This window comes from Thalassospira sp. CH_XMU1420-2 (assembly GCF_037029325.1).
Lineage (GTDB): Bacteria > Pseudomonadota > Alphaproteobacteria > Rhodospirillales > Thalassospiraceae > Thalassospira > Thalassospira povalilytica.
Map to the genome: position 1 here is coordinate 173014 of NZ_JAYMEG010000005.1, position 57671 is coordinate 230684.

The 57671-nt window shown below is 55.6% G+C and carries 55 protein-coding genes and 4 tRNA genes (2 of these 59 only partly in view); 33 read left to right on the top strand and 26 right to left on the bottom strand.

What is annotated here, in order from left to right; genetic code table 11:
• The 3 genes from WA429_RS16105 to WA429_RS16115 all read left to right on the top strand — a co-directional run.
• A protein-coding gene (locus tag WA429_RS16105) for a methyl-accepting chemotaxis protein (RefSeq protein ID WP_170310295.1) crosses the window boundary here: on the top strand, positions 1-401 show its final stretch. The gene continues 928 nt to the left of window position 1, outside the view; 401 of the gene's 1329 nt are visible here — the last part of the coding sequence; its start codon lies off the left edge, out of view; its stop codon occupies positions 399-401.
• Positions 402-661: 260 nt separating this feature from the next.
• Positions 662-2128 (top strand): IMP dehydrogenase, encoded by a 1467-nt coding sequence (gene guaB / locus WA429_RS16110; protein WP_101247887.1) that lies wholly within the window; start codon positions 662-664, stop codon positions 2126-2128.
• A 222-nt stretch (positions 2129-2350) separates the two neighbouring features.
• On the top strand, positions 2351-3688 hold the full coding sequence (locus WA429_RS16115) for an RsmB/NOP family class I SAM-dependent RNA methyltransferase (protein ID WP_114114319.1): 1338 nt from the start codon (positions 2351-2353) through the stop codon (positions 3686-3688).
• A gap of 197 nt (positions 3689-3885) precedes the next feature.
• Here the strand turns inward: WA429_RS16115 and WA429_RS16120 are convergent, their stop codons facing one another.
• Complete coding sequence (locus tag WA429_RS16120) at positions 3886-4203, bottom strand: hypothetical protein (RefSeq protein WP_287466426.1); 318 nt, start codon at positions 4201-4203, stop codon at positions 3886-3888.
• Between the two features lie 290 nt (positions 4204-4493).
• Between WA429_RS16120 and guaA the strand changes: the two genes are divergently transcribed.
• On the top strand, positions 4494-6047 hold the full coding sequence (guaA, locus tag WA429_RS16125; protein WP_068517119.1) for a glutamine-hydrolyzing GMP synthase: 1554 nt from the start codon (positions 4494-4496) through the stop codon (positions 6045-6047).
• A gap of 62 nt (positions 6048-6109) precedes the next feature.
• Here guaA and WA429_RS16130 read toward each other — a convergent pair whose 3' ends face one another.
• From WA429_RS16130 to WA429_RS16150, 5 genes are all read right to left on the bottom strand, one after another.
• On the bottom strand, positions 6110-6265 hold the full coding sequence (locus tag WA429_RS16130; RefSeq protein WP_287466425.1) for a hypothetical protein: 156 nt from the start codon (positions 6263-6265) through the stop codon (positions 6110-6112).
• Between the two features lie 13 nt (positions 6266-6278).
• The gene (locus WA429_RS16135; protein WP_287466424.1) at positions 6279-7034 is read right to left on the bottom strand and encodes an SDR family NAD(P)-dependent oxidoreductase; all 756 of its coding nucleotides are present in this window, start codon (positions 7032-7034) and stop codon (positions 6279-6281) included.
• 126 nt (positions 7035-7160) lie between these two features.
• On the bottom strand, positions 7161-7580 hold the full coding sequence (locus WA429_RS16140; RefSeq protein WP_287466423.1) for an MAPEG family protein: 420 nt from the start codon (positions 7578-7580) through the stop codon (positions 7161-7163).
• A 79-nt stretch (positions 7581-7659) separates the two neighbouring features.
• Positions 7660-7869 (bottom strand): helix-turn-helix domain-containing protein, encoded by a 210-nt coding sequence (locus WA429_RS16145; protein ID WP_068517123.1) that lies wholly within the window; start codon positions 7867-7869, stop codon positions 7660-7662.
• Positions 7869-8438, bottom strand: a complete 570-nt coding sequence (locus WA429_RS16150) for a DUF2975 domain-containing protein (RefSeq protein ID WP_287466422.1) — start codon at positions 8436-8438, stop codon at positions 7869-7871. Before WA429_RS16150 ends, WA429_RS16145 begins: the two co-directional genes overlap by 1 nt.
• Before the next feature lie 277 nt (positions 8439-8715).
• Between WA429_RS16150 and WA429_RS16155 the strand changes: the two genes are divergently transcribed.
• A complete protein-coding gene (locus WA429_RS16155; RefSeq protein ID WP_114114318.1) occupies positions 8716-9186 on the top strand; it encodes an ArsR/SmtB family transcription factor in 471 nt (156 codons plus the stop codon).
• A gap of 176 nt (positions 9187-9362) precedes the next feature.
• Entirely contained in the window at positions 9363-11816 is a 2454-nt protein-coding gene (locus tag WA429_RS16160) for a heavy metal translocating P-type ATPase (protein WP_287466421.1), read from the top strand.
• Between the two features lie 363 nt (positions 11817-12179).
• Here the strand turns inward: WA429_RS16160 and WA429_RS16165 are convergent, their stop codons facing one another.
• From WA429_RS16165 to WA429_RS16180, 4 genes are all read right to left on the bottom strand, one after another.
• Positions 12180-13319 carry a DUF1513 domain-containing protein gene (locus tag WA429_RS16165; protein ID WP_287466420.1) on the bottom strand — a complete coding sequence of 380 codons (1140 nt, stop codon included), beginning with the start codon at positions 13317-13319 and terminating at the stop codon, positions 12180-12182.
• 34 nt (positions 13320-13353) lie between these two features.
• Positions 13354-14481 (bottom strand): imelysin family protein, encoded by a 1128-nt coding sequence (locus WA429_RS16170; protein ID WP_287466419.1) that lies wholly within the window; start codon positions 14479-14481, stop codon positions 13354-13356.
• Positions 14482-14543: 62 nt separating this feature from the next.
• Positions 14544-16007, bottom strand: coding sequence for a di-heme oxidoreductase family protein (locus tag WA429_RS16175; protein WP_287466418.1), 1464 nt, complete (start codon positions 16005-16007; stop codon positions 14544-14546).
• Positions 16008-16103: 96 nt separating this feature from the next.
• Positions 16104-17372, bottom strand: a complete 1269-nt coding sequence (locus WA429_RS16180) for an imelysin family protein (protein WP_287466417.1) — start codon at positions 17370-17372, stop codon at positions 16104-16106.
• Between the two features lie 291 nt (positions 17373-17663).
• On the opposite strand from WA429_RS16180, the gene WA429_RS16185 reads away from it, so the two are divergent.
• A complete protein-coding gene (locus WA429_RS16185) occupies positions 17664-18377 on the top strand; it encodes a cytochrome b/b6 domain-containing protein (protein WP_287466416.1) in 714 nt (237 codons plus the stop codon).
• A 176-nt stretch (positions 18378-18553) separates the two neighbouring features.
• On the opposite strand, the gene WA429_RS16190 is transcribed toward WA429_RS16185, so the two are convergent.
• Positions 18554-19018, bottom strand: coding sequence for a c-type cytochrome (locus WA429_RS16190; RefSeq protein ID WP_287466415.1), 465 nt, complete (start codon positions 19016-19018; stop codon positions 18554-18556).
• 208 nt (positions 19019-19226) lie between these two features.
• Here WA429_RS16190 and WA429_RS16195 point away from each other — a divergent pair, with 208 nt between their 5' ends.
• The 4 genes from WA429_RS16195 (at position 19227) to WA429_RS16210 (ending at position 23056) form a co-directional block, all read left to right on the top strand.
• The gene (locus WA429_RS16195) at positions 19227-20750 is read left to right on the top strand and encodes an NAD-dependent succinate-semialdehyde dehydrogenase (RefSeq protein WP_287466414.1); all 1524 of its coding nucleotides are present in this window, start codon (positions 19227-19229) and stop codon (positions 20748-20750) included.
• A 557-nt stretch (positions 20751-21307) separates the two neighbouring features.
• Positions 21308-21469, top strand: a complete 162-nt coding sequence (locus tag WA429_RS16200) for an RSP_7527 family protein (RefSeq protein ID WP_156480797.1) — start codon at positions 21308-21310, stop codon at positions 21467-21469.
• Between the two features lie 166 nt (positions 21470-21635).
• Positions 21636-22424, top strand: a complete 789-nt coding sequence (locus WA429_RS16205; protein ID WP_101247902.1) for an alpha/beta fold hydrolase — start codon at positions 21636-21638, stop codon at positions 22422-22424.
• A 17-nt stretch (positions 22425-22441) separates the two neighbouring features.
• Positions 22442-23056 carry an NUDIX domain-containing protein gene (locus WA429_RS16210; protein WP_082817659.1) on the top strand — a complete coding sequence of 205 codons (615 nt, stop codon included), beginning with the start codon at positions 22442-22444 and terminating at the stop codon, positions 23054-23056.
• A gap of 52 nt (positions 23057-23108) precedes the next feature.
• Here the strand turns inward: WA429_RS16210 and WA429_RS16215 are convergent, their stop codons facing one another.
• The 3 genes from WA429_RS16215 to WA429_RS16225 all read right to left on the bottom strand — a co-directional run bounded on the left by WA429_RS16215 (position 23109) and on the right by WA429_RS16225 (position 26149).
• Entirely contained in the window at positions 23109-23849 is a 741-nt protein-coding gene (locus WA429_RS16215; protein WP_287466413.1) for an SDR family NAD(P)-dependent oxidoreductase, read from the bottom strand.
• A 157-nt stretch (positions 23850-24006) separates the two neighbouring features.
• The gene (locus WA429_RS16220; RefSeq protein WP_068517133.1) at positions 24007-25296 is read right to left on the bottom strand and encodes a polyhydroxyalkanoate depolymerase; all 1290 of its coding nucleotides are present in this window, start codon (positions 25294-25296) and stop codon (positions 24007-24009) included.
• 721 nt (positions 25297-26017) lie between these two features.
• A complete protein-coding gene (locus tag WA429_RS16225) occupies positions 26018-26149 on the bottom strand; it encodes a hypothetical protein (RefSeq protein ID WP_255355705.1) in 132 nt (43 codons plus the stop codon).
• Positions 26150-27080: 931 nt separating this feature from the next.
• Between WA429_RS16225 and zwf the strand changes: the two genes are divergently transcribed.
• The 5 genes from zwf to WA429_RS16250 all read left to right on the top strand — a co-directional run bounded on the left by zwf (position 27081) and on the right by WA429_RS16250 (position 32797).
• A complete protein-coding gene (gene zwf, locus WA429_RS16230; protein WP_068517136.1) occupies positions 27081-28568 on the top strand; it encodes a glucose-6-phosphate dehydrogenase in 1488 nt (495 codons plus the stop codon).
• Between the two features lie 69 nt (positions 28569-28637).
• On the top strand, positions 28638-29357 hold the full coding sequence (pgl, locus tag WA429_RS16235; RefSeq protein ID WP_101247944.1) for a 6-phosphogluconolactonase: 720 nt from the start codon (positions 28638-28640) through the stop codon (positions 29355-29357).
• A gap of 5 nt (positions 29358-29362) precedes the next feature.
• Positions 29363-31195, top strand: a complete 1833-nt coding sequence (edd, locus tag WA429_RS16240; protein ID WP_068517137.1) for a phosphogluconate dehydratase — start codon at positions 29363-29365, stop codon at positions 31193-31195.
• A complete protein-coding gene (glk, locus tag WA429_RS16245) occupies positions 31195-32133 on the top strand; it encodes a glucokinase (RefSeq protein ID WP_206927242.1) in 939 nt (312 codons plus the stop codon). The genes edd and glk overlap by 1 nt, the downstream gene beginning before the upstream one ends.
• 22 nt (positions 32134-32155) lie before the next feature.
• On the top strand, positions 32156-32797 hold the full coding sequence (locus tag WA429_RS16250; protein ID WP_287466412.1) for a bifunctional 4-hydroxy-2-oxoglutarate aldolase/2-dehydro-3-deoxy-phosphogluconate aldolase: 642 nt from the start codon (positions 32156-32158) through the stop codon (positions 32795-32797).
• Positions 32798-32892: 95 nt separating this feature from the next.
• Here the strand turns inward: WA429_RS16250 and WA429_RS16255 are convergent, their stop codons facing one another.
• Positions 32893-33162, bottom strand: coding sequence for a DUF1127 domain-containing protein (locus tag WA429_RS16255; protein WP_068517140.1), 270 nt, complete (start codon positions 33160-33162; stop codon positions 32893-32895).
• Between the two features lie 147 nt (positions 33163-33309).
• On the opposite strand from WA429_RS16255, the gene WA429_RS16260 reads away from it, so the two are divergent.
• Complete coding sequence (locus WA429_RS16260; RefSeq protein ID WP_068517182.1) at positions 33310-34179, top strand: LysR family transcriptional regulator; 870 nt, start codon at positions 33310-33312, stop codon at positions 34177-34179.
• A gap of 313 nt (positions 34180-34492) precedes the next feature.
• On the opposite strand, the gene WA429_RS16265 is transcribed toward WA429_RS16260, so the two are convergent.
• Entirely contained in the window at positions 34493-34771 is a 279-nt protein-coding gene (locus WA429_RS16265) for a DUF1127 domain-containing protein (protein ID WP_206927244.1), read from the bottom strand.
• 414 nt (positions 34772-35185) lie between these two features.
• On the opposite strand from WA429_RS16265, the gene WA429_RS16270 reads away from it, so the two are divergent.
• Entirely contained in the window at positions 35186-36127 is a 942-nt protein-coding gene (locus WA429_RS16270) for a LysR family transcriptional regulator (RefSeq protein ID WP_287466411.1), read from the top strand.
• Positions 36128-36199: 72 nt separating this feature from the next.
• Here WA429_RS16270 and WA429_RS16275 read toward each other — a convergent pair whose 3' ends face one another.
• Genes WA429_RS16275 through WA429_RS16285 form a run of 3 tightly spaced genes read right to left on the bottom strand, consistent with a single transcriptional unit; the run spans position 36200 to position 39135 of the window.
• Positions 36200-37321 carry a nickel/cobalt transporter gene (locus tag WA429_RS16275; protein WP_287466410.1) on the bottom strand — a complete coding sequence of 374 codons (1122 nt, stop codon included), beginning with the start codon at positions 37319-37321 and terminating at the stop codon, positions 36200-36202.
• Positions 37299-37946 carry a DUF1007 family protein gene (locus tag WA429_RS16280; RefSeq protein ID WP_287466409.1) on the bottom strand — a complete coding sequence of 216 codons (648 nt, stop codon included), beginning with the start codon at positions 37944-37946 and terminating at the stop codon, positions 37299-37301. Before WA429_RS16280 ends, WA429_RS16275 begins: the two co-directional genes overlap by 23 nt.
• A 7-nt stretch (positions 37947-37953) precedes the next feature.
• On the bottom strand, positions 37954-39135 hold the full coding sequence (locus WA429_RS16285; protein WP_287466408.1) for a zinc ABC transporter substrate-binding protein: 1182 nt from the start codon (positions 39133-39135) through the stop codon (positions 37954-37956).
• A 517-nt stretch (positions 39136-39652) separates the two neighbouring features.
• On the opposite strand from WA429_RS16285, the gene WA429_RS16290 reads away from it, so the two are divergent.
• Positions 39653-40528: a hypothetical protein gene (locus tag WA429_RS16290; RefSeq protein ID WP_206927247.1), complete on the top strand. Its 876-nt coding sequence runs from the start codon at positions 39653-39655 to the stop codon at positions 40526-40528.
• 63 nt (positions 40529-40591) lie between these two features.
• Here the strand turns inward: WA429_RS16290 and WA429_RS16295 are convergent, their stop codons facing one another.
• The 3 genes from WA429_RS16295 to WA429_RS16305 form a co-directional block, all read right to left on the bottom strand.
• The gene (locus WA429_RS16295) at positions 40592-42175 is read right to left on the bottom strand and encodes a SpoVR family protein (protein ID WP_287466407.1); all 1584 of its coding nucleotides are present in this window, start codon (positions 42173-42175) and stop codon (positions 40592-40594) included.
• Positions 42172-43509, bottom strand: a complete 1338-nt coding sequence (locus WA429_RS16300; protein WP_287466406.1) for a YeaH/YhbH family protein — start codon at positions 43507-43509, stop codon at positions 42172-42174. Before WA429_RS16300 ends, WA429_RS16295 begins: the two co-directional genes overlap by 4 nt.
• Before the next feature lie 178 nt (positions 43510-43687).
• Positions 43688-45634 (bottom strand): PrkA family serine protein kinase, encoded by a 1947-nt coding sequence (locus WA429_RS16305; RefSeq protein ID WP_068517148.1) that lies wholly within the window; start codon positions 45632-45634, stop codon positions 43688-43690.
• Between the two features lie 602 nt (positions 45635-46236).
• Between WA429_RS16305 and WA429_RS16310 the strand changes: the two genes are divergently transcribed.
• Positions 46237-46575: a rhodanese-like domain-containing protein gene (locus WA429_RS16310; RefSeq protein ID WP_206927250.1), complete on the top strand. Its 339-nt coding sequence runs from the start codon at positions 46237-46239 to the stop codon at positions 46573-46575.
• 123 nt (positions 46576-46698) lie between these two features.
• On the opposite strand, the gene WA429_RS16315 is transcribed toward WA429_RS16310, so the two are convergent.
• Positions 46699-47301, bottom strand: a complete 603-nt coding sequence (locus WA429_RS16315) for a TetR/AcrR family transcriptional regulator (RefSeq protein ID WP_287466405.1) — start codon at positions 47299-47301, stop codon at positions 46699-46701.
• Positions 47302-47445: 144 nt separating this feature from the next.
• Here WA429_RS16315 and WA429_RS16320 point away from each other — a divergent pair, with 144 nt between their 5' ends.
• The 8 genes from WA429_RS16320 (at position 47446) to WA429_RS16355 (ending at position 53852) form a co-directional block, all read left to right on the top strand.
• Positions 47446-47850 carry a RidA family protein gene (locus WA429_RS16320; protein WP_206927252.1) on the top strand — a complete coding sequence of 135 codons (405 nt, stop codon included), beginning with the start codon at positions 47446-47448 and terminating at the stop codon, positions 47848-47850.
• A 146-nt stretch (positions 47851-47996) separates the two neighbouring features.
• The gene (locus WA429_RS16325; protein WP_206927253.1) at positions 47997-48551 is read left to right on the top strand and encodes a helix-turn-helix domain-containing protein; all 555 of its coding nucleotides are present in this window, start codon (positions 47997-47999) and stop codon (positions 48549-48551) included.
• Positions 48552-48573: 22 nt separating this feature from the next.
• Complete coding sequence (locus tag WA429_RS16330) at positions 48574-49143, top strand: GNAT family N-acetyltransferase (protein WP_206927254.1); 570 nt, start codon at positions 48574-48576, stop codon at positions 49141-49143.
• Positions 49144-49466: 323 nt separating this feature from the next.
• Complete coding sequence (locus WA429_RS16335; RefSeq protein WP_287466404.1) at positions 49467-50456, top strand: TRAP transporter substrate-binding protein; 990 nt, start codon at positions 49467-49469, stop codon at positions 50454-50456.
• Positions 50457-50623: 167 nt separating this feature from the next.
• Positions 50624-51169, top strand: a complete 546-nt coding sequence (locus tag WA429_RS16340; protein WP_336107655.1) for a TRAP transporter small permease — start codon at positions 50624-50626, stop codon at positions 51167-51169.
• Positions 51166-52437, top strand: coding sequence for a TRAP transporter large permease (locus tag WA429_RS16345; RefSeq protein WP_068517153.1), 1272 nt, complete (start codon positions 51166-51168; stop codon positions 52435-52437). The genes WA429_RS16340 and WA429_RS16345 overlap by 4 nt, the downstream gene beginning before the upstream one ends.
• A 6-nt stretch (positions 52438-52443) precedes the next feature.
• Positions 52444-53328 carry an isocitrate lyase/PEP mutase family protein gene (locus WA429_RS16350; protein WP_287466403.1) on the top strand — a complete coding sequence of 295 codons (885 nt, stop codon included), beginning with the start codon at positions 52444-52446 and terminating at the stop codon, positions 53326-53328.
• A gap of 116 nt (positions 53329-53444) precedes the next feature.
• Positions 53445-53852: a GFA family protein gene (locus tag WA429_RS16355; protein ID WP_287466402.1), complete on the top strand. Its 408-nt coding sequence runs from the start codon at positions 53445-53447 to the stop codon at positions 53850-53852.
• A gap of 58 nt (positions 53853-53910) precedes the next feature.
• Here WA429_RS16355 and WA429_RS16360 read toward each other — a convergent pair.
• The 3 genes from WA429_RS16360 to rlmB all read right to left on the bottom strand — a co-directional run bounded on the left by WA429_RS16360 (position 53911) and on the right by rlmB (position 55643).
• Positions 53911-53987 (bottom strand) — tRNA-Thr (locus WA429_RS16360).
• A gap of 96 nt (positions 53988-54083) precedes the next feature.
• Positions 54084-54722: a VOC family protein gene (locus tag WA429_RS16365; RefSeq protein ID WP_287466401.1), complete on the bottom strand. Its 639-nt coding sequence runs from the start codon at positions 54720-54722 to the stop codon at positions 54084-54086.
• A 42-nt stretch (positions 54723-54764) separates the two neighbouring features.
• Positions 54765-55643, bottom strand: coding sequence for a 23S rRNA (guanosine(2251)-2'-O)-methyltransferase RlmB (gene rlmB / locus WA429_RS16370; protein ID WP_101247921.1), 879 nt, complete (start codon positions 55641-55643; stop codon positions 54765-54767).
• A 196-nt stretch (positions 55644-55839) separates the two neighbouring features.
• Between rlmB and WA429_RS16375 the strand changes: the two genes are divergently transcribed.
• The 5 genes from WA429_RS16375 to secE form a co-directional block, all read left to right on the top strand.
• Positions 55840-55924: transfer RNA gene (locus WA429_RS16375), tRNA-Tyr, on the top strand.
• Positions 55925-55961: 37 nt separating this feature from the next.
• Positions 55962-56035, top strand: a tRNA-Gly gene (locus WA429_RS16380).
• A 77-nt stretch (positions 56036-56112) separates the two neighbouring features.
• A complete protein-coding gene (gene tuf, locus WA429_RS16385) occupies positions 56113-57303 on the top strand; it encodes an elongation factor Tu (protein ID WP_206927257.1) in 1191 nt (396 codons plus the stop codon).
• Positions 57304-57435: 132 nt separating this feature from the next.
• Positions 57436-57511: transfer RNA gene (locus WA429_RS16390), tRNA-Trp, on the top strand.
• A gap of 50 nt (positions 57512-57561) precedes the next feature.
• Positions 57562-57671: the 5' portion of a preprotein translocase subunit SecE gene (gene secE / locus WA429_RS16395; RefSeq protein WP_040824880.1), read on the top strand. Its footprint extends 88 nt past the window's final position; the window shows 110 of its 198 coding nt (coding positions 1-110); it begins with the start codon at positions 57562-57564; the stop codon falls past the right edge of the window.

A 57671-nucleotide genomic window follows, 5' to 3' on the forward strand; every position in this document is an offset into this window, starting at 1 on the left:
TCAAAAATCTTGCCAGCCAGACCGCCCATGCTGCCGAACAGGTCATTCGTGAAATCGGTCAGATGCAGGAAATGACCCGCGAAGCCGTGATTTCAGTGCGCGATATCAGTGAAACCATTGCCGAAATAGACAATGGTGCGCGTCTGGTAGCGGGGGCAACCCGCGAACAAACCGCCGCGGTGACGGAAATCGGCAACCGTATCGAACAGGCCGTCAAACTGATGCGCGACATTGTCGATAGCGTAACCGAAGTCGCATCGGGCACCCATGCGTCGCGCGATGTCCTGCTTGCCCTGCATGACGAGGCAACCAGTCTTTTGGGGCGTGCTGAAACACTTGATGGTGATGTTCGCCATTTTGTCGGGACGGTTCTTGATACCCGTACCCAAGACGTTGCCTGATCGCAAAATCGCCATCTGGCGCACGGCATCATACGCAGATCACATAACATTGATGTCAGGGATTTGGCGGCTTTGACGGTTGGCGGGATGACAACGTCTACGCGGTGTTGCCTGCCAGAAGCCCCATCGACCAGTTTCTAACGGAATGCGCAAAATAAAGCATCAATAAAATCACAGGGCTGTTATGGGCGCAGAAAACTTGGCATTTGGGGCGTAACGTGTATAAATTCCGCGCCAACTCAGATTAACGAGGTGGCCAGATGACCCGCATTGTAGAAGCCCTGACGTTTGACGACGTATTGATCAAACCCGCCGCATCCGAAGTGCTGCCGGCTCAGGTGCAGACCAACACCCGCATTACCAAGAAAATTGACCTGAAAATCCCGCTGCTTTCCTCGGCTATGGATACGGTGACCGAAAGTGCAATGGCGATTGTCATGGCACAGCATGGCGGCATGGGGGTCATTCACAAGAACCTCGATATCGCACAGCAGGCCGAAGAAGTTCGCCGCGTGAAAAAGTTCGAATCGGGTATGGTTGTCAACCCGATCACCATTCATCCTGACCAGACGCTGGCCGATGCGCTTGATCTGATGGATGTAAACCATATTTCGGGTATTCCGGTTGTCGAGCGCGGCTCGAACAAGCTGGTCGGTATTCTGACCAACCGCGATGTCCGCTTTGCATCCAACCGCGCACAGCCGGTTTCCGAACTGATGACCCACGAAGGTCTGGTTACGGTGACCGAAAATGTCGACACCACCGAAGCCAAAAAGCTTCTGCACCAACACCGTATTGAAAAGCTTCTGGTTGTTGACGAAGCGTATCGTTGCACCGGCCTGATCACGGTCAAGGACATCGAAAAAGCCAAGCTGCACCCGAATGCCTGTAAGGATGAAAGCGGTCGTCTGCGTGTTGCTGCGGCAACCGGTGTCGGCGAGGCGGGCTTTGAACGCGCCGCAGCATTGATCGAAGCCGGTGTTGACGTTCTGGTCATTGATACCGCGCATGGCCATTCGGCTGGCGTGATCAAGGCGGTCGAACAGATCAAGGCAAAAGTCGGCGATACCCAGATCATTGCCGGTAACGTCGCAACCGCAGCCGCCGTCAAGGCCTTGGCAGAAGCCGGTGCCGATGCGGTCAAGGTCGGTATCGGACCGGGGTCGATCTGTACGACCCGTATTGTTGCCGGTGTCGGCGTGCCGCAGTTGACCGCGGTTCTTGATTGTGCCGAAATGGCGCACAAGCTTGATGTGCCGATCATTGCCGATGGTGGTATCAAATTCTCGGGCGACATTGCCAAGGCAATGGCCGCGGGTGCCAGCACCTGCATGGTTGGTTCACTTCTTGCCGGTACGGACGAAGCACCGGGCGAAGTCATCCTTTATCAGGGCCGTTCCTATAAATCCTATCGCGGGATGGGCTCGGTCGGTGCCATGGCACGTGGTTCGGCCGACCGTTATTTCCAGCAGGACGTCCAGGACAACCTGAAACTGGTTCCCGAAGGCATCGAAGGCCGCGTACCGTACAAAGGTCCGGCAGGCCAGATCATCCATCAGCTGGTTGGCGGTCTTAAGGCATCGATGGGCTATACCGGTTCGGCGACCCTTGCCGATTTCCGTGAACGCGCCGAATTCGTACGCATCACCAATGCCGGCCTGCGCGAAAGCCACGCCCATGACGTGACCATCACCCGCGAAGCTCCGAACTATCGTCCGGGCGGCTAAGCAATCAGGTTGCTGATCTGGCTGTCGCGATTTCGCTGAGCAGCCCTGCATTCGAAGCGGTTGGCGAACCGCGCGCGACATGCTATCAGCAGCCCCGTATTTCAGATGACGGCAGGTCTTCCTGCCGTCATCGTCTTTTTTATCGTATTTATCGCAAGCGGTGTTTGCGCTTCCCATATCCGAAGCAGCAGTAACACCCGCAAAACAGGTTGGAAATTCGCTTTGAAACCCGGTGCACGTATCGCAGCCGTCATTGAACTTTATGATGGCTGGACCCATACCCGAGACGACGCAGACCGCGTTGTATCTGGCTATTTCGGATCACGCCGTTACATCGGCGGTGGCGATCGCCGTGAAATCAGCGAACGTTTCTATAACCTGATCCGGCATCAGGCCCGTCTGGGCTGGTGGCTGGCGGAAATGGGCTATGAGTTCCAGGACGGTCGTGCACGCATGATCGCCGAACTGGTTCTGCATGATGGTCTGTCAAAGGCCGATATCGAAGACCGTTTCTGCGGCGAACAATTCTGCCCGGAAACGCTTCATCCCAATGAAAAGCACCTGATCAACAAACTGGCCGACAAGACCCTTGATCATGATGCCCAGCCCGGCGCGGTCAAAACCGAGTTGCCGAAATGGCTGTATGCGGAGCTGATGAAGCTTCACCATGAAAACCTGTCGGCGGAAATGGCGGCCTATAATCAGCCGGCCAAGCTTGATCTGCGCGTCAACCGTCTGCGCGGAACTGTCGAAGACGCGATCAAGTCGCTGAAAGCCGATGGCATCAAGGATATTGAACGCACCCCGTTTGCACCGAACGGCCTGCGTTTGCCGCTGGGCCTCAATATGCTGGTGACTGCGGCCTATAAGGATGGCCTGATCGAAATCCAGGACGAAGCATCGCAGATTTGCGTCAAGCTGGTCGATGCCAAGCCGGGCATGACCATCCTTGATATGTGTGCTGGCGGTGGCGGCAAGACCCTTGGTATTGCGGCTGACATGCGCGGCAAGGGACGTATCCTTGCCTGTGATACCCATGGGGGTCGTCTGGACAATTCGCGCAAACGTGCACGTCGTGCCGGTGCAGGTGATTGCATCCAGCAGCGCATCATTGCTGATGAACGCGACAGCTGGCTGCGCAACAAATCGGGCTTCTTTGACCGTGTGTTGCTTGATGTGCCCTGTTCGGGGCTTGGGACCTTGCGCCGCAATCCGGCTTTGCGCTGGCGTATCGGTCAGCGTGACCTGCGTACCCTGATGGCGCAGCAAAGCAAGATCCTTAAAGCTGGTGCGGCAAAGGTCACCAAGGGCGGGCGCCTGATTTATGCGACCTGTTCGATCATGCCCGAAGAAAACGAACGCCTGATTGAAACCTTCATGCGTGATCGCAAGGATTTCAAACCGGTGCCGATCAATGAAATCTGGCCCGACGCGCCAAAATCCGTTCCGGTTCCGGGCGGCAAGGATAAACCGTGGTTGCGTCTGTCGCCGAATGTCCATGGCACGGACGGGTTCTTTGTTGCGGTGTTCGAACGGACCGCCAAAGGCAAGGTAAAATAATGGACCGACCGGTGATGACATATGGCACCCGGCCCGTCATCAGCCTTAGTCCGTCTGCACAAAAAAAGGCCCTGCGAGGAATACTCGCAGGGCCAGTTTTGTTTTACCGTGAACGAAATATTGCGTTAAGTGGCTCTTCTGCAGATTGCCGGTCCCACGGTGTCGCGGGCGTCAGCCCGTTTGTTGCTCAGAGCAGGTTATTCGGTTTTCTCGGCCGGAATGTCATAGACCGGACCATTGCTGTCCGAACCTTCCGAATTTTCGAGATTGTTCATACCGGGAATAACATCATCCTCTGCATCCGGGCCGGTCTTCAGGCTTTCGCCGATTTCGGCACTCGGCGCAGCCGGTGCAATGGTTTCGGATTTTTCAGCCGGGGCGGTTTCTTCCCTACCGAAGATCGGCAGGGCGGAACCGCCATCTTTCTGGGTCATCGCGATTGCGGTTGCAGTACCGGCAACCAGAATAAGACCAGCGACGGCGAGTGCGATTTTGCTACCTTTGGAAGTGCTCATGATTACGTGTCCCTTGCTTCGATCAAAAATGCGTTGCTCATGCTCGGACGCGTTGTTTCCCGCGTTCCGTTGATTGGAATACTGCGCGACCATTGCGAAGGAAAAAGGGACCAATTGTGTAATTTTCGGGGGATGATGTGCGCAAAAACGCCGCAATTCTCCGTGCCGGCCCGGCAACAGGGCACAAGTTTTTTGAATGCATCGTTGGGGGACCGCCTGCGCCGGGTTGCCCATCACGATGGTTTGGCGTATGTACGGCGCAACCCCATCTTCGACGGAGATACGGCCCGATGACTGATCGCGTGCTGATTATTGATTTCGGATCCCAGGTTACCCAGCTGATTGCACGTCGCGTGCGTGAAAGCGGTGTCTATAGCGAGATCCACCCTTTTAATAACATCTCGGATGCGTTCCTTGATGAATATGCCCCCAAGGCCGTGATCCTTTCGGGTGGCCCGGCGTCTGTCCATTGGGACAAGGCCCCGTCGGCACCGGCAAAGGTGTTTGAACTCGGCGTTCCGGTTCTGGGCATCTGCTATGGTCAGCAGACCATGGTCAACCAGCTTGGCGGCAAGGTCGCGACATCCGATCATCGTGAATTCGGTCGTGCCTTTGTCGACGTGATCGAAGATTGCGCGCTGTTTACCGGCGTTTGGGCCGCGGGCGCACGCGAACAGGTCTGGATGAGCCACGGCGACCGTGTTGATGCACTTCCCGACGGTTTCCGCGTTGTTGGCAAATCCGAAGGCGCACCGTTTGCCGCCATCGCCAATGACGAAAAGAAATTCTATGCGGTTCAGTTCCACCCGGAAGTGGTCCATACCCCGCATGGCGCACAGCTCCTTAAGAACTTTACGCATGGCGTTGCCGGTTGCTCTGGCGACTGGACGATGAATGCCTATAAGGACGATGCGATTGACAAGATCCGCAAACAGGTCGGCGATGGCAAGGTCATCTGTGGTCTGTCGGGCGGTGTTGACAGCTCCGTCACTGCGGTTCTGATCCACGAGGCAATCGGCGATCAGCTGACCTGCGTGTTTGTTGATCATGGTTTCATGCGCGCGGGCGAGGCCGATCAGGTCGTCTCCCTGTTCCGTGACCATTACAACATCCCGCTGGTCCATGTTGATGCGTCCGAAACCTTTATCGGTGCGATCGAAGGCGAAACCGATCCGGAGGTAAAACGCAAAACCATTGGTCGTCTCTTCATCGAAACCTTCGAAGAAGAAGCCAAGAAAATCGGCGGTGCGGATTTCCTCGCACAGGGAACGCTGTATCCGGACGTGATCGAAAGCGTGTCCTTCACCGGCGGTCCGTCAGTCACCATCAAGTCGCACCACAATGTTGGCGGTCTTCCGGAACGCATGAACATGAAGCTGGTTGAACCACTTCGTGAACTGTTCAAGGACGAAGTCCGTGACCTTGGGCGTGAATTGGGCCTGCCCGACAGCTTTGTCGGGCGTCATCCGTTCCCTGGGCCGGGTCTTGCGATCCGTATTCCGGGCCAGCCGATCACGCGCGAAAAGCTTGATATCCTGCGCAAGGCCGATGCGATCTATCTCGAAGAAATCCGCAATGCCGGTCTTTATGACGCGATCTGGCAGGCATTCGCCGTTCTGCTTCCGGTCCGTACCGTTGGCGTGATGGGCGACGGTCGTACCTATGACTATGCCTGTGCACTGCGCGCGGTCACCTCGACCGATGGCATGACCGCGGATTTCTATGCGTTCCCGCCGGAACTGCTTGGCCGCATCGCCAACCGCATCATCAATGAAGTCAACGGCATCAACCGTGTCACCTATGACTTCACATCCAAACCACCGGGAACCATCGAGTGGGAATAAGTTTTCCGATATCGGAAACAACAAACGGCGCGTCCATTGGGCGCGCCGTTTTGTTTTTGAAGTTAGTTCGAGCCTGATGGCCCATCCGACCCGCAATCGCCTGTGGAATTGCACGCATTTGACAAGACCTGCTGGACGCTGCGTTGCCAGTTGAAGGTCAGGCAGGACGACAGGGCCAACAGTGCGGCCAATGCGATGATCAGGCGAAGCGGGCGCATGGGGTCATTGCCTTTACTTTCGGCGCAGCGCTGGTAGGCCAACGCCGGTTGTTTCAAACCCGCCGTCTGCCGCGACGATTTGGCCGGTCACGAAGCTTGCCTTGTCCGAACACAGGAAATGGATGACTTCGGCGATTTCATTTTCCGTGCCGTATCTGCCAAGCGGCATCGCATCAAGGTAGGCTGATATGATGTCGGTTGAATGGACTGCCATCGCCAGTTTGGTTTTGACCGGGCCGGGGCAGACGCAATTGGCGCGAATGCCGTATTCGCCAAGTTCTGCGGCCTGTTGTTTGGTCATGTGAATGACGGCTGCCTTTGACGTGCCATAGGCCACCCGAAGGGTCGATGCACGCAGGCCCGAGATCGAGCCGATATTGACAATAGCACCCTTGGTTTCCTTTAGCGCCGGAATGGCCGCCTGCGAGACAAGGAAGACACCATCAAGGTTGGTTTCCATGATCCGGCGCCAGGTGGCAAAGCTGGTTTCTTCGACCGGAAGGAAATCGGCGACCCCGGCATTGTTGATGACCGCATCAATCCGGCCGAATTCCGAAAGAACATCGTCAATCATCTGATCGACCTGTTGGGGGACGGAGACATCAAAGATGAATGCTTTGCCGTTCGTCATCGTGCTTGCGGCTCGTGTCAGTTCATCTCCGTCACGATCAATCATTGCCACTTTCCAGCCCTGTTCGATGAACAGTTTACTGGTGGCAAGTCCGATCCCGCGCGCAGCCCCTGTGACCAGGGCGATCTTTTGTGTCATCTGTTCCGTCCTCTCCTGAAGCATTTGGTTTTTTACGATGGTGCCATCGCTTTATTGGCTTCATTTAGGCAAAACAATCACGCTGCGGCAAGTACCGCATCGTTTCTGGCGGAACCCGGTATTGTGTCAGGCATGGAGAAACAACTGTACGGCATAGATCAGCATGGCAAGCAGGCTGACGAAATAGGCAATGGACCGCACACCTTTTACCGGGCCGAGATGTTCGATCCCGGCAAGATACAATCCGCCATGCGCAAGACGGGCAAGAAGAAATACAGTCGCACAGGCGATGGTGATCGTATTCGAAATGCCAGTTGCCTGTGCGACAAGAGTGATGATTGCAAACGGTACGAGGTTTTCCAGATGGTTCTGATGTGCGCGCAATCCGCGTGCGGCCATGCCCGCACGTTCCGGAAGGCGGTCACGATTGCCCATCAGCCGTTTGCCGCCAACACCGGGTTGCTTGGCATAGGCGTAATTATAGGCCCACGGAAAGGCCAAGCATAACAGCGCATTTAACAGCAGAATGAAAAGCTCGTATGTCACAGGGCACCCGTAAAGTTATGAGAATGTTGGCTTTACGTTAATTGCATGCATTCCGGATCAGGTGGTCTGGCGTCGGAAGTCAATCATCTGCAACAAATTCCAGCAGATCACCGGGCTGGCAGTCCAGTTCCTTGCAGATCGCAGCCAGGGTTTCAAAGCGTACGCCGCGCACCTTGCCCGATTTCAAAAGCGACAGGTTCTGTTCGCTGATTCCGATCCGGGCGGCGAGATCCTTGGATTTCATTTTGCGGGTGGCGAGCATCACGTCAAGTCGGACAACAATCCCCATCAGACGAAGCTCCGGTTTTCATCATCAATCCGGGCCGCTTCGCCAAGCACCCAGGCAATCACGATAATCAGCGCACCAAGGAACAGGGTGCTGGCCTCGGCATTGCCAAGGCCAATCGACAGCATCCGTTCACCGGCCGGGCGGTGGAAGGTCGCCAATACCGATGTCACAGCCCCGGTCAGCGGTTTGGCCAGTGTTTGTACCAGAAGCGCGACGCCAAACAGTTTAAGATGACGGATCGTTTCAGGCTGAAAAATCGCGTTATGGGAAAAGGCCCCGAACATCTTGCGCAGGTGAAGCAGCCCATAGGCCATGATCAATGACGGGATCATCATCACCAGCATGGTGGCATATTTCTGCCACCCCGAAAGCGCGTGCAATTCCGCAAGGCTGACCGTCATCTGGCTGGTGCTGGCTTCGACCCATCCCGGCAAGTACCAGACCATTGGAATGGCAAGAAACTGAAGAACGATCGCAACCGCACATCCCCAATAAAGCAGGGTGCTGAGCCTGCGGACATTTCTAAGGGTATCGGGCTTCATGGCATGTGATGTGGATGGGGTGGACATGGTGGGGCTCCTGTCAGGTGATGTTCACGAATCGATTTATATAATTAATGTAAAACATGAATAAATTATCGAAATGAGTCAATGTGAAATTGACCGATTGCGGTGTGGTATCGGTGCAGGTCGCGGGTATCGGGCTTGCGGTGTCGAGCGTTCCCTTGTGATTTTTTCAATCGGGCAGGGGCCGGGGCAATTGGAAATCGGCGGTGTCGTGGATCGTATCACGGTGTTTTGGTTCAGTTCCCCTTGCCTTGGATCGGCTGTCATGGAAAATAGGGGCATGTCAGAAAGCAAAACCAAATCCCCGATCGCCAAATCCCCGGTTGGCAAAGCCCCGGTCAGTAAGGCCATGACGTCGCCAACCGAAACAGATTGCCAGGAATGCGATACGGCAGCCCGTCTTGGTCTGAGTACCGAACAAGGTGAAGCCGTCACGCGCGATGCGTCACGTGCTGTGGGGGCGAACCTGTCGCTGCCCCATATCGAGGCCGCGGCAAAGATCTTTTCGCTTTTGGGGGATGCCGGGCGGTTGCAGCTGGTTTTGCGGTGTATGGAACGCCCGCAGACCGTCAGTGAACTGGCCGATGCGACCAACATGTCGCAGTCGCTTTGCAGCCATCATTTGCGCCATTTGCGCGATCAGCGGATTCTGGCATCCGAGCGCCGCGGGCGGCATATTTTCTATCAGATCGATGACGAACATATTTCGCGCGTGGTGCGCGATGTCTTTGCGCATGTGACGCACGACTGATCTGGTTTTGTTTTAATTCAGCTGCTTGAAGGATGATTGCCGGGCGGGTGACTGGCTAGCCAGGCATGGCATTTCCAAACATTCAAATACGCATTTGAATGTTCTTGACAGATAGATATATGAAGCATAGTTTGAATATAACATATGAATGAAAATTTGATTTTATGAGGTGATGAATGTCCTTCGTCGCAAAATGGGAAGACCTTCCGGCAATTGGTGACTGTGCGCAGTGCCGCGCATTATTGATTGATGTTCTTTCGCGGGCCATTCCGGGGCGTGGTATTTCCGGGGACGGGCAGGGGATATCAACATCATCACCGATCAGTGCCGATGAAGACGCCACCTTGCGGGACATTCTTGCCCGTCAGGCCGATGCCAAACGCCATTACCACTGGCAGGTGTCGGGCATGGATTGCGGATCCTGTGTCGCCAAGATCGAAACCGCCCTTGGCAAAATGGATGGCGTGTCCTGTGTCGATGTCTCGATGATGCGCGAAACCGTTACTCTTGGCCTTGATGATCGCCAATCTGATCGTGCTGCGGTTACTTCGTTACTGAACAAGCTGGGCTATCCGGCCCGCGAGAAAACGGCACCCGGTATGGCGGGCGCCCCGCGCAATACATCCTGTTGCGCCGGCGATGCATGCGCGCAGGATGGTGCCCCCAATTCGACCAGTCACAGTCACAGTCACAGTCACGACGCGACCGCAAAAGTTGCGGATGTTGATACTGATGCCGATATCGGTATCAAACAGCGGTTTGTACCCTGGTCGTCTGAAAATGATGAAATTGCCTTTGCTGCCATTTGTCTGGCGCTGGGCGGTCTGGCGGGGGTGATTGTCCCGTCATTCGGGTCTTATGCCATGTCGGTAGCATCTGTTCTGGCTGCTGTGCCGGTAATGAAAAAAGCGATGCGACTGGCACAAAGCGGCGCGATTTTCTCGATCGAGCTTCTGATGTCGGTTGCCGTCATCGGGGCGGTGGCGATTGGCGAAAGTCTTGAGGCCGGTATGGTCGTGCTGCTGTTTGCGATTGGCGAACGGCTTGAAGGTGTCGCCGCCGGACGCGCACGAAGCGGGGTCAAGGCCCTGATGAAGCTGGCCCCCGAACAGGCGCGGCGCATAACCGGCAATGACGTTCAGACCGTTTCACCGGCAGAACTTGCATTGAATGATCTTGTTGAAGTCCGCCCCGGGGAGCGGGTCCCGGCCGATGGTGTGGTTGCATCGGGGGCGGCTGATATTGATAACAGCCATCTGACAGGGGAATCTGTTCCGGTCTATTGCAAGGCGGGCGATGACGTCTTTGCCGGTGCGATTGTGACAGACAGTCCGGTGCGGATCACGGTTACCCGTGCGGCCGGGCAGACCATGCTTGATCGCGTAATCGAGCTGGTCGAACAAAGCGAAAAGCACAAGGCACCGGTCGAACGGTTTGTGGCAAAATTTGCCCGTATCTATACACCGATCATCATGGCGCTTGCCGCCGCGACCGTTATCATCCCGCCGGTTCTGTTCGGGCAGGGCTGGGAAGAATGGATCTATCGCGGCTTGGCATTGCTTCTGATCGGCTGCCCCTGTGCGCTGGTGATTTCAACACCGGCTGCGGTGACATCGGCCTTGGCACGTGCCACCAGGATCGGGCTTCTGGTCAAGGGCGGTGCCGGGTTGGAGCTGATCGGGGCGGTACGCACCATGGCGTTTGACAAGACTGGCACCCTCACCGAAGGAAGGCCGAAAGTTGCTGCGATCAAAACCACGGATGGCTATGGCGAAAACGGCCTTCTGACCATTGCCGCGGCCCTTGAAACCGTGACGTCCCATCCGTTGGCCCGTGCCGTGGTGGCGGCGGCGGAAAACCGGAACCTTGAATTGCCGGTGATCGAAGATGCCAAAACCATCGCCGGTGCCGGTGTCGAAGGCAAAATTGATGGTGCGACCTATCAGGTGGGTGCGGCCAACCGGCTTGGCATCACGCCGAATGGCGAAATGGCGGGCTGGCTGACCGCACAGGAAGAAGACGGCAGCACAGCGGTTGTTATCCTGAAAAACGGCCAAATCATTGGTGCATTGGCACTGCGTGATGTGGCGCGCGCCGATGCGAAGGCCGCCCTTGCCGAACTTAACAGGCTTAACATTACCCCGGTGATGCTGACAGGCGACGCCACCCGTGTGGCCAAACGCATGGCAGCCGATCTTGGCATGGATTATCGCGCCGAACTGATGCCCGAAGACAAGCTTGATGCCCTGACGGCCCTTCGGGATGATCCGAAACGTTCCGGCCCGGTTGCGATGGTTGGCGATGGCATTAATGACGCACCCGCTCTTAAGGCCGCAGATGTCGGTATTGCCATTGGTGGCGGCACCGATATCGCGCTTGAGGCCGCAGATGCGGTCGCGGTCAAGGATCGTCTGGGCGATGTCGTCAATCTGGTCAAACTGTCGCGTGCGGCGCGCCGGGTGATTCGTGAAAACATCACGATTGCACTTGGCCTCAAGGCCGTCTTTCTGGTGACGTCGATCACCGGATTGACCGGCTTGTGGCTGGCTGTTCTTGCCGATACAGGGGCGACTGTCCTTGTGACCATCAACAGCCTGCGTCTTCTGATCGCCCTGCGCACCGCGCGATAGGAAAAAGGTCCCGAAAAGAGAAAGCGGCGGTTATCGTTTCCCGCATCGATAACCACCGCTATTCCACCTTGAGAGGCCTACGGGGAGAGAGGACCCGTAGGTGAGAGACAAGCCGTTTTGGGGACAAATGCGAATGGGTTGCATTCGCGGGCTGTGTCGAGACCTGTTATAGGTGAGGGAAAAACATTGCGCAAGTGAAAATCGTTCTCATTTGCGTAAAATTTTTAGTTGATAATTGTCTTATTTAAATAGCCCGACCAAAACAGTCGGTTAATCTGCCGGTTTTCTGCGGTTTCCATGGGGCTAAAACGATAAAACCCGCAGCATTTGTGCGGGTTTTATCAACATTCATTCGGGATGCGTTTACGCCGTAATGCGTCGCAAATGGTTATCCCAATGCAGCGATTTATGAGAATCGTCGGGAAGTTCCACGCGTTTTCGGCGAATCGCATCAAGACGCCAGCCATTGCCAAGGCCACTGGTGCCGACGAATTCACCCGGGCGATCGGTTGCGGCAAGTCCGCATCCGTCCGGGGCCGCGATATGGGTCAGGAATCCATTGGTCTTTGCATCCCAGAATGTCACAAGCCCGCCGCGCGGGCACGAAATGCCAAATACCTGGCCCGATGCATCAAAGCGCACCGATCCGCAATATTGGCGCATGCGGTACTGGACATTGTCGGGGGCCTCGATCGGGCGGATTTCCTTGCCCGGTTGCCAGATGCCGACAAGCGGCACCTGATCATTGATCTCGCCCTGATACTGGAAACCGGCGGCAATGGTGCCATTGGCTGCGACATCGAGATGACGGATGGAAAGCTGATGCCAGTCATGTTTCAGCGACGCCTGATGGATCAGTTTGCCGGTCCGTCGATCAATGATCGACAGATTGGGTTCCATCGAATCGATATTAAGGGCGGTGCGCCCGTCAAAGTCGGGATGGGTGTGCAACCCGCCATTGGCAATCACCAGCTGTTCGCCGCCGGGCATCAGATGCAATTCATGCGGCCCGGTGCCAAAGCTGTCAAATTCGGCGACCCGGCGATAACCATCCTCGGCATCCCAGACCGACACAACACCGCGCGCATGATCGAAGTCATTCTCGGTGATATAAAGAAACCGCCCGTCATTGGAATAAATGGCATGTCCATAAAACCGGCGGTCTTCCGGACAATGCAGTTTGGCACGGACATCGCCGCTATGACGGTCAAGGATCAGCCCGTAAAGGCCGGGTCGGCGTTCAACGGCAGCGACATCAACATGATTGGGGCGAAGACCGATATCATGTCCGCGTCCCGGCAGGGCCTGTTCAAACAGGATCTTGCCCGATGCGTTGAACGCGCTGACATAATAATCATCGGCATCCCCGGCACTGGCCGAGATATAGACCGCGCGATCTTCGGGTGCTGGCGTGCCGGCCGCACGGGCGATATCAATCGGTAACAGGGTAAATGCCCCGCCAACCCCCATGAGTTTCAGAAACTCGCGACGTTGATGTTTCACTTTATCCTCCGTATTCAGGCCAGGTCAGGGGTGCTCAATCGCCGTCAAGCGCATTGAACCCGCCGCCAAGCTGGGTATTGCCGCCAATATCGTTTTCAACAAGCGTGGTCAGAAAATCGATCTGGGATTTGAATTCCGCGAGCTTGTCATACCCGTCAGGCTGGGCCAGAAGGTCCTCGACCGAGGCAGGAAGACCATCAAGGGTATCGACCACAGTTTGCCAGTTCAGTCGGAACGAACGATCCAGAAGGCTGCTGTCAATCAGGGCAGCCAGACCGGTTCCTTCGCTGCCGACATCGCCCCATTTGCCATCATAGATCGCAAACAGACCGGTCAGGTTATGGGCGATATTGCGAAGTGACCGTTTCGATACTTCACTTTCTGCGCGGCTGGCCTTGGCGTCCTGCTTGTTATCGCCAAGCGGTTTGCCAAGTTTCTGGGCCGATATGATCAGGATACCTTCATGCAAGGCGCGATAAAGATCGGTCGCGGCAAACTTGGCGGTGGGGTAATCCATGCTGTCGGGGCCGGCTGTCGCCATGGCATCGGCAAATTCAGGCCATTCGTCGCGCAATTCCCCGGCAATCGTTTCAAGATTGGTGGCAATGGCAGCCCCGTACTGGCAAAGGTACACGCCGTCTTCGTCGCCGCTTGTCAGATGGGCGGTGTTTTTGGGATCAAACAGAACTTCTTCAAGTGCCGGGAACCCCTGAAGGGCGGCACTGGCTTCGGACAGCTGTTCGGGATCGGTATAGCCTGCCGGTTTGCTAAACAGCAATTTCCGGAACTGGCGGGCGGCGGTGCCGTGCTTGTCTGGCCAATATTCGATATGCTGATCGCGGCCATTGGCAACCATCGGTCCCATGCGCCATGGCTGGATTTCCTGCCAGATATCCATTGCCAGATGGAAATCTTCCTGAACATCTTTCAGGTCATCGGTATCCGGATCGGCGCAGAAATCCGTGATCGACGTGCTGAGTTGCGCATTGGCTTTGTGAAAGTCATCAAGTTTCGGCGGCATGACTTCATTAAGAAGATGGTTCAGAACCGGCCGGTAATTTTCATCCGGGATATCGGCATGTGCGTTCGGGGCTGCAAAACCAATCGCAATTGCGGCGGTGGTTGAAAGAAGCATAAGACGCGAACATGATTTCAGGAGCATATGTCTTTTCCGAATATTCACTTGATCTGAAGGGCTTGGCGCCGGGGCAACCCATGCCAGACTCAAAGTGACTTGAGAAATGCAAGCAGTTTCCTGCGCTCAGATGGTGGCAGCAATGTGACAGAATTGCGCGCAGCTTCGGCTTCGCCACCATGCCAAAGTACGGCTTCAAGAATGGTACGTGCCCGTCCGTCATGCAAGAATTGCGCGCGCGGATCAATCTGTTTTGCCCGTCCAATTCCCCAAAGCGGCGGAGTGCGCCATTCGCGTCCCGATGCCTGTGCTTCGGGTCGATGATCGGCAAGTCCTTCGCCCATGTCATGCAGCAACAGATCGCTATAGGGCCAGATCACCTGTCCGGATTGCTCGGCCATGTCGGGGCGTTCGGGCAATTGATAGCGCGGCGTATGGCAGGATGCGCAACCGATTGAAGCAAAAATCTGCTGCCCGGCAACGACATCGGCATTATGGGCATCCGGGCGCGCAGGCGGGGCGATGTTGCGCGTATAATACAAAACAAGATCGGTGACCTGCGAATGGGCTTCGAGATTTTCGAATTCCGGGTCATTGCCATCCGGCGCGGTCAGGCAATTTTTCTGTGCTTCGGTGCAATCGCCCGATCCGTTGGGATAAAGCGGGGTCGACAGGCCGATATCAAACTGAAAGGCATTCTGGTTTTGCTGATCAAGTGTCGGCATCCCGGCCTTCCAGCCAAATCGACCAATTGCCAGCTTTCCGTTGGCAATATCCCAGACATGATTGACCCGGCCCGAAATGCCATCGCCGTCACGATCCTGGGGATCGGCCGCCGCCAGCAACACATCGTCGGGGATCGCCTCAAGCAGGCCAAGACCGATCATCGGCGGTGCCAGGCGCGGAGAAACCATCACATCGGGATGAAGCGGCCCATAGGCCAGTTCGGTCATCTGGTAATCGGGTTTCTGCAGGGTAATGACTTCACCCCCGGCAAGGCTGACATCTTTGGTCTGATAGGTAACCTTTACACGGCCTTCGGCCTTGATGCCCGGGATTGAAAAGTCCTGAAACTGCCCGCCATAAACCGGATCGGGAATGGTTGCGATCTTGCCATCCAGATGGTCGCGCAACTGATCGGCGGTTTGCGGCGGGATCGACAGGCGCAGCAACATCGAAGTTGCGCCGTCACCCGGGGTATTTTGATCAACCGGATGGCCGCGACCATTGCGGATATGGCATCCGCTGCACGCACGCGAATTAAACAGCGGTCCAAGCCCGTCGGCGGTTTTTGTCTGGGTCGGGGCAGTCACCCAAAGCCTTTGAAAAAGGGCCTCGCCAAGCTTGAAATCAAGCCGCTTTTCAAAGGTCATATTGGCCGAATAATGGGTAAAAACATTCCGGCCGTCTGCGTCGGGCCATGTGGTGTCCCCGCCGGGCCGGGCCGATGCAAACAGATCGTCGGCACGGGCAGGGATCAACGGTGCCATCAAACTGGTCAGTACAAGACCGGATGACAGAATATAGCGCAGGGCAAAAGCGGGACGTTTCATGGCGGGTTCGGTTCTTGTCATTATTATAAAAAGCAAAACGGCGGGAGACACATCCCCCGCCGTTCAATGCCTTCAAGGCAGGTGCCGTAAAAAGGCTTAGTTGACTGCAGACGGATTGTCGAGGCTGTCGGAGCCTTCGAACTCGATGCCGTCAATGCCGACAGCGGCAATGATCTGCTCGATCGATTTGGTCTGGTCAACCAGGGCATCGACAAAGGTCTGGACAACAGCGTTGCCTTCGTCATTGCCCATGGCAATCAGCTGGTCGAAATGTTCGCCGCCCTGTGCGCGGGTAACCATTGCCTTGCCAGCCAGAACCGACGTTGCAAGCTTGCCACGCAGTTCGGTATCAAGGGCTGCGTCTTTTGCCGCAACCAGATCGGAAAGCGACGGGCCTTCAACGACCGAACCGTCAACACGGGTGTAACGGCCAAGATAAACGTTCTGGATGCCCAGCGCGTCATAGTAGTGGCTGTTATGGGTGTTGTCGGAGAAGCAATCATGTTCTTCTTCCGGATCATGAAGCAGCAGGCCAAGCTTGGTGCGCTCGCCGCCCAGCTCGCCATAGGACAGCGAACCCATGCCGGTGACGATTGCGGTCAGACCCGGAACGCCATCACCTTCAAGAACGGTTTCGCGTGCTTCGCCGCCTTCGGCCCACTGTGCCGTGATCCATTCAAGGTCGGATACCAGAAGATCGCTAGCCGCCTTGAGATACGCACCACGACGGTCGCAATTGCCGTTGGTGCATGCATCGCCAGCCGCATAGTCGGTCCATTCACGTGCACCTGCACCAGCACCCGTTCCATTCAGGTCCTGACCCCAAAGCAGGAATTCAATCGCGTGGTAGCCGGTGGCAACGTTGGATTCAACGTCGTCAATTTCATGCAGGCTTTCAAGCAAAGCAGCATCAATGGTCGATGCATCAATGGTTTCACCGGAAATCACCAGGGTCGGGTTGGCGACCACATTGGCGGTGTATGCCGGGTTTTCTTCGCTTTCTTCGCCATAAAGACCGGTTTCGACATAGTCGATCAGGCCTTCGTCAAGCGGCCATGCGTTCACTTTGCCTTCCCAGTCATCAACGATGGCATTCCCAAAGCGATATACTTCGGTCTGCTGATAAGGCGCGCGTGCTGCCAACCAGGCAGATTTCGCAGCACCAAAGGTCTCTGCCGACGGCTGTGCAACCAGTGCATCAATAGCAGCCTGAAGTTCTTTGGCAGTGATCAGTGAATCTTCGTAACCGGCATGCGCGATGTCGGCATAGGTCGTCAGAACGTCTTTGGCGCCCGGTGCGGCATATGCCTGCACACCAAGGGTCGACACCAATGCGGCCGTCCCGAGAATTTTTGCGATTTTCATAGGAGTTCCCATCTATCCCTGAAAGTGAGCCAAGGGCAATGCCCCGCGGATCAGAGCGGCAAAACATCTTGCGCAAATGAAGAAATTTGCTCCCCGATAGTCACCCTGATCCCTATGCTTCCGTTTAAGTGATACTGCTTGTGATAATGATTTTCAATTAGAGAATGGTTTTGTTGCCAAATTTTCACGTTTTTTGAATGTGGTAACCGCAATTTGATCTGTTCATCGGCGCAATAAAGGTCATTATCACTATAGTGTTCATGACCAACCGTCCCGCCAGGAGAGGACCTGATGAGCAATCAGATGTCGGATGAAAAGCCGGATGAAAAGAAAGTCAAACTTTGGGACTTCCCGGTACGCCTGTTTCACTGGTCGCTTGTTGCGGCCATTGTCACGGCATGGTGGACCAACCGTGAACTGATGATCGATATTCACGCCATTGCCGGTTACACCGTATTGGCCCTTGTGCTGTTTCGCATCATCTGGGGCTTTGTCGGCAGTTCGAACGCGCGCTTTGCATCCTTTATCAAAGGCCCGAAAAAGGTCATTGGCTATGCGCTGCGGATCCCCCGGGGATCAATGGCGGACCTGACCTATGCCGGGCATAATCCGGCGGGCGGCTGGATGGTGATAGTGTTGCTGGTTCTTGTCGCGGTGCAGGCGGTAAGTGGCCTGTTTGCGAGCGAAGATACCTTCCTGTTCTTTGATGGTCCGCTTGTTGCCCATGTCAGTTCCGATCTTGCCAGCACGATGAACTGGATCCATCACACCAACATCAATCTGATCTATGCGATGGTCGGGCTGCATGTTTTTGCAGCACTGTTTTATCTTGTGGTCAAACGCGAAAATCTGATCGGTGCAATGATTACCGGTGCCCGGACGGTTCCGACCGAACTTGCGGCCCGCTTTGCGCAGATCCGCTTTGCCTCCCCGATTGCGGGGATTGCCATTCTCGCAGTTTGTACTGTCATTGTCTGGGCGATGGTGACGGTTGCGCGCGGATAGTCGCGTGCGGATAAACGGCCGGCGGATCATCATCTGATCCGCCGTGCCAATGGGAAAATGCCCCCGGCCTGAATTTTCCGGTGTGCTGCGCTGACAGCATGGGGGGGTGAAAACCGGACCGGGGGCGCCCATCCAGGGGTAGGGACGGGCCAGTGTTTGCAATTCCGTTGGTTAGGTTATTTCGACCGATAGGTCTCGTGACAGCCTTTGCACGACTTGCCAAGATTGCCCATCGCAGCCCCCATGGCCGATTTGTCACCGGCTGCGGCGGCCATTGCCAATGCTGCTTCTTTCAGTTCCGGGAACCGTCCGGCAAAGTCATCCCAATCCGACCAGACTTTGTCGGTTGCCGTGGTTTTGACGGTTGCATCCATTGTTTTGGGTTCAAAAGCTGCCGGGGCGGCGTTTGCGGCAAAGGCGATGCCATTTGCCAGATTGCGCAATACCGGATCAGGAAGGTTGCAGTCTCCCTTAAGGTAACAGCCAAGGGTCCCCATCGCCCCGCCGATACCATCCATCAGCATCTGGCGGTTCTGAACCGTGGCATTGTCCATTGTCTCGTCGGCAAAGGCGTTGATCGGCATCATGCTGCCTGCGGCAATCATGGCGCTGAACAGTCCTGCAGTCACAAGGTGCTTCATGGCTTCTCTCTGTTGTATTTTGCGGGGTCTCTCTGATCGCCAAGCGGGCGTTTGATTCTTATCTGTATAAGAAGCATCTTGTTGCTTCCTGCCCGTCGCTCGGATTAGGGTCAGGACCGATTGTCCCAGTTGCGCCCCGAAAACCGGAATCACAAGCGCGTGAGTAGATCAGTTTTTTCGTATCTCGCGTCAAAGGAACTTCCCCGTTATGTCGTCTGCCACCCCGCAAACTGTTTCGAATTCTGATGACCAAGCCATTCGCGAAGGACGCGCGCGTGCCCGCAACCTGATCCGTGAATGGGATCTGAGGCATGCCTATATCAACGGTCTGTGGCAGGATGCCGACAGCCGCGAGACTCTTGATGTGATTGATCCGGCCCGCGGGGATGTGATCGGTGCCGTTCCGTTCATGCGCACATCCGAGGCAAGGCGCGCGATTGATGCCGCCCATGATGCCTTTGCCGGCTGGTCCCGCAGACTGGCAAAAGACCGTGCCGCCATCCTGCGGCGCTGGCGCGATCTGCTTGAAACCCATCAGGAAGATCTGGCGGCATTGATCACCCTTGAACAGGGCAAGCCCTATGATCAGGCCTTGCGCGAAGTTATCGGGGCAATTGCCTATGCCGAATGGTACGGCGAAGAAGCCAAGCGCGCCTATGGTCAGACCATGCCCGCCACCCAGCGCGATCGTCGCGTTGTCGTGCAAAAGCACCCGGTGGGGGTCGTTGCGGCAATCACGCCCTGGAACTTCCCGCTGACCATGGTGGTGCGCAAATGCGCCCCGGCATTGGCGGCGGGCTGTACGGTTGTTGTCAAACCAGCCGAAGATACGCCGCTTTCGGCGCTGGCCGCGGCCAAGCTTGCCGAACAGGCCGGGTTCCCGGCTGGTGTGTTCAATGTGGTTACCGGTCTGCCCCAGCCAATCGGCGAGGCCCTGACGGGGGATGAACGCGTTCGCATGCTGTCCTTTACCGGCTCGACCGAGGTCGGCAAACGGTTGATGGCGCAATGCGCACCCACTGTGAAAAAGCTGTCGCTTGAACTGGGTGGCAATGCGCCCTTCATCGTGATGGATGATGCCGATCTTGATGCGGCTGTTGCCGGGGCGATGATTTCCAAATTCCGCAACAGCGGCCAGACCTGCGTCTGTGCCAACCGCATTTTTGTTCAGGACGGGGTTTATGACGCGTTTGTCGAAAAATTCATTGCCGCAAGCAATGCCCAGACCATCGGCAACGGCTTTGTCCCGGGGACCGAAATCGGTCCACTGATCAATCGGCAGGCGGTGGCAAAGGTCGAACGTCTTGTTGAAAATGCGCGCAAGGCCGGTGCCACGCTGGTCTATGGGGCCGAACGGCCCAAGGACGGACATTTTGTCCGCCCGCTGGTCATGACCGATGTGCCCCATGATGCCGACTGCTTTAACGAGGAACTGTTTGCCCCGGTGGCACCGGTTTATCGTTTCGCGACCGAGGATGAGGTGATCGAACTTGCCAACCGGGTACGCACCGGTCTGTCATCCTATTTGTATAGTCGCGATATCGGCCGCATTCAGCGCATTGCCGACAATCTGGAAACCGGTGTGGTCGGGATCAATGACGGCACCACCAGCCACGAAGGCGCACCGTTTGGCGGTGTGAAGGAAAGCGGGCAGGGGCGCGAAGGTGGTCATTGGGGGCTTGAGGAATATCTTGAACCCAAATACCTCAATTACGCGATTGGCGGGCAGTAACGGCCCCGTTCGAGCCGGTTCAGTCACGGGACTGAACCGGGAAAGGGGATGGGGTCAAATGCGGTTCCGGCCGGTTGAAATGGGCGGATCGCAAGACGATCATTCTACTTATTGCTGTTGTCGCTCTGCGATCCTGACAAAGCTATGCAAAATTGATGAGTCGGATTCCGCGGAAAAACCGGTTTGAATTTGCCGTGTTTGGCAAAAATCCATGCAGTGCAAAGCATCAATCATGGCTGTTTTTTCTGCGGCAATGGCGTAAATCGACGGGCTGCGATGCCTCGAACCCCTTTATATTAGTGGAATGCGCGGGCATCGGGCTGGTCGGTGTCGCAGAAAATCCAGCAAAACGAGCATGTTATTTGTCATGATACGATCATGCGTTCTGCGCATGATAAGATTATGGCGGAAATGTTTCACGATATGCGCTGTGTGCATGGGTGGAGTGAGAAAACTCTTCTCGTGGGAATGCAAAAACAGGCGTAAACCCGTTTTCAGAGAACACAACGCAAAACCCAGACGCGACAAGCGCGGGATGCTTTTGAAAGGAAACGGACATGAAAATGTATCGTGATTATGACCTGGTTGCCCTGCAGCGCGAAGCAGAACGTCTCCGTGCTGTTGCAATGCGCAACATGTTTGCTGCTCTGGTTCGCAAAGTTGGCGCACTGTTCGGTGCCAACCGCAAGCCGCACGGCGGCGTACCGGCTGGCGCATAATATCGCCAGTACAAAGAATTCCGGCGCTGACATGATCAGCACCCTTAAAAACACCTCCGCAATCCTCCCATGCGGGGGTGTTTTTGTTTGTATGCTTCACCTTGGCCCGGCAGACGGTTATTAAGGGGGATTGCTGTCCCATTCCCGATCCCGGAAAGTTGGTTTTATGAAGCTCGCCCATTACGCCTTTGGCGAAGAAAATCGCGACAACGGTACAATTGTCATTGTCCATGGTCTGTTTGGTCAGGCCCGGAACTGGACCGCGATTGCCCGTCGGCTGGCGGAAAAATACCATGTGGTCACGGCGGATTTGCGCAATCACGGCCGGTCGGGCTGGGATATGGATATGACCTATGGTGCGATGGCGGCCGATCTTGCCGAACTGATCGGGTCCGTTTCCGATAAGCCGGTTCATCTTGTCGGGCATTCGATGGGGGGCAAGGCATCAATGGTGCTGGCATTGTCGGCCAATGCCGGACTGGTTGCCGATCTGGTGATCGTTGATATCGCACCGGTCGCCTATGATCATGACTATACCGGTTATATCACGGCGATGCGCGGGGTCGATTTCGATAAGGTCACCCGCCGCGCCGAAGTTGAAGATGCGCTGTCATCCGGGGTTTCGGAAAAAGGCGTGCGTCAGTTCCTGGCCCAGAATGTCACAACGGACAAGGACAGCGGCAAAATGTCCTGGCAGGTCAATATTGACGCGATGGCGGCCCATCTTGATGACATCACCGGCTGGCCGCAATCGGATGTCAGCGGATCCTATGACGGGGATGTTCTGTTTATTTCCGGGGCAAATTCGCATTATGTCGATTCCCGTGATCGCGACCACATCAAATCACTGTTTCCCAAGGCGGCCTTCACCAGCATCAAGGGTGCCGGGCACTGGGTACATGCCGAAAAACCCGAAGCCGTATTGCTGACCTTGTCCGCATTTCTCAAACGCTGAACAAAGGCGGGTGTCCAATGGTCGATCTTCCAAAAGGCTGGTCCATTCCCGATCTTGCCAATATCCGCATAGACGATATCGAATGCCTGTCTGACAACTGGTATCACCTTTATCGTGTCAGTTTTGATCTGAAACGGTCGGACGGATCTTGGCAACATCAAACCCGCGAGGCCTATGAACGCGGAAACGGGGCGGGCATTCTGCTTTATAACCGGGCCGACCGGACGGTGATCCTGACCCGGCAGTTCCGCCTGCCATCCTTTGTCAATGGCAACCCCGATGGCATGCTGATCGAAGTTCCTGCCGGTCTGCTTGATGATCGTGACCCGGCAGCAGCCGTGATTGCCGAGGTCGAGGAAGAAACAGGCTATCGCATCGGCAAACCGCAAAAGGTCTTTGATCTTTTCATGAGCCCGGGCTCGGTCACGGAACGGCTGCATCTTTTTGTCGCCGAAGTCCGCCGTGATCACCGCGAAGGCGATGGCGGTGGCCTGCACGAAGAAGGCGAGGATATCCACGTTCTTGAAATCGCCTTTGACGATATCGCATCGATGATAAGCGATGGCCGCATTCGCGATGCCAAAACAATCATCCTGCTTCAGCACGGGTTACTGACCGGCCTGTTTGACTGACCGGCCTGTTTTTGACGGAACGACACCTTTGCCAGGGCAATTACCAAGGCAATTACCAAGGCAATTCCTGGCCGTCATAGGCAAAGAACCCGCCGGATTGTCGGGGTGTCAGGCCGTCAATCACCGCAAGCATCCTGGCTGTGGCCTGTTCGGGGCTTTGCACATCAAGGCCCGATTTGGCAAACGGGCCGGAAAGGCCGGTATCGACCGTTCCCGGATGCAGGGAAACGCAAATGGCATCGGGCTTGTTGCGGGCAAGTTCAATCGATGCGGTTTTGACCAACTGGTTCAATGCCGCCTTGGCGGCACGATATCCGTACCATCCCCCCATCCGGTTATCACCGATACTGCCGACCTTGGCCGACAGGGTCGCAAAGACGGCCTTGCCCTTGCGCGGCAGCAACGGACAAAAATGCTTCATCAGCAATGCCGGGCCAATCGCATTGATCCGGAACTGTTTGGTCATATAGGCCGCGTCAATCTGACGGAGGGACTTTTCCGGCTGAAAGCTTTCATCATGCAGATAACCGGTCGCATCAATGATCAGGGCAATGTCACATCCATGTGCATCGGCCTGCATGCGGGCATCCCGTGCACAGGCATCGATGCTTTCGGGGATGTCGAAATCAAGTGACGGACGGGTTTTGCGTCCATAGGTCAGGACCTTGGCAAAATGCCCTGATGAGTGCAGATGGGTTGCAAAGGCGGCCCCAATGCCGCCGGTTGCACCGATGACAATCGCGATCTGACCGGTCGGGATGCTTTTGAAGTGCGGTGTTTCAATGCCTGACATCTGCGTCCCCTGGATTGTGCTTTGCGTGGGTGATTGCGTGATGTTTTACGGCGGTGATGGCCGTGCAGTTCAGGATTGATGAGTGTCGGGATTGGGCAAAACCAAAAAGCCGCCGGCACGGGGCTGGCGGCTTTGGCAATGTTTCGGTTGGGTCCGATTATTCGGCGGCGTTGATGCGCGCGATATTCGGGGCGCTGCGGGCGCCTTTGCCTTCGTGATCGTGGCGGCGGATGAAATCCTTGATCCGCGGGCTGATCTGTTCGCGCCAGCGACGGCCGTTAAACACGCCGTAATGGCCAACACCCTGTTGCAGATGATGCATGCGCATATTGTCGGGCAGGTTGCTGCACAACTTGTGCGCAGCCCGGGTCTGACCCATGCCGGTAATATCATCGCGTTCGCCTTCGACCGTCAAAAGGGCGGTTTTGGTAATCGCGGACGGATCAACCGGCACACCCTGCCAGCGCATGGTGCCTTCGGGCAGGCTGTGTTCATGGAACACGACCTTAAGGGTCTGAAGATAAAACTCGGCCGTCATATCCATGACCGCCAGATATTCCTGATAGAAGGATCGCTTGGCTTCGGCGCTTTCGCCGTCACCTTCGACCAGATGCAGGAACATGTCATGATGGGCCGATACATGGCGGTCCCAGTTCATGCTCATGAACCCGGCAAGCTGCATGAAGCCCGGATAAACCCGGCGCATAACACCGGCATGGGGCAGGGGCACATGCGACAGGACATGGCGTTCAAACCAGTCAAGGCTGTGCTGTTTTGCGAAATTGTTGACCTCGGTCGGGTTTTCACGCGTATCGATCGGCCCGCCCATCAGGGTCATCGAGGCCGGCTGGCATTTCTCGTTGCCGGCTGCCATCAGGGATGCGGCGGCGACCACCGGCACGGATGGCTGACACACAGCAATCATGTGGGTGTTGGGGCCAAGCTTGCGCAGGAACCGCATCAGGTAATCGATATAGCTATCAAGGTCGAAATGCCCCTGATGAACCGGGACGGTGCGCGCATCAATCCAGTCGGTGATGTAAACATCGTGATCGGGCAGCAATGCCTCGACCGTGCCGCGCAGAAGCGTTGAAAAATGCCCCGACAGCGGTGCGACAAGCAGCACACGCGGATCATCGGGCTGGGTTTTCAAATGATCGGTTTCGCGCTTGAAATGCAAAAGATCACAAAAGGCCTCGCTATGAACGATTTCTTCGGTGATCGGCACGGTTTCGCCGTCAATGGTTGTGGTTTCAAGCCCGAATTCCGGTTTGCCGTAACGGTGGGTGAAATGGGTGAACACGTCACATGCGGCCGCTGCTGCCCGACCCTGATGGGTATAGGACAGCGGATTGGCCGGATTGCGCAGCCACTTTTTGCTGGCATCCGCAGCCATGCGAAGCGGGCTTATTGTGGCGTGCTGCAATTCATAAAGGTGATACAGCATTTACTCTCACTCCCGGGTGACCGGCCTTTGGGCCTGTATCACCAACTGGTTACGGCATTTCATCCTGTTTATGGTCGTATGGGCGTCTGGCTGTGCGATACGACTTGGTATTCGGGTTCTGATCCGGGCTCGGGATTGATGCCGTTTTGATCCACAACCGTCGGGTCGTGAAGATGTGATCAGAAATCCTGTTATTGCGTCAAAGCCTACGACAGTTCAGCTTACTTGCAATAGCCATAAAGTATGATGAAATTCCAAATTATCGTTTTCTTTGTTGATTCAAACGAAATTTTGCCAGCCTGTCGAGGGAAATTTTGCAACGCAGCGTAAACTGTTGCAATGCAATAAGTGTTTTAAGCCTGAAATGATTGCCCTCCGCTGGGCAGGTCGCAAAAACGATCAGAAAAGCAGACTCGCCCAAAATCGGGTGCGATATCCTTTGGCGCAATATGCGACGGCTGGTTGATCCTGCTGTACGCATAAAGAAAAGGCGCTGCTATCGGGGAATAGCAGCGCCAAGTCGTGCGGAGTATATTTTCAGTCGCCATAAGGCCCAAAAGGGAAGTCGGGCATTGGGGAAGCTCTGGCCGACAGGCGGGACAGGGTATGGGTGCGGGGTTGCCTGCCGGCCAGATGCCCGTGATGGACAAAAGCAATGGTGGCTTAAAGTCCGGGCCTCACAGATTTCAATTCGAATTCACAAGAAACGTTGCGGAACGTTTCAGACAAGACCACGAAGGCTTTGTGCCATGCCCAGGGCGATCACAAACAGGAAGAAACCTGTACTGCCGACAATCGCAACAGTGCTGCAAAGCTCGTTCAGGCGGGTCGGGTTTTCGATCAGTTTGTGCATGGTATGTCCTCCTCGATCTGTCTGAAGAAACCATACTGTTCTGATTTTGTTCTCGCAAGAACAAAATTGGAACAAAATCCGGAGCATTTAATTAAATCATTGTTTTTAAATAAATATATGGTGTTCTCGAATGTTCTCATTTTGACCGGAAAATGAGAACATTCAGCATTATTTCAGGCCGTCAGGTAGAATGAAAGCCGCAGAAAACGGTGCTTTTGCGCGAGTCTTTATATTCCGGACCGATGATGGGCGATTGGGGGGCGGTTTCGGTTTTACCGATCAGCTCACTAATCGGGGATGGCGGGCGAGTTAGGATAGGCGGGGAATGGCGGGGCAAAGCGTCATGAAAGTTTGCATTTCATCCCGGCCGGATCTGGTTGACACTGGTTTGACAAGACATTGTCCGGAACCGGTCAATGTGGTCAAAATCAATTTGTTGCACGATATTCTGACTGGCCTAAAATGGGGGACAACCCGGTGGTTGTTGAAGCCGTTTCGCAACAAATTGTTACGGTTAAACCGGATTCCGGTAAAACGGTCCATTTCGCGCTTGATCGCAGTGGTCTTACCCCCTGAGATCGTGTAACAGTGCGCTTTGCGACCGGTCTGGCGCAGCACTGTTGATCAGGACACAGCATTGCTGTTTGAATCGGTACAATTGGTCAGATAACAGAATACTGCCATGACCAAATCCCGCTGGCAGATGTTCAAAATCGCAGAAATGCGTGTTGTCTGGTCATGATAAACAAGCCGGCTTTGAACCATTTGGGCACCCGTCAGAATGGTTTTGCCAGCAAATGCACAAGCACCATCGGGAATGCCGGTGGTGTTATCACGGTAAAAATGCCGTGTTCCCGTCGCCTGCCAGGATCGACTGATCCGGGGTCCCACCTTGGCGACAGGAAGGAAACGTTGGAAGGCTAAGGGCAGAATGAAACAAAGGCTTAAGCATCGTATCGCTGATATCGTGATTTTCGGTGGGACCGGAGATTTGGCGTTACGGAAACTGTTCCCCGCACTCTATGAAATGGAACGTACCGGGCGTTTCGACGATGAAACCCGCATCTTTGGCGCTTCGCGCAGCGAACATAGCGACGAGGAATTCCGCTCCAAGCTGGAAGAAGCCGGGCAAAAATTCATCCCCAAGGGCGAATTCGACGCCGAAATCTGGAAAAAATTCGCAAGCCGCATTGCTTATGTGCAGGTTTCCGCCGGCGACGAGGCCGGCTTCAAAGTCCTGTATGAAAAGCTTTCCGATCAGCCTGATCGTGATCGCGTCTATTATTTCTCGACCAGTCCGTCCCTGTTTGCCGACATGGCCTTTAACCTCAAAAAGGTCGGGCTGGTGACGCCCAATTCCCGTGTCGTGCTTGAAAAGCCGCTGGGCCACGATCTTGAAAGCTGCCGTGAAATCAACGGCCAGATCGGCGAAGTGTTCGAGGAAAACCAGATTTTCCGTATCGACCACTATCTTGGCAAGGAAACGGTGCAGAACCTTATGATCCTGCGCTTTGCCAATGCGATGTTCGAACCGCTCTGGAACAGTGCGCATATCGATCACGTACAGATCACGGTCGGCGAGGAAGTCGGGGTCGAAGGGCGCTGGTCCTATTATGATGATGCCGGTGCGATGCGCGACATGGTTCAGAACCATATGTTGCAGTTGCTGTGCCTGGTCGCCATGGAACCGCCCTATGTTCTTGATCAGGATGCGGTGCGTGACGAGAAGGTAAAAGTTCTCAAGGCGCTGCAACCGATCAATGACAGCAATATCGACAGTTCCACTGTGCGCGGCCAGTACCGCAAGGGTGCTGTGGGCGGCAAGGAAGTGCCGGGCTACCTTGAAGAAGAAGGTGCCAATGTCGACAGCACGACCGAAACCTTTGTTGCCATCCGGGCCGAGTTGAACAACTGGCGCTGGGCGGGGGTTCCGTTCTATCTGCGCACGGGCAAACGGTTGCCCAAACGTCATTCGGAAATCGTGATCCAGTTCCGCGACGTCCCGCATCAGATTTTCCCGCTGGCCAAATCCATGACCAACTATCAGGCCAACAAGCTTGTTCTGCGGTTGCAGCCTGATGACGGCATTCATCTGGTTCTGAACAACAAGAACCCGGGGCCGGGGCTTGTCCGGTTGCGCCCGACCGCCCTTAACCTGTCCTTTGCCGAGGCATTCGGGGGCCGTAGTCCCGACGCCTATGAACGTCTTTTGCTTGATGCGATTGATGGCAATAACACGCTGTTCGTGCGTCGCGATGAACAGGACATTGCATGGCAATGGGTCGATGCGATCCAGGAAGCCTGGAAAAACAATCATATCACGCCCAAAGGCTACACTTCTGGAACGTGGGGCCCGTCTGCGGCCATTGCGCTGATCGAACGTGATGGACGGACCTGGAACGAAGAAGCCGGGTTCTAGGATGGTGCGGCCCTGGCCAAAAGGCCGGGGCACCACATATTCAGCATGACCCCAATTCGGGAAGAAAACATGATTAACGAACGCATTTTCAAAAGCGGCGATGACATGCTCGCGGCATTGGTCAAGGAAACCGTCGAACGACTGGAATTTGCCATCGCGACCCGCGGTCATGCCAGCATTGCTGTTGCTGGTGGCCGGTTTCCCAAACCGCTTTTCCAGACCCTGTCGACTGTCCGTCTGGACTGGTCAAAGGTAACTGTCACCCTTGGCGATGATCGCTGGGTCGGGCTTGATGATGATCAGTCCAATGAAAAGCTGGTGCGCGACAATCTGTTCATCAACGAAGCACAGAATGCCCGCTTTGTGTCGCTTAAAACATCCGATAGCAGCCCCGAAGACGCGGTTGCCACCGTCAGTGCGCGTTTGCGAACCGAAATGCACTGGCCGCTTGATATTGTCTTTTTGGGGATGGGGGATGACGGCCATACTGCATCACTTTTCCCGTCCTCAACCCCCGAAGCCCTGCGCAAAGGGCTTTATCCCGAACATGGCGAGGTCGTCGCTGCTGCACGCCCGACCGTATCCCCGGTCCCGCGCATCAGCATGACGTTACCTGCCATTCTCAACGCCCGGTATATTGGGATCCATATTACCGGACAATCCAAATGGTCGACCTTTGAAACCGCGAAAAATGGCACCGATATTGAAGAAATGCCGGTTCGCGCAATTTTGCAACAGACTGACGTCCCCGTCGATCTGTGGTGGAGCGCCGAGAACCCGAAAGGCTGAACCCCATGAAACGTGAAATAGAACAGATTACAAAACGCATTATCGAGCGTTCAAAACCAACCCGCGAAGCCTATCTTGCCAAGATCGAGGCTGCTGCGTCTGATCGTCCGCATCGTTCTTCCCTGTCCTGTGGTAACCTTGCCCACGCATCGGCGGGCTGTGGTGCGGCTGAAAAGGCCCGCATCAACGGGGACGAGGGCGCAAACCTTGGCATCGTTACATCCTATAACGATATGCTTTCGGCCCATCAGCCGCTTGGCGTCTATCCCGACCTGATCAAAAAGGCCGTGTTCGAAGCCGGGGCAACCGCACAGGTTGCCGGTGGTGTGCCTGCCATGTGTGATGGCGTGACCCAGGGCCGCCCGGGCATGGAGCTCAGCCTGTTCTCGCGCGATGTCATCGCGATGTCGACGGCGGTTTCGCTGTCGCATGATGTGTTTGACGGTGCGCTTTATCTTGGTGTCTGTGACAAGATCGTTCCCGGTCTTGTCATGGGGGCACTTTCCTATGGTCATATCCCGGCGGTGTTTGTTCCGGCCGGTCCGATGCCATCGGGATTGCCCAACAATGAAAAGGCCCGCATTCGTCAGCTTTATGCCCAGGGCAAGGTTGGCCGCAAGGAACTTCTGGAAGCCGAAACCGCGTCCTATCACAGCCCGGGTACCTGTACTTTCTATGGGACCGCGAATTCCAACCAGATGCTGATGGAAGTCATGGGGCTGCATCTTCCCGGTGCGGCGTTTGTTAATCCGAATACCGAACTGCGCGACGCCCTGACCGAAGAAGCCGCGCGCCGTGCACTTGCCATCACCAAGCTTGGCAATGACTATCGCCCGATTGGCAAAATCCTTGATGAAAAGGCTTTTGTGAACGGCATCGTCGGTCTTCTGGCGACCGGTGGTTCGACCAACCATACCCTGCATCTTCCGGCCATGGCACGTGCCGCCGGGATCGAGCTGCGCTGGGATGACTTTGACGAACTGTCGCGTGTCGTGCCGTTGCTGTGCCGTGTTTATCCAAACGGTCAGGCCGATGTGAACCATTTCCATGCTGCTGGCGGCATGGGCTTTGTCATTTCCGATCTTCTGAAGAACGGCATCCTGCATCCGGATCTGGAAACCATCCATACCGGGGGCATGGCGGCCTATGGCACCGAGCCGTATCTTGATAATGGCAAACTTGCCTGGCGTGATGCGCCGGCCAACAGCCATGATGAAGAAATCCTGCGTCCGACCGAAAAGGCATTCAGTGCCGATGGCGGTCTGCGCATGCTGTCGGGCAATCTTGGCCGTGCCGTGATCAAGGTTTCCGCAGTCAAGCCGGAAAACCGCGTGATCGAAGCCCCGGCAGCGGTGTTTACATCGCAAGAAGCCATGATGGATGCCTTCAAGGAAGGCAAACTGCATCGTGACGTTGTTTGTGTTGTGCGCTTCCAGGGGCCGAAAGCCAACGGCATGCCGGAACTGCATAAACTGACCCCGCCGCTGGGCGTGCTTCAGGATCTTGGTTACAAGGTTGCCCTTGTTACCGATGGTCGGATGTCGGGGGCATCGGGCAAGGTTCCCGCTGCGATCCACGTCACGCCGGAAGGCATGATGAACGGCCCGATTGCCAAGGTCAAAGACGGCGATATCGTCCGTCTGGATGCCGAAACCGGCGAATTGATCCTGAATGTCTCTGATGCCGAGCTGGCCAAACGCGACTTTGCGACCTTTGACAACAAGGCCGAACATCAGGACGGCTTTGGCCGTGAAATGTTTGGCGTGTTCCGTGAACATGTTGGTCTGGCAGAATTGGGTGCCAGTGCTGCCTTCCCGGGGGAGGCAGAAGTCGCGTAATGCAGCTGGTTGGTGATATTGGCGGGACCAATGCCCGCTTTGCCTGGCTTGACGATGCGGGCAATCCCCATACGCCGATGACATTGCCGGTGCGCGAATATGCGGCCATCGGCGATGCCATGCGGGACTTTATGGTCAGGACCGACTGTTCGGACTTGCGTGAATTCGCGGTGGCCGTGGCATGCCCGGCCATGGCCGATACCATCAAGTTCACCAATAATCCGTGGGTATTCTCCAAGGAGGCGCTCAAGGCCGAGTTCAATCTTGATCGTCTTGTCGTGGTCAATGATTTCACCGGTCTTGCCATGTCGGTGCCCTATCTTGGTCCGGAAGACCTGATTACGCTGTTTGACGGGCCGGGCCGTCCGGGGCTGCCATTGGCGGTGATCGGGGCGGGCACCGGTTTGGGTGTTTCGGGTCTGTTGCCCCACGAAGGTCACTGGTTGCCGATCCAGGGCGAAGGCGGGCATGTGTCCCTGCCTGCGGTGGATGATCTTGATTACGAGATCGTCAAATTCCTGACCGGTGAACTGGGCCGTGTTTCGGCCGAACGCATCCTGTCAGGCATGGGGATTGAAAACCTGTATCGGGCGCTGGCAGCGATTGACGGTATTGCGGTAACCCCCAAAACAGCAGCCGAAGTTGTCGATGGCGCACTTAAGGACGGGGATGCCCTGTGTCTTAAGGTGCTTGAACGCTTCTGCCTGTTTATGGGCGGGGTTGCCGGTGATCTTGTCCTGACGCTCGGCGCCTTTGACGGGGTCTTTATTGGTGGCGGCATTGGCCCGCGTATTGCCGATTACATGAAACAAAGCGGCCTGAAAGAGCGCATGATCGCCAAGGGCCGCTTCCGTGATTTGATGAATGATGTGCCGGTACGTCTGATGACGGCGAAATACCCGGCCCTGATTGGCTGTGCCAAGATTTTGACGGCCTGATCAGGAAACAGGAGGAATATTTATGAGCCTTTCATCGCGTGAAATTCTGTCCAAAGCCCCGGTTGTGCCGGTTCTGGTGATTGAAGACGCCAACGACGCCGTTCCTTTGGCCAAGGCACTGGTTGCCGGTGGTTTGCCGGTGCTTGAAATTACCCTGCGGTCCGATGCCGCCGAAGAAAGCATCAAGCGCATTATCGCCGAAGTCCCCGACGCCATCACCGGTGCGGGTACCGTGATCAATGCCAAGCAGATGGAACGTATGGCTGAAATTGGCTGTGCCTTTGCCGTCTCGCCGGGCCATAGTGAAGGCTTGCTCAAGGCAGCAGCCGATACCGGATGCCCGTTGCTTCCGGGGGCTGGTACGCCGTCTGAAATCATGAACCTGCTTGATCATGGCTATGACACGCTGAAATTCTTCCCGGCCGAACAACAGGGCGGTGTTTCGATGCTCAAGGCAATTTCGGGTCCGCTGCCCCAGGTCAAATTCTGCCCGACGGGTGGGGTTTCGCTTAATAATCTCGCCGATTATTTGGCGCTGCCTAATATTATCACGGTCGGCGGGTCCTGGGTGGCCCCCAAGGATGCGGTCAAGGCCGGTGATTGGGACCGGATTACCAAGCTGGCCCAGGAAGCATCCGACCGGGTCAACGCCCTTCGCGGCTGACGACAATCAAATCATCATACAAATAAAAAGGGACCCGTTCGGGTCCCTTTTTGCGTTTGCGGGCAAACATTGTGCGGTGGTGGGCGCGTGGGGGATTAGCGGCTTTGCGGTTGGTTCCGGTTCGGGAACGGACGATCGGTGATCCGTTCGACATACCAGCGTTCGCCATCAAATTTCCGTTGCAGACCGACATCTTCAAGTTGCGCGTCGCTAAGCGTGCTGAGCACTTCGCGCTGGTTCTTGCGTTTGCGGGCCTCGATCGAATAATTGACGATCCTGTCGATCAGGGCGCCAAACGGCATGCGTTTGGCAAAGGGATCGGTCGCGACATCGAATGGTTTTTGGGTCGAAATCTGGTGCGCCATATCGGCCTCCTGATATCTCTGGTTGAGTTGTCTTGTTGATGGTTTGATCGTCCCATATGCAAAATAAAACAGGAATTCGGTTGTTTCGCAGATTTAATGTGCAAAAATAACCAGAATGATTTCGATCGCGACCGACAGGGTGCAGGGATGAACTGGAACGATTTACGCTATTTTCTTGTTCTGGCCGAAGAAGGCAGCCTTTCCGGGGCGGCCAGACGGCTGCGCAAGGAACACACAACTGTTGCGCGCCGCATCGAATCCCTTGAAAGCGATGTCGGGACCAAGCTGTTTGATCGCTTGCCGCGCGGCTGGCAATTGACCACGGCGGGGCAGAACCTTGTGCCGGTTGCCGAACGGGTCGAACAGGAAGCACTGAGTTTCGAGCGCCAGGCCAAGGGCGATGAAGCCGCCCACGGGGTGGTGCGGATTTCCGTGCCGCCGGTTGCCGGGCGTGTGTTGTTTGCCCCGCGGCTGGCGCGGCTGTTGACCGCGCATAAGGGGCTTGAATTTGAAATCATCGGGGCGGCGAATGTGGTCAATCTGGCACGGCGCGAAGCCGATATTGCCGTGCGTATGGTGACCCCGCGCGAACCCGGCCTGATCACGCGCAAGCTTTTGGAACTTGGCGTCGGGCTGTATGGGGCGGCGGGATATCGTGACCAGGTGCCGGAACCCGATTGGGAATTCTGCGGCTATGAAGATACGGCCTACGGGGCCTCGAAAAAGGAATGGGTGCGCACGGTTCTGGGGCGGGAATTGCCCTGCCGTTTCCGTGCCGATGATACCGAAACGGTTCGCCAGTTCATCGCAGCCGGCCACGGGGTTGGCGTTCTTCCCCGCTATCTGGGTGACAAGGATGACCGGCTGGAACTGATCCATGCCGATACTGACGGGCATGGTCGCGAAACCGGCTGGCTGGTTGTCCATCCCGACATGCGCCGTTCCCCCGGTGTGCGGCTGGTGATGGATGCGCTGATCAAGGCCGCAGATGAAATCGCCGAGGAATTCCAGATTTAAAGCCGTCATCCAGCCCCCCGTCTTTCTCCGGCATCGGAGTTGCGAGTTGCGAGCTGGGACTTCGGGGTTCAGCGTTCCGAGTTGAAAGGTCTGAGTTCCGAATTCGGAACATGCGGCGGGCGCTTGGGGCGCGCGTTTTGGTATGGGCCGAGTAACAGTTACATCGTCAAAGACAAAGGCCTCCGACTGGCGGAGGCCTTTTCCATGCCCTGAGGGAGGCATTGGCCCCAAAGCCGATACCCCTATCGGTTCTGAGGCCGGTATCAAAGCGTGTCGATTGCCGCAGGTTGGACCCTTGGCCGCTTTGATCTGGTTATGCGGACCGCCGGTTGATCCGGCCATCGTCGGACCGTTCAAGACCGATGTCGCGCAATTGGGTGTCGCTCAGACGGGTCAGGGCAACGCGACTTTGATACCGCTTATAGGATGCCGCCAGAGTTCCAATAATTGCCGTGATGATAGCGCTAACACCCTTGGAAATGCTGGGGCGCGAGGGCGGGGTGGTCTGGCGTGACGCAGCCATCACCGACAGGCTTTTTGCCGAAACGCAACCAACGACGGGATTGCAATCGATCTGGTTATGGATAGCCATTCTGATGCTCCTTGATCGTGGGGGCTGTTGTGATGCACCAACATTGCCATGCGCAGAAATGCAAAGGAATTCCGATAAAATGCGCTATAGTTGTGCAATATTGCGCGGTTGAGCCATCGGCCGTCAGGCAATAGAGCAAAGTGAGTAAACTGTGCGCCGGTGACCATCATCGCGAAGGGGCCTGCTCCGTTCGGGTATGGCGGTTTGGCACAGGTGAGGACCGGTTCGGCTTGGTGCTGGGGAAGGTTTGATCGGGGCTATCAAGGTTAGTTGGCCTGATTGGTGCCGGTCAGAGCAGATCAGGTGACGTCGTGTCACTTTGTGTCACGTCACGTGGTCAGGTCATCAGGTCATCAGGTCAGCTCGGTTTGGGGAGCAACGGCATGGGCTTGCCTGACTATCGGGCTGCCGGTGATGGCGGTTGAGGGTGATGGCAAAGGCAATGGCAATGGCAATGGCATGACAATGGCAAGACAGGGGGGATCGATGAACTGGAATGATTTGCGGTTTTTTGTCGCGGTGGCACAGGCCGGCACTCTTTCCGGGGCAGCACGCCGGTTGGGAAAGGATCACACCACCGTTGCCCGGCGGATCGAGGCGCTGGAAGCCGATCTTGGCGCGCATCTGTTTGATCGTCTGGCGACCGGCTGGAAATTGACCGAAGCGGGCGAGAATCTGGTGCCGGTGGCCGGCCGGATTGAAGAAGATGTTCTGGCGTTTGAACGTCAGGCCCGCGGTGATGAAACCGCACACGGGGTTGTGCGCATTGCGGTCCCGCCCGCTGCCGGACGTTTGCTGTTTGCCCCGCGACTGGCCGAGTTGCTGCGTGACCAGAAAAATCTGGAATACGAGATTTTGGGATCAAGCGTCATCGCCAACCTTGCCCGCCGCGAGGCGGATGTGGCAGTGCGCATGGCAACCCCGGATCAAAGCGGCCTGATCGTGCGCAAGCTGACCAATCTGCGTTTTGCGGTCTACGCCGCCAAGGGCTATACCGACCGGGTCCCGCGCAAGGATTGGGAATTTTGTGCAGACGGGCGCAACACATTTGGCGATTACCAGCAAGGCTGGGTCTGGGAAACGCTGGAACAGAAATTGCCGATGCGGGTCAAGGCCGATGACAGCCAGACGGTTCTGGCCTTTGTTGCCGCCGGGCATGGGTTGGGATTGTTGCCGCGCTATATGGCCGATCTTGATGATCGTCTGGAACTGGTTTTCGATGACAAACTGGGCGAGGTCAGCAAGCCGGTCTGGCTGGTGGTCCATCCCGATATGCGCCGGTCACCCGGGGTCCGCATGGTGATGGATGCCCTGATCAAGGCAACAGAAAGCATCCCGGCCCAATTCAAATCCTGAACGTTCACCCCCCCCCCCCCCGCAGGCAAAGCCCGATCCGCAGAGAGACCGATCAGCAGAAGGCAAGGTGGGTCAAAGCCATCCCATCTGGCGGGCTGATGCCAGCAACAGCATGACCCCGAACAGGGTGATGGTCGCCGCACCGGCAAAGCCGACACCACGCCGCACGATCCCCGATGTGCTGTCGGACAGATCAAACAGATGCCGGGTGCCGGTGCGAATGCCGATCGCGGCAAGCCCGATCAGGCTGATGGTCAATGCCACCCCGGCTGCCATGGCAAAGGCAGCCCCGATGCCAACCAGAAACATGCCGTTGGCAAGGGTAAAGAGCAGTACCAGAATCGAACCCGTACAGGGACGCAGCCCGACAACCACGCCACTTGCAATCATCTGCCAGCGTGTTTGCGCCGTCGAAGCAGGGGCGTTTTGATGCGCATGTGCATGGTCATGTGTGTGTTGATGGCTGTCGTCATGTCTGTGTTCGTCATGCCCGTGCCCGTCATGCCCATGACTGTGGTGATCGGCATGGTTACAAGCATGGTGGGAGTGGGTGTCATCATGGTGGTGATGATGATCGTGGTTGTGATCATGGTCGTGATGTTGATGGGGGTGACCGCCATGGTCACAGCAATCATCCCGGCCCTGAAGAATGCGCAGGCACATCAGCCCGCCCAGAAGGGCGATCAGGGCATATGACACGGCCTCCATCACCAGTCCGTTGCGGGTAATGGCCGTCGGGCCAAGATTGAGAACAAGCGTAAGCGACCCGACAAGAATGATCGCCGAGACGGCCTGCACGGCTGCGATCAGGCTGCCCATGGCGACACCCTGTTTCCAGCCGGCATCGCGCGACAGGAAATAGGTGGTGGTGATCATTTTGCCATGACCGGGGCCTGCCGCATGAAAAACGCCATAGGCAAAAGACAGGGCAATGATCATCAGTCCGGGCCAGAAACTGTCACCGGATTTGGCTTCGCGCAGGGTGGCGGTGATTTCGCGGTTCAGTTTGGTCTGGATAATGACGGTTTGACCGACAATGTCTGACAACCAGCCGGGCAGGGTGATCATGCTGTCTTCTGCCCGGGATGGTGCGGATGGCGCGGATGGTGCGGTGTCGGTACTGTCCGACGCACCGCGGCCCAGAAGGTTTGATGATTGGGCGGCTGCCGGATTACTCGACGCGAACGAAATCACCAGGAGCAAGGCCGCCAGAACTGCCGCCAGCCGCCACCTTGCCTGCGCAAACAAGATCGGCGCGGACCGGTGCGACAAGGTCAAAATAGATGCGGTTCTTTTCATCTTCGCTCATCTCGAAATGGCAGGACAGGTTCTTGGTGCCGACAAACAGTACGGGATCAACCTGTGTGAAAGCGACATCGATGTAATATTCGGCGTCATAGACAGACAGGCTGATTTTGTCCTTTTTGGGGTCAAGCGGCTGGTCAAGGGTCAGCGTGAAATCATATGTCACGCGCCGGTCATCGGTAATGTCGGCCTTGAAATCGGTCGCACCGGCAAAGGCAAGAAGTTCTTCGTTGCGGCGCAGATGGGTCAGCCAGGAAACTTCGGCAAGGGCGGCAAAGGCATTGTCGCGCAGATTGGTGTTTTCATCGCCAAAGAACCGGGTGTCATGGTTATGGTCGAATTCATCAATCAGCGTCATGCTGAACAGGTCGTCAAACAGCCAGTGCACACGAATTCCGGTAATCCGGTCGTTTTCAAACACAAATTCGGCGCTGGCATCAATCCATACATGGGGATGCGCCAACGCCGCCTGACCGGTTGCCAGCAACGAGGTGCCGGCAACCAGAGCAGTCATAACGGTTTTACGAACCCTGTCCGAGGCAATCGACAAGGGCGTCAACATTCTGTGCAAGGATTTGCTGATAGGTGTCCGGCCCCGCCTTGAGATCGGCACCCAGCGGGTCAAGCGTTCCGGTACGGATGCCGGTATCTGACACAACAGCCTGAACAACTGCCGGACGGAATTGCGGTTCGGCAAAGATGCAAACGGCACCGGTATCGCGAATTTTGTCTTCGATCTCATGGAGGCGCTTGGCTCCGGGCTTCTGGTCGGGGGACACGGTGATCGACCCAACCGCTGTCAAACCAAATCCGGCTTCCAGATACTGATAGGCATCATGGAAAACGACATAGGGTTTGCCCTGAATCGGGGCGACCTTCTGGCGCAGATCATTGCCAAGACTGGTCAGGCTGGCAAGTAACGTTTTCAGATTGTCGCGATAGGCATCGGCGTGTTCCGGGTCGATTTCGACCAGTTCATCGGTGATTGCGATGGCAATGCTTGCGCCATTGGCCGGATCCATCCAGATATGCGGATCAATGCCGCCATGTTCGTGATGGTGATCTTCGTCACTGTCATGGGCGTCCGCGGCGTGATCGTGGTCGTGATCGTGATCATCTGCTTCTTTGGCGTCGTCATGATGATGGTCTTTGTCATGATCATCATGGGCATGGTCATCATGAGCATGCTCATTGTGGTCATCATGGTCGCCGTGCGCGTGATCATCATGTTCGTCATGGTCATGGTGATCATCATCATGGCCGGCATGATCTTCATCGTGATCGCCATGCTGGTGGGCTTCCCATGCGCCACCATCGCGCATTTTACGAAGCGCCATGCCTTCGACGGCGACCAGTTCAAGCTGATGGCTGGATTTGGAAAGTGTCTGCAACGGTTTTTGCAGGAAACCTTCCAGTGAATGGGAAACATATACAACCAGATCGGCCTCGCTAAGCGCACGTGCTTCGCTGGGGCGCAGGGAATAGGCATGCGGGGAAGATGCCCCGTCAACCAGCAAGGCCGGTTCGCCGATATCCTTCATGATGGCACTGGCGATCGAATGGATCGGCTTGATGGATGTGACAACCTTGGGGGCATCATCACCGTGGGCCGATGCCGACCCGGCCGGGATGGCAATCAGCGGCAAGGTGGCAAGGGACGCGGCAAAAAACGCGCGGCGAAAAACAGGGGAGAAGTCAGGCATGTAACCGATCCGGTCTGGAGTGGGGAAGATTTCGATGACCTGATGTTGTTATGATATAACATAACAATCGGTCAAGCGAAAACTCGATACCGGTACTCATTTCAGGATGGAAATGACCGACCGACTGTGAAGCAGGCCACTGTGATCAAGCGACAGGCGACCGCTTTGAATTACCGATTTCAGCCGAAAGAAGCGTGACGGACGGGACAGGACTGGTCGGCGATAAATATGGAAATAGGAAAATCATTCCGCGCGAAAGGATCAAAATCGACGTTATTAGGTGAAATTTGATCCAATTAGAATTTACCAATTGATCCAAATAGAAAGATTGCACAGTCGAAACAAAAAATCTGCGAATGGAGTTGCGGCGATCCGTGCCCTGGACCGCGTTGTTGTCGGGCCAAAACAGATGCCCAAAACATAAGACTGTGTGACCGGTCGGGACTTTAATTGATGGGGTGTGATCCCAATCTACCAGAGGTAGATGTTGTTCATGTTTTCGGGTTTGAGGAACGGCGTGCTTAAATTTTGCAAATGGTTGATTGTCCCGGTGCTGGGATTGTTTGTTATTGGCATTGCAATTTCAAAGCCGTCGCAAGCCGAGACATTCCGCATCGCACTTGTCGGTGACCCGAAAAGCGGGCCTTTTTCCTATCAGTACAAGTTGCTTGAACTTGCCCTTGATCATGCGGGCGGGGACCATCAGGTCGAATATATCGCCTTTGACGGGGCGACGGCCAAACGCATCATGCAGCAAATGGAAGATGGCCAGATCGATGTGATGTTTGCGGGCTATCGCCCCGAATTCGAGCAGGATTTTTCCCAGGTCTATGTGCCACTGACCCGCGGTATTCTGGGGCATCGGGTTTTTGTGACCCGGCCCGATATGGCCCAGGCGCTTAATGAAGTCGAGACGCTGGATGATCTGAAAGGTCATTGCATCGGGTCGGGCGCGGACTGGCTGGATACCAGAATCCTTGAAACCAACGGATTTTGTGTTGAAAAGGCGACATACGAAAATCTGTGGCGGATGCTTGATCACGGGCGGTTCGATCTTTTGAATCGCGGGGCCCATGAAGTTCATGCCGAAATCGGTCTGGCCCTTGATGCGGGGATGGATCTGGTTGTTGATCAGAATATCCTTCTGATCTATCCGCTGGATTTCTTTTTCTATGTGCGGGCCGATGACAGGGCCCGCCATGCAATCATCACAGAAGGGTTGCAGGCGGCCTATGAGAACGGGGCCTTCATGCGCAATTTCTATTCCGATCCGGGAATTGCCCGGTCATTGCGTCTGATCCGTGACAGCAAGCGCAAGGTGTTTCGCATCCCAAATCCCTATATGTCGTCGCAAACCCATGCGGTGGCCAACAGCTATTGGGAAGGCTATTAGGCGGGCTTGAAACCAGTTGGGCGGCCCAGTTGGACGGCGGGGCATAGACCGCGGGTCACAAGATCAGGAAGTTGCCAGATCTTCGGGCGTGTAATTCATTTCATGAAGAATTTCGCCGGTTTCATAATCAACCGCCTGAAGTGTCACGCCATATCCCCACAATTGCCCGATATAGCCAAGTGTCATCTGGGCTTCGGCTTTTTCAAGGCGGATGCCTTCATGTTCGGTATGTTGCACATAAAGCTGGCGATTGCCGCGGATATCGACATCGACCACCTGCATGTCGGGTTCACGCACCGAAATGTCATGCATCCGGGCCAGTGACCGGCGGACCTTGCGATAGCCGTTATCATCATGAATGGCCGCGACTTCGAGATGCGGGGATGTGCTTTGATCATCGATCATGAACATCCGCATGTCGCGCATCAGTTTGGGCGACAGGAATTGCAGGATGAAGCTTTCATCGCGGTAATGTGCCCAGGCTTCCTTGAGCGTTTCCACCGGCTCATTATTCCCGGCGATATCGGGGAACCATTTGCGGTCCTCGTCGGTGGGCTCAACACAGATGCGGTGGATATCCTGCATCATGGCAAAGCCCAGCGCATAGGGATTGAACCCGGAATAGCGCGGATCGTCATATTCGGCCTGAAACACGACGCGCGAATGGTAATCGATGAATTCCATCATCGCACCTTCTGAAATCAGGCCCCTGTCATACAGGCTGTTCATGATGGCGTAATGCACATAGCACGCACAGCCTTCATTCATCATTTTGGTCTGTTTCTGGGGATAGAAATACTGACCGATATTGCGCACGATCCGCAGGATTTCTCGTTCCCATGCCTGAAGCGACGGTGCATTTTTTTCCAGGAAATAAAGCAGGTTTTCTTCGGGAAGGCCGAATTGGGCGCGGCGTTCCTCGATCCGCATTTTGCGTTTGAGCTCGTCCATATCCTGATCGCCCTGATCAGGCTGGGGCAGGGTGCGCCACAGATCGTTATAGGTTTCGTCTTCGTATTTGGCCCGTTCGCGTTCACGTTCCAGTTCGACCGCAAGATTGGGCTTTTCCGGATGGGAATAACGGTTAACCCCCTGTTCCATCAGGGCATGGGCGGCATCAAGTACCCGTTCGACCGCGTCAAAGCCGTACCGGTCTTCGCATTTGGCGATATAGCCCTTGGCGAATTGCAGATAATCCAGAATGCCTTCGGCATCGGTCCATTGTTTGAACAGATAGTTGTTTTTGAAAAAATGGTTATGCCCGAACGCGGCATGGGCCATGACCAGTGCCTGCATGACGATGGTGTTTTCTTCCATCACATAGGAAATGCAGGGGTTCGAATTGATCACGATTTCATAGGCCAGCCCCTGATAGCCTTTGCGATACATGACATCGTCGCGCACGAACCGTTTGCCGAACGACCAGTGGTGATACATCAAGGGCATGCCGATCGATGAATAGGCATCAAGCATCTGTTCGGAGGTGATGACTTCGACCTGGTTGGGATAGACATCAAGTTTGAGTTCATTGATCGCGATGTCTTCAATCGCGTCATAGGTCGCCTTGAGCGTTTCGAAATCCCAGTCGGCACTGGTGAAAAGCAGTTTGCCATTATCAGCTTCGGAGGATCTGGTTTTGGTGCTCATAGCCGTGCCTCCGTGCGGTTTTTGGCAAAGAGTTCCCGGAATACCGGGAAGATGTCGGCGGCCTTTGTCACCCGTTTAAGGGCAAAGCGCGGATTGTGCGACGCCAGCGGGGCATAGGCCTTCCACAGGGCGGTTTCGCCTTCGGCAGCGGCGAAAATCTCTGCCTCGCGTTCATCAGTGATTTCGATATAGGCGTAATACTGGCATTTCGGCAAAAGGTCTTCGGCCAGCAGGCTGGTGCATTTGGCGCCATCATTGGAATAGTTGTCGCCATCGGATGCCTGTGCGGCATAGATGTTCCACTGATCGGTGGGATAGCGGTCCTTGAGCACCTTTTTCATTTCTTCAAGGGCGGTGGAAACAATGGTGCCGCCGGTTTCGCGCGAATAGAAAAAGGTTTCTTCATCAACTTCGGCGGCGCGTGACGTGTGGCGGATGAACACCACTTCGACATGTTCGTAGCGCCGATGCAAAAACAGATGCAGCAACATGAAGAAGCGCTTGGCCAGTTCCTTCATCTGTTCGGACATCGATCCCGATACATCCATCAGACAGAACATCACCGCCTGGGTGTTGGGATCGGGGATTTGCTGGAACTGGTTATAGCGGGTATCGATCGGATCAATGAACGGGATCGCCTTCATGCGGCGTTTGGCTTCTTCAAGATCGGCCAGCAATCCGTGCAGGCTGTCTTCGTCGGCCTTGGTCAGTTTGCCATTGGGGCGTTTTTCGGCCTTGGCCTGAAGGGCTGCGATCTTTTCTTCGAGTTCGCGGACTTCGGCGGTTTTGGGCCGTCTAAGGCCAATGCGCCGGGCCAGTGAATTGCGCATGGTGCGCACAAGGCTCAGGTTGGCGGGCGTGCCTTCAACCGAAAAGCCCGCACGCGCATTGCGAAACGCGGTGGTCTGTTTCAGGCTTTTTTTCAAAAGGTCCGGCAGTTCGAGATCTTCGAAAAAGATATCAAGGAATTCGTCACGGGTCAGGGTGAACTGGAAATCATCCTCGCCGTCGCCATCGGGGCTTGCCTTTGACCCGCCAGCCCCGGCGTCACCACCTTGCGGGCGGGCGATGCGGTCGCCCTGAACGAATTTCTTGTTACCGGGCAGGACATAGTTGCGGTTGCCGCCCCGTCCGGCATGGTGGAAGCCCGGTTCTTTCAATGTCTTGCCGGGAATGGTGATCTGATCGCCGCTGGTGATATCGGTGATGCCGCGCGACCGGATGGTGTCTTCGACGGCTTTTTTGATCTGGGCCTTGGCCCGGCGCATGAAACGCTGTCGGTTGCCAAGACTTTTGCCTGTCGGGTTCTTGCGGCGGTCAACGATATACAGCATGGGCATTCACATCCTTGGACCGACATGCCGGGATAAGGGGCCGTCATGTCATGTGCAGGTCGCTTGGGCCTTTGGTCTTTGACAGGATGGGCGAAAGGGTGCCCATCCTGCGACGGGATAAAAGCCGGGCGGACAAGGGAGAAACCGCCCGGCAGGGTCGGTAAGCCGAGGGCGTGGCTTAGCCGGCCTTATTAACGCGCATATACCATTCGACCAGACGGCGGGTCTGACGTTCGGTATAGCTTCGATCGATCATGCGTTTGACGAACTCGTTATGTTTCTTTTCGGTTTCGCTGTCTTTTTTCGAACCGAACGAAATCACCGGCAGAAGGTCTTCGACCTGGCTGAACATGCGTTTTTCAATCACATCACGCAGTTTCTCATAAGACGTCCAGGACGGGTTTTTGCCCTTGTTGTTCGCACGTGCGCGCAGGGCAAATTTGACGACCTCGTTGCGGAAGTCCTTGGGATTGGCGATGCCGGCCGGTTTTTCGATTTTCGAAAGTTCCTGATCAATGATCTTGCGATCAAGAAGCTGTCCGGTATCGGGGTCCTTGAAGTCTTGATCCTCGATCCAGGCATCGGCATAGGACACGTAGCGATCAAACAGGTTCTGACCGTAATCGGAATAGCTTTCGAGATAGGCCTTCTGGATTTCTGCCCCGATAAATTCGGCATAACGCGGGGCCAGTTCGGACTTGATGAAGTCCATATAATCCTTTTCGCGTTCTTCGGGATATTGTTCACGCCGGATCGCCTGTTCAAGCACATACATCAGATGCACCGGATCGGCGGCAACTTCGTGGGTGTCATGGTTGAAGGTTTCAGACAGAACCTTGAAGGCAAACCGGGTGGAAATGCCGTCCATGCCTTCGTCGACACCGGCGGTATCGCGGTATTCCTGCATGGATTTGGCTTTGGGGTCGACATCCTTCAATGTCTCGCCGTCATAGACCCGCATCTTGGAGTAAAGGTTGGAGTTTTCATGTTCCTGTAGCCGCGACAGGACCGAAAACTGTGCCAGCATCTTGAGCGTTCCGGGCGCGCAGGCACCCTGTTCAAGTTCTGATCCCTGAAGCAGTTTTTCATAGATCATGGTTTCTTCGGTAACCCGCAGGCAATAGGGGACCTTGATCACCGAGATACGATCAATGAAGGCTTCGTTGTTCTTGTTGGATTTGAAGGTCTGCCATTCGGCTTCGTTCGAATGGGCAAGGATCAAGCCCTGGAACGGGATTGCGCCAAGGTTTTCCGTGCCGATATAGTTGCTTTCCTGGGTTGCGGTCAGAAGCGGATGGAGCATCTTGATCGGGGCCTTGAACATTTCGACAAATTCAAGCAAGCCCTGATTGGCGCGGTTCAGACCACCGGAATAGCTATAGGCATCCGGGTCGTTCTGACTGAAATATTCAAGTTTGCGGATATCGACCTTGCCGACCAGTGACGAGATATCCTGATTGTTTTCATCACCTGGTTCGGTCTTGGCGATTGCGATCTGACGCAGGCGCGACGGGATCAGCTTGACCACCGAGAATTTGGAAAGATCGCCGCCAAATTCGTCAAGGCGCTTGACCGCCCAGGGCGACATAAGCCCGGTCAGGCGGCGTTTGGGAATACCGTATTTGTCCTGGATGGCATCGCCCATTTTGGCCGGGTTGAACAGGCCAAGCGGGCTTTCAAAAACCGGGCTGATCACATCCCCGGCCTTCAGAACATAGATCGGTTCGCGTTCCATCAGCTCCTTGAGCCGTTCGGCAAGCGAACTTTTGCCGCCGCCAACCGGACCGAGCAGATAAAGAACCTGTTTGCGTTCCTCAAGCCCCTGGGCCGCATATTTGAAGAAGCCGACAATGCGTTCGACGGTTTCTTCCATGCCAAAGAAATCGGCAAAGGCAGGGTAACGTTTGATGGTTCGGTTCAGGAAAATACGGCCAAGGCGGGGATCGGTCGATGTATCGATCAGTTCCGGTTCGCCAATCGCCGTGATCATGCGTTCCGCGGCCGAGGCATAGGCCGTTGGATCTTCGCGACATAGATTAAGGTAGTCACGGATGGTCAGTTCGGTTTCTTGCTTTCCGTCATACCCTTCCGCATACAGCTCGAAGATGTCCTTGTCTTCAGCCATGGCGCGGTCTCCTTTCAAACGTTATCCCTTTGGTATCGAACGATCGTTTCCTGTCCTGCCTGTTTTGCGTTGCAGCAGACCTGTTGATGGCCGCCTGATTCTGTATACGTCAGCAAATGGTACAAAAGTTCATTTGCCAGACAGTAAATATGTTAACGAAGACTATTTAGCTTCTGGTTAAAATCGGCAGAAGATGCCAAGAGTTTGAAGTTGTTGTCTTTGCCGGTTCGCAAGTTAATATTTGCTACTTTGGGTTGTTGTCTTTTGGCCCCGTTTCGGCAGCCCTTTGATAAAGACTTCAGACCTGAATGGGCGTCGACCTGTCGCCATGACCCGGATCGTTGCCGCTGGAAAATGTCCTATTAAATGACTTGGGAAGCAGCGACCTGTTCCGCAAGGTAAGATAAAGGTATTGGCGAAAGAATTTCCATTCGGGTGATCACGGTTGAGTGACCGGAACGGGCTGTGCGCAAGGCGGTTGCCCGTGATCCGGCCTGACAAAATTATTTTGCGTTTGCACAGTCGGCGGATCGGACGTTATCTCTGCACCAATCGCGAAACCGGCGGCGGTTATGGTCGCGCCGCCCAGCAGGAAGAATGAAATGACCGATGGTGCTGTAAAATTTGTCGAACCCCACGAGCTTGATCTTCTGATCGGCCAGGACGCGGTGACTGTCATCGACGTGCGTGAACCCGATGAATTTGCCACCGGCCATATCGAAACCGCGATCAATATGCCGACTTCAAATTTTGACATTTCGGCACTGGTTGACCTGACCGATGAAAATGACACCGACCTGGTGTTTGTCTGTGCGGTGGGGCAGCGATCCTTTGGCGCGGCCAATGCCGTTCTGCCCCATGTCGATTGCGCGGTCAGCAACCTTAAGGGCGGCATCCAAAGCTGGACCCGGGCCGGATTTGATCTTGAAGGTGGCAAATAAGCCCGGAATTGGTTGTCGGGCAGGGAAGGCTGTTTAATGCTGCCTTTCGCCAGACCCGTAGCTTGGTCCGTCCGGTACGCCCAGTTTGCCCAATCCGCCCGATCTGCCGGGGCTACCCGTGAATTATCTGTGTTCTTCTTTGACCAGAACCCCAGATGCAAGGCATTCGAATGCTGAAATTGCCTTGTGAAGGGTTGTTTGCGGATCATCGCTTGTTGCAACCCAAAGGGCCGCATTCAATGCCACGCCATTCAGCATTCTTGCCAGGGCTTCAATATCCACGGATTTGATCGCGCCCTGATCGGCCAGTTCCCCAAGTGTTGCAATCGTCGCCTGCAAGCAGCGATTTTGACTTGGCCAGTTTGACGGATCACCAAGGAAGGCCGGACCATCGCGAAGGACGATGCGCTGGATCTCGGGATCAAGGGCCAGTTCGATATATGTCCTGCCCTCGGCCATTAACCCGTTCCAGCCACCCCCGGCGGCATCACCGGCATCTTTGGCCTTTTGGGCCATGGCCGAGTCAATTTCATCGACTACAGCCGCAAGCAACCCAAGCTTGTCACCGAAATTATGATAAAGCGCGCCACGCGTCAGGCCGGCGGATGCTGTCAGTTCATCCATTGACGCATCTGCATATCCCTTTTGGGCAAAGGCCTTGCGCCCCGCAGCGATCAATTTAACGCGCGTTTCTTCCATTTTTTCAGCACGGGTCTTGGCAGTCATCAGGCACTCCGATTTTAACATACGGCACGTATGTTAATTGACATACGCGATGTATGTGAATATATCTTTGCTTCACATACACAGCGTATCTGAATTGAGTCTAAAACGCCACATCAACTGAGTTTATCTGAACAGGAGGGCTTTATGTCCCTTGCAAACCAAGCAATCTTTCCCCCGAACCGTCATGCCCTTTATGAGGCGCATGGCTATTCCCCGGCCATCCGGTCTGGCGATCTTCTGTTTGTTTCCGGTCAGGTTGGCAGTCGCGAAGACGGAACCCCGGAACCGGATTTCAAAAAGCAGGTCGAACTGGCGTTTGAAAACCTAAGAGCGATCCTTGAGGCGGCTGGTTGCAGCTTTGATGACATTATTGATGTCACCAGCTTCCACACCGATCCGGAAAACCAGTTTGGCGATATCATGGCGGTCAAAGGAGCGGTCTTTGATCGGGCCCCGTATCCGAACTGGACGGCCGTTGGGGTGACCTGGCTTTCCGGTTTTGATTTCGAGATCAAGGTTGTTGCGCGTATTCCCGATGGGCAGGTTTGACGACGCAATTGATCCACACAGCAAAACTGGCGTGATTTGATCAAACTAAAAAACCGGTCCTGCGTGGTGGATGCAGGGCCGGTTTTCTATCTTGACGAATTCTCATAAATGGAAAAACATCCCGATATTGAGATTCGAGGTTCAAGATGGAAGAAATCGAAACACGCCTTGCGCGAGGCCTGTCACAACTGCGAACCGAACGCGGCTGGTCGCTTGATGAGCTGGCAAAGCGCAGCGGGGTCAGTCGCGCCAGTCTGTCGCGCATTGAAAATGGTGATGTCAGTCCCACCGCCAGTGTATTGAGCAAGCTGTGCGTTGCCTTTGGCGTCACGCTGTCGCGTTTGATGCAGATGGTCGAAGATGATTTTACGCCACTGGTCAGACGCCAGGATCAGGAAATCTGGACCGATCCGGAAACCGGATATCGCCGCCGTCTGGTATCGCCAACATCGCGCAATCTGGCGGGTGAAGTCCTGGAGGTCGAAATTGATCCGGACACGCGGATTGAATATGGCGGATCGCCACGCGACGGGCTGGAACATCATCTTGTGATGCTTGACGGCATGCTGAGCCTGACTGTGGATGGCAAGCGCCATGAACTGGGGGCGGGGGATTGCCTGCGCTATCAGCTGCGTGGTGGCAATGTGTTTGAAACCCCGGCTACCTCCGGGGCGCGCTATCACCTGTTTATTGTCGAATAACCAATCTGAAAGCATCGCGATCATGGGCCAGACCAACCGGACTACCCCACCACGCATCATCACCCTTGATGCGGATGCGCTTGCCGATCGTCTTGAGGCATTTGGCGCGATGCTGCATGCCTGTGTGCATGACGGGGCCAGCATCGGTTTTATCGAACCTTTCCCGATATCCGAGGCGGTGGCATTTTGGCGCGACCGGATCATCCCGGCAGTGGCCGGGGGCAAAAGAACGCTTTTCGTCGCCCTTGATGACGATCGGGTGGTTGGCACGGTGCAGCTTGATATCGATACCATGCCCAATCAGGCCCATCGCGGAGATATCAGCAAACTGATGGTCCATCCCGACTTTCGCCGACGCGGCATTGCCCGTCTTTTGATGGAGGCCGCAGAAAGGCGGGCAGGGGAATTGGGGCGCAGTTTGCTGACCCTTGATACCCGTACCGGCGACAGTGCCGAGACGCTTTATGCATCGCTTGGCTTTGAAACTGCCGGGGTCATTCCTCAATTTGCCCGCGATCCGTTTTCCGAAAAGCTCAGTGCGACAACCGTGATGTATAAACGCCTGCCAATATCAACGTCCCGGGCCGGGTGAGCAGGCAAATAGAAGCTTGCCTAGCCGTTTGAAACTGGGCGCGATTCTCTGAATTGTATTCAAAACAAACATTCTGGCATGCCACATTCGACTGCCGGTCCTGACCGTGCGGTACGAATTGTATTGTTGCATTGCGGAAATTATTGCCCGGAACAGGCCGGAATTCCTTTATTCCATGGTTTCAGCGGGTTGTGCGCCGCACTAAGGGTTTTCTGATAGATCGCTCATACCGTGCGAAACATGTTGAACCGCGCCAAAAAATAGGCGCATCTTTGCGGTCCGGCATTAAGAATTAGAATAAAAGTTCCTGGAGGAAGTCCATTATGAAGAAATTTGCCCTCGCCGCGGCCCTGATGACGGCCGTCGGATTTTCCGGTGCTGTGCATGCGGCTGATCTGACCCTGCGCATTTCGCTGCAGCTGCCGATGAAAAGCCACCTTGGTCAGAACCTTTTGATGTTCAAGAACGAGGTCGAGGAAAAATCGAACGGCGATATCGAAGTTCAGATTTATGACTCGGCCCAGCTTTACAAGGATAAAGAAGTCCCCGCAGCCGTCGGTTCTGGCGCGATCGAAATGGGTGTGGCATCGTTGACCCGTTATGTCGGTGACGTTCCGGCCGTTGACGTGTTCTATCAGCCGTTCCTTCTCGATACCGAAGACAAGGTCCGCAAGGCCGTTGCCCCGGATTCCCCGGTTCGCGCACCGCTTGATGCGGCGATTGCCGATACCGGTGCCACGGTTCTGTGGTGGCAGGCATATGGCGGATCGATCATGCTGTCGAATGGCGGCCCGATCAAAGGTCCGGATGGCCTCAAAGGTCAGAAAGTTCGCGTATTCTCGAAAACCCAGGGTGATTTCATCTCTGCGGCTGGCGGCGCGCCGACCCTGATTTCCGGGTCCGAGCAGTATATCGCCTATCAGCGTGGCACGGTTGATGTCGGCATGACCGGCATGTCGGGCGTCAAATCCCGTCAGCTTTGGGAAGTCATGGACACGGTGACCACCACCAACGATGCCGATATCGAATTCATCGTGGTTGTGAATACCGAATTCTGGAACGGCTTGACCGAAGAGCAGCGCGAAATCATTTCGACCGCGGCGGTAAATGCCGAAAACGACGTGCGTGATCGCATGTCGGCAATCGAAGCTGCTGCCTTTGACGAAGCCAAGGCCAACGGCATGACCATTTACCATCCGACCGAGGAAGAAATGGCTGCATGGCGCGAAGCTGCGAAACCGGTTTACGAGGCATTCCTTGCCCATACCGGTGATCTTGGCAAGCAGGTCTTTGAAGCTGCGCAGAAGTTCTGATCATAAAGCCGGTCCCGCCCAATTTCCGGTGCGGGACCGGATGATCTTTTTGAATGTGATCATGTCATCACTTGCCATGCCGCCGATCATGACGATCCATGTTTCGCGCTTCCGTCACCCGGTCGGCAATTGATGATGATTTCCCGCCCCTTTATCGAGATCAGGAGATGTCCGTTTCACGGTCGCGCATGATCAGCCACCCGGGTAACGGCATTTGTTTTACGATGTTTGATCGTTTTATGCTTTTTCTGGCATGGGCTGCCGCCATCCTGTTCGTGTTGGCAGGCTGCATGCTGACTTATGAAGTTATTGCCCGTTATTTCTTTATCCGTCCGACGATCTGGGCGGCTGAGCTTTCACAGCTTTGCCTGATCTGGGGGGCGTTGCTTGGCATGCCCTGGGCGCTGGCAGCGCGCCGCCATATTGCGGTTGATGCGGTCACCCGTCTGTTTTCACCCACAGCCCAGCGCGGAATCGAAATTGCCGCGATGGCGTGCATTTTCGCCTTTTCGGTGATGGTGACCTACAAGGGCTGGGAAATCTTTTATGAAAGCTTCGAGCGCGGTCGCACCAGCGGCACCATGCTTGATCTTCCGGCCTGGGTGGCGGAACTTCCCGTTGCCATCGGCTTTGCGCTTCTGGCCATTCAGGCGGTGATTGAAATCGTCGGCCTTCTGCGCGGCAAGGATATTCCGAAAGGGGCACACGAATGACCATTCTTCTGACCCTTGCGGCGATGTTTGCGTTGTTGCTGGCGCGTGTTCCGGTGGCCTTTGCACTTGGCGGGCTGGGGCTTGCCATGCTGTTGCTGGGCGGTTTTTCGCCCCTGATGGCGCCGCAAGCGATCCTGTCAACGCTTGATGGCTTTATCCTTCTGGCGGTGCCGCTGTTTCTTTTGATGTCGAATATCCTGTTGCGTGCCGGGGTGGGCAATGACCTTTTTGCAGCGGTCAGCGCCTGGGTCGGGCATTGGCCGGGCGGTCTTGCGGTGGCAACCATCCTGTCATGCGGGGTGTTTGCCGCCATTTCCGGATCGTCGGTTGCAACAGCAGCCACCATCGGCACGGTCGCTATCCCGGAAATGATCAATCGCGGCTATAACAAGAAATTCGTCTATGGCCTTCTGGCGGCGGGCGGCACATTGGGCATTCTGATCCCGCCATCGATCCCGATGATCATTTACGGCTTTGTTACCGAAGAATCGGTGATTTCGCTGTTCCTTGCCGGGATCGGTCCGGGGATTGCGCTTCTGGTTTTCTTCATCCTGTTTTCGATGGTCTATGCCCGCATGGGCGGACAGGAACGCGAACCCAAACAGGGCTGGGCTGAACGCCGTCGGGCCACGCTAAAGGCGCTGCCTGCCGTGATCCTTGCGGTTCTGATTATTTCGGGGATCTATTCGGGGGCCTTTACCCCGACCGAGGCTGCGGCGATCGGCTTTGCCGCGTCGCTGATCATTACCGGTCCGATCATGCGGGTTCTGACGTGGGATGCGCTTAAAAAGGCGGTATTCGATTCCATGGCAACCACGGTTGCGATCATTCTGATCATTGCCGGCGCCAAAATCTTTGGCAAGGCGATCACGCTTTACCGAATCCCCCAGGACATCTCGATGATGATCACGCAGGGAATCGACACCGATCTTGGTTTCATTCTGGTGGTGACGGCGGTTCTGTTGGTGATGGGGCTGGTGTTCGAAGCACTGTCGATGGTGCTGATCATGACGCCGGTTCTGCTGCCTGCGGCCCTTGCGCTTGGATTCGATCCGATCTGGTTCGGGGTCTATATGGTGATCATGGTTGAATGTGCACTGATTACGCCGCCGGTCGGGCTGAACCTTTATGTCATCCAGTCGGTGGCCAAGGCCCGGCTGGGCGAGGTCGCAAGTGGCGTCGCACCGTTCCTGATCCTGATGTTCGTAACAGCGGCTATTCTGTATGTCTGGCACGACCTTGCACTCTATATCCCATTCAAGCTGTAAAGACCGATGACACATATAAAGACACCTGCCGATCAATTGCGTGCGCTGCTTGCCACCGGCGATCTGATCACCATGCCGTGCTGTTTTGATGCGCTTTCTGCCAAGCTGATCGAACAGGAAGGCTTTGCCCTGACCTTCATGTCCGGATTCGCAACATCGGCCGCCCGGATCGGCGAACCCGATCTTGGTCTGATGTCCTATGGCGAGGTCCTCGATCAGGCGCGCAACATTACCGATGCCATTTCGATCCCGCTGATTGGCGATGGCGATACCGGTTATGGCAATGCCATGAATGTCCGGCGCACCGTGACCGGCTTTGCCAAGGCGGGCTGTGCGGCTGTGATGATCGAAGACCAATTGGCGCCCAAACGTTGTGGCCATACCAAGGGCAAGGAAGTTGTCGGCCGCGACGAGGCCTTTGACCGTATCCGTGCGGCAGTGGATGCCAGGGATGCCGGGGCAGATATCCTTATTCTGGCGCGCACCGATGCCCGTCATCAGCATGGCCTTTCCGAGGCGATTGACCGTGCGGCGAAGTTCAAGGAACTGGGGGCGGATATCCTGTTTGTCGAAGCACCCAAAAGTGTTGATGAAATGCGCACCCTGTGTGCCGAACTGCCGGGGCCGAAAATGGCCAATATCGTCGAAGGTGGTGAAACCCCGGACCTGTCGCCCGAAGAACTCAAGGATATCGGCTATCAAATCGCGGCCTATCCGTTATCCCTGATGGGGGCCGCCATGAAGGCGATGGTGGAATGCCTGCAAACCATGAAGGCCGGTCAGCCACGCGATGAAAAATTGATGAACTGGGCCGATCTGCGCAACCGCATCGGGTTCGATGATTATTATAAAGAATCGGAACGCTATGCGTCATCCAGACGGGATGGCTGACAGCGCGGCATCCTGAACAGAATGGTCTTTCGACGGGCGGTGCGTATATTGATATCATGCACCGCCCGCACTGTTTGCGGACAAATTGCGGGCAACAGACATTCAGGGATCAGCAGATGACAGAGAAACATCACGGCAGTTGCCAGTGCGGGGCGGTGACATTCGAGGTCACCGGTCGCTTTGACAGTTTCTTTTTGTGTCATTGCCAATATTGCCGCAAAGACACGGGATCGGCATATGCCGCGAACTTGTTTTCCCGGCAGGCAAAGCTCGAATGGCGTTCTGGCAGGGACAAGGTTGTGACCTATACTGTGCCCGATACACGTCACGAAAAATCATTCTGTCAGACATGCGGTGCGGCGGTGCCGCGCGAACAGTTTGGCGGTCGTCTGGTTGTCGTGCCGGCGGGATGTCTGGATAGTGACGTGATAAAGCGCCCTGATGCGCATATCATGCTGGGCAGCAAGGCTGGCTGGGATGATGATCTGCACGACATCGAGCGGCTTGACGGCTTGCCGGAATAACCGGACCGCCCAGACAAAAGAAAACCCCGTAAGCATGTGCTTGCGGGGTTTCTTTTAATGGTGCCGGCAGAGAGACTCGAACTCCCAACCTTCTGATTACAAATCAGCTGCTCTACCAATTATAGCTATGCCGGCGTGAGCGGCGCGAAACATAATCCGGGCCGCCGGGGAAATCAAGTGCTTGTAGGCCGAAACTGACAAATGGTTTTCGTGCCCCTGCCAACCCCGTGTTTATCGCAGTTCCTTCTGACCGGCAGCGGTGGTTATCAGCGCCCGATAGCAAAGATCGGCTCCCTTGATGACCGTGGGCGGACGATCTATCGACAGGCCGTTATAAAGTGTTCTGATCGCATCCGGATCAGGGTGCGCCAGTGTTAGTGATTGCAGTCTGGCGCCAAGGTCGGGAATCTCGGCCATCGAGGTCGGATCATTGCGGTGATCAATAAGCGACGGCACGGAACCGGCCAGCGGCAGCGACCCGTCTGCCGGGATGGCAAAACAGAACGTCGGATTTTCGAACGGAAGGTCAACACGTTCTCCGAAAATGCCGTCATATTGCGCAAGAACACTGTCAATGCTGGTGGTGCTGGCAACCCAGCCACGCAGGCGCTTGCCCGTTTCCCAATCGGCCCGGACCTGTTTCGGGTTATCGAGGCCGAACCATCGCGGGCGATCCGGGCGACGGGCGACCGGATCGGATGCGATGATTTCCAGATAGACAGTGTCGCCCAGCTGAACACGATGATTGTGCGTGCCCATGTAATCGTGACGGGTTCCAAACGGAATATCCAGATCAAGGCAGCTTTTAACGTGATCGACTCCTTCCGCCAGGGTCGGCGCGATCACAGTAAGGTGGTCCAGCTTGAGCACAACAGCATTCTCCGTACGTTGGGACGGCAAGTGGATGGGCGGTCAGCTTTTGGTGCGATACAGCTCGTAAAGCGCAACCGCGGCGGCGTTGGACACATTGAGGCTTTCGATGCGATCAGACATCGGAAGCTTGACCAGAAAATCACAGCTTTCGCGGGTCAGGCGACGCAGGCCTTCGCCCTCCGACCCCATGACGATCCCGACCCGCCCATGCAGTTTGGCTTCGGCCAGGGTCTGTTCGGCATAGCCATCCATACCGGCCAGCCAGAAATGCGCGCCTTTGAGTTTATCAAGTGTCTGATTAAGGTTGCCGGCATGAATATAGGGCACGGTTTCAAGCGCGCCGCTGGCCGATTTGGCAAGTACACCGGTTTCAGGCGGAGCGTGCCGGTCCGGTACGATGACGGCCGCGGCCCCAAAGGCCGCCGCACTGCGCAGAATCGCGCCGACATTGTGGGGATCGGTGACCTGATCAAGAACCAGCACGGTGCATTGTTCCGAATCCCTGTGATCGGCAATCAGTTCTTCGACTGAAATCTGGGGCAGGGGGGCACAATGCATGGCCATGCCCTGATGGACTGTGCCCGGTGGCAGCATTTCATCAAGGTCGGTACGGCCGGCGGCATCGACGGCAACATCATTGCGATCGGCCTCGGCGAGGGCGGCGACAATTTCATCGCGGACATTTTCGGTCGCCCAGATTTTGTGAATCGTGCGTTGCGGATTGGCAATTGCCATCATCACAGGGTGACGCCCGAAGAGAATCAGGCGCGAATTTCCACCCGATGATCCGCCATCGCGGCCGCGCTTTCGTCCACGGCGCGAATTGCCTTCGCGGTTTTCATCGTTGTGCGGGAGGTTGTCCTGCCCGCTGTCACCTTGATGACGATTTCCTGAACGTGATTTGTTGCGACGCGACATAATGGCGGAAACCTCCGGGCCGTAAGGAACTGAATGCACTTTGTTTGACTCTGAAAGCAGAGCTTGGGGAACATATAGGAAAGGAAATACGATTTCGTGCTTTTTTTGCTGTTGACAACACATGCCCCTCCACCGTATTCCCTCCCTCGCCGCAACGAGGCCGGGCTCAAAACCCGGACGGCGTTAAGACCCTGATGGAGGGGTGGCAGAGCGGTCAAATGCAGCGGACTGTAAATCCGCCGACTTAGTCTACGCAGGTTCGAATCCTGCCCCCTCCACCACTCTCTCGCCCTCGCGAGAGCTCGCAGATAAAAATATGCGGGTGTAGCTCAATGGTAGAGCAGAAGCCTTCCAAGCTTACGACGAGGGTTCGATTCCCTTCACCCGCTCCAATTTTATGATGCAACCCGTCGGCTCGTGCGGTGGGTTTCTACGTGTTTTTTTGGTTCGGATATAGGATCTGAGGGCAATGGCCAAGGAAAAGTTTGAGCGTACAAAACCGCACGTTAACGTTGGCACCGTCGGCCACGTTGACCACGGTAAAACCACGCTGACCGCAGCGATCACCAAAGTTCTGGCAGAACAGGGTGGCGCATCGTTCCAGGACTACAGCATGATCGACAAGGCACCGGAAGAGAAAGCTCGTGGTATCACGATCTCGACCGCGCACGTCGAATATGAGACCGAAAACCGCCACTACGCGCACGTCGACTGCCCGGGCCACGCTGACTATGTTAAAAACATGATCACTGGTGCGGCACAGATGGACGGTGGCATCCTGGTTGTTTCGGCAGCTGATGGCCCGATGCCGCAGACCCGCGAGCACATCCTGCTTGCACGTCAGGTTGGCGTTCCGGCACTGGTCGTGTTCATGAACAAGGTTGACCAGGTTGACGACGAAGAGCTTCTCGAGCTCGTCGAAATGGAAATCCGTGAACTTCTGTCGTCCTACGACTTCCCGGGCGACGATATTCCGATCATCAAGGGCTCGGCTCTTGCTGCTCTGGAAGGTCGCGATGACGAAATCGGCAAAAACGCTATCCTCGAGCTGATGGCTGCTGTTGATGACTACATCCCGGCACCGGATCGTCCGAAAGACAAGCCGTTCCTGATGCCGATCGAAGACGTGTTCTCGATTTCGGGTCGTGGTACGGTTGTTACCGGTCGTGTTGAAACCGGCGTTGTTAAAGTTGGCGAAGAGATCGAAATCGTCGGCATTAAAGACACCGTCAAAACGACTGTTACCGGCGTTGAAATGTTCCGCAAGCTGCTCGATCAGGGTGAAGCTGGCGACAACATCGGCGCACTGCTTCGTGGTACCAAGCGTGAAGACGTTGAACGTGGCCAGGTTCTGGCACATGTTGGCTCGATCACCCCGCACACCAAGTTTGAAGCAGAAGCTTACATCCTGACCAAGGATGAAGGTGGCCGTCACACGCCGTTCTTCTCGAACTACCGTCCGCAGTTCTACTTCCGTACGACTGACGTTACCGGTTCGATCGAGCTGCCGGCTGGCACCGAAATGGTTATGCCGGGCGACAACGTCCAGATGACCGCGACCCTCATTGCACCGATCGCAATGGACGAAGGTCTGCGTTTCGCAATCCGTGAAGGCGGTCGTACCGTCGGCGCGGGCGTTGTTGCGAAAATCATCGAATAATTTTTAAGATTTTGCACGATTGAGTGCTTGATCTTGGATGTGCGGGCGGCTATAAACCGCCCGCACACCCCGCCACCCGGGCGGGGATGAGCCAGAAAGAAGATAAGCTTTTCAACTTTCTGACGATCTTGTAGGAGTGTAGCTCAGTTGGTAGAGCATCGGTCTCCAAAACCGAGTGTCGGGGGTTCGAGTCCCTCCTCTCCTGCCAATTTTTCCGGGTCGTGAAACAAAGCATTAGAAAGCGGTGTAACCCCGACAATGGCTAAAACGTCGCCAGCACAATTCGTACAGCAGGTTCGCTCCGAGGCAAAGAAAGTCTCGTGGCCGTCCCGTAAGGAAACGACTGTTTCGACCATCATGGTTTTCGT

Bases quoted from the DNA above. Each gene is read 5' to 3' on its own strand.
- WA429_RS16205 (WP_101247902.1), top strand. From the start codon at position 21,636: ATGAAGCTCGCCCATTACGCCTTTGGCGAAGAAAATCGCGACAACGGT.
- guaA (WP_068517119.1), top strand. From the start codon at position 4,494: ATGACTGATCGCGTGCTGATTATTGATTTCGGATCCCAGGTTACCCAG.
- WA429_RS16175 (WP_287466418.1), bottom strand. From the start codon at position 16,007: ATGAAACGTCCCGCTTTTGCCCTGCGCTATATTCTGTCATCCGGTCTT.
- WA429_RS16260 (WP_068517182.1), top strand. From the start codon at position 33,310: ATGAACTGGAACGATTTACGCTATTTTCTTGTTCTGGCCGAAGAAGGC.
- WA429_RS16295 (WP_287466407.1), bottom strand. From the start codon at position 42,175: ATGAGCACCAAAACCAGATCCTCCGAAGCTGATAATGGCAAACTGCTT.
- WA429_RS16160 (WP_287466421.1), top strand. From the start codon at position 9,363: ATGTCCTTCGTCGCAAAATGGGAAGACCTTCCGGCAATTGGTGACTGT.
- WA429_RS16315 (WP_287466405.1), bottom strand. From the start codon at position 47,301: ATGACTGCCAAGACCCGTGCTGAAAAAATGGAAGAAACGCGCGTTAAA.
- WA429_RS16250 (WP_287466412.1), top strand. From the start codon at position 32,156: ATGAGCCTTTCATCGCGTGAAATTCTGTCCAAAGCCCCGGTTGTGCCG.
- edd (WP_068517137.1), top strand. From the start codon at position 29,363: ATGAAACGTGAAATAGAACAGATTACAAAACGCATTATCGAGCGTTCA.
- zwf (WP_068517136.1), top strand. From the start codon at position 27,081: ATGAAACAAAGGCTTAAGCATCGTATCGCTGATATCGTGATTTTCGGT.
- WA429_RS16215 (WP_287466413.1), bottom strand. From the start codon at position 23,849: ATGTCAGGCATTGAAACACCGCACTTCAAAAGCATCCCGACCGGTCAG.
- WA429_RS16135 (WP_287466424.1), bottom strand. From the start codon at position 7,034: ATGACACAAAAGATCGCCCTGGTCACAGGGGCTGCGCGCGGGATCGGA.
- WA429_RS16150 (WP_287466422.1), bottom strand. From the start codon at position 8,438: ATGTCCACCCCATCCACATCACATGCCATGAAGCCCGATACCCTTAGA.
- WA429_RS16340 (WP_336107655.1), top strand. From the start codon at position 50,624: ATGTCCGTTTCACGGTCGCGCATGATCAGCCACCCGGGTAACGGCATT.
- pgl (WP_101247944.1), top strand. From the start codon at position 28,638: ATGATTAACGAACGCATTTTCAAAAGCGGCGATGACATGCTCGCGGCA.
- WA429_RS16310 (WP_206927250.1), top strand. From the start codon at position 46,237: ATGACCGATGGTGCTGTAAAATTTGTCGAACCCCACGAGCTTGATCTT.
- WA429_RS16335 (WP_287466404.1), top strand. From the start codon at position 49,467: ATGAAGAAATTTGCCCTCGCCGCGGCCCTGATGACGGCCGTCGGATTT.
- WA429_RS16155 (WP_114114318.1), top strand. From the start codon at position 8,716: ATGTCAGAAAGCAAAACCAAATCCCCGATCGCCAAATCCCCGGTTGGC.
- WA429_RS16185 (WP_287466416.1), top strand. From the start codon at position 17,664: ATGAGCAATCAGATGTCGGATGAAAAGCCGGATGAAAAGAAAGTCAAA.
- WA429_RS16220 (WP_068517133.1), bottom strand. From the start codon at position 25,296: ATGCTGTATCACCTTTATGAATTGCAGCACGCCACAATAAGCCCGCTT.
- WA429_RS16350 (WP_287466403.1), top strand. From the start codon at position 52,444: ATGACACATATAAAGACACCTGCCGATCAATTGCGTGCGCTGCTTGCC.
- WA429_RS16355 (WP_287466402.1), top strand. From the start codon at position 53,445: ATGACAGAGAAACATCACGGCAGTTGCCAGTGCGGGGCGGTGACATTC.
- glk (WP_206927242.1), top strand. From the start codon at position 31,195: ATGCAGCTGGTTGGTGATATTGGCGGGACCAATGCCCGCTTTGCCTGG.
- WA429_RS16130 (WP_287466425.1), bottom strand. From the start codon at position 6,265: ATGCGCCCGCTTCGCCTGATCATCGCATTGGCCGCACTGTTGGCCCTG.
- WA429_RS16190 (WP_287466415.1), bottom strand. From the start codon at position 19,018: ATGAAGCACCTTGTGACTGCAGGACTGTTCAGCGCCATGATTGCCGCA.
- tuf (WP_206927257.1), top strand. From the start codon at position 56,113: ATGGCCAAGGAAAAGTTTGAGCGTACAAAACCGCACGTTAACGTTGGC.
- WA429_RS16300 (WP_287466406.1), bottom strand. From the start codon at position 43,509: ATGCTGTATATCGTTGACCGCCGCAAGAACCCGACAGGCAAAAGTCTT.
- WA429_RS16120 (WP_287466426.1), bottom strand. From the start codon at position 4,203: ATGAGCACTTCCAAAGGTAGCAAAATCGCACTCGCCGTCGCTGGTCTT.
- guaB (WP_101247887.1), top strand. From the start codon at position 662: ATGACCCGCATTGTAGAAGCCCTGACGTTTGACGACGTATTGATCAAA.
- WA429_RS16305 (WP_068517148.1), bottom strand. From the start codon at position 45,634: ATGGCTGAAGACAAGGACATCTTCGAGCTGTATGCGGAAGGGTATGAC.
- WA429_RS16145 (WP_068517123.1), bottom strand. From the start codon at position 7,869: ATGGGGATTGTTGTCCGACTTGACGTGATGCTCGCCACCCGCAAAATG.
- rlmB (WP_101247921.1), bottom strand. From the start codon at position 55,643: ATGTCGCGTCGCAACAAATCACGTTCAGGAAATCGTCATCAAGGTGAC.
- WA429_RS16180 (WP_287466417.1), bottom strand. From the start codon at position 17,372: ATGAAAATCGCAAAAATTCTCGGGACGGCCGCATTGGTGTCGACCCTT.
- WA429_RS16265 (WP_206927244.1), bottom strand. From the start codon at position 34,771: ATGGCTATCCATAACCAGATCGATTGCAATCCCGTCGTTGGTTGCGTT.
- WA429_RS16195 (WP_287466414.1), top strand. From the start codon at position 19,227: ATGTCGTCTGCCACCCCGCAAACTGTTTCGAATTCTGATGACCAAGCC.
- WA429_RS16255 (WP_068517140.1), bottom strand. From the start codon at position 33,162: ATGGCGCACCAGATTTCGACCCAAAAACCATTCGATGTCGCGACCGAT.
- WA429_RS16280 (WP_287466409.1), bottom strand. From the start codon at position 37,946: ATGACTGCTCTGGTTGCCGGCACCTCGTTGCTGGCAACCGGTCAGGCG.
- WA429_RS16225 (WP_255355705.1), bottom strand. From the start codon at position 26,149: ATGCACAAACTGATCGAAAACCCGACCCGCCTGAACGAGCTTTGCAGC.
- WA429_RS16320 (WP_206927252.1), top strand. From the start codon at position 47,446: ATGTCCCTTGCAAACCAAGCAATCTTTCCCCCGAACCGTCATGCCCTT.
- WA429_RS16345 (WP_068517153.1), top strand. From the start codon at position 51,166: ATGACCATTCTTCTGACCCTTGCGGCGATGTTTGCGTTGTTGCTGGCG.
- WA429_RS16285 (WP_287466408.1), bottom strand. From the start codon at position 39,135: ATGCCTGACTTCTCCCCTGTTTTTCGCCGCGCGTTTTTTGCCGCGTCC.
- WA429_RS16330 (WP_206927254.1), top strand. From the start codon at position 48,574: ATGGGCCAGACCAACCGGACTACCCCACCACGCATCATCACCCTTGAT.
- WA429_RS16270 (WP_287466411.1), top strand. From the start codon at position 35,186: ATGGCGGTTGAGGGTGATGGCAAAGGCAATGGCAATGGCAATGGCATG.
- WA429_RS16325 (WP_206927253.1), top strand. From the start codon at position 47,997: ATGGAAGAAATCGAAACACGCCTTGCGCGAGGCCTGTCACAACTGCGA.
- WA429_RS16210 (WP_082817659.1), top strand. From the start codon at position 22,442: ATGGTCGATCTTCCAAAAGGCTGGTCCATTCCCGATCTTGCCAATATC.
- WA429_RS16170 (WP_287466419.1), bottom strand. From the start codon at position 14,481: ATGCTCCTGAAATCATGTTCGCGTCTTATGCTTCTTTCAACCACCGCC.
- WA429_RS16200 (WP_156480797.1), top strand. From the start codon at position 21,308: ATGAAAATGTATCGTGATTATGACCTGGTTGCCCTGCAGCGCGAAGCA.